At 42.8% G+C, this 57,671-nt stretch carries 53 protein-coding genes and 2 riboswitches (2 of these 55 only partly in view); of the genes, 41 read left to right on the forward strand and 12 right to left on the reverse strand.

The genetic code is table 11. The annotated features are described in order from the left end of the window. A protein-coding gene (locus tag NSQ11_RS03265) for a sigma-70 family RNA polymerase sigma factor (protein ID WP_041087054.1) crosses the window boundary here: on the forward strand, positions 1-473 show its 3' portion. The gene continues 73 nt to the left of window position 1, outside the view; the window shows 473 of its 546 coding nt (coding positions 74-546); its start codon lies beyond the left edge, outside the window; it ends in the stop codon at positions 471-473. After that, complete coding sequence (locus NSQ11_RS03270; protein WP_216099554.1) at positions 442-1,890, forward strand: DUF4179 domain-containing protein; 1,449 nt, start codon at positions 442-444, stop codon at positions 1,888-1,890. The genes NSQ11_RS03265 and NSQ11_RS03270 overlap by 32 nt, the downstream gene beginning before the upstream one ends. 18 nt (positions 1,891-1,908) lie before the next feature. On the opposite strand, the gene NSQ11_RS03275 is transcribed toward NSQ11_RS03270, so the two are convergent. Continuing rightward, a complete protein-coding gene (locus NSQ11_RS03275) occupies positions 1,909-3,090 on the reverse strand; it encodes an MFS transporter (RefSeq protein ID WP_216099553.1) in 1,182 nt (393 codons plus the stop codon). Between the two features lie 100 nt (positions 3,091-3,190). Between NSQ11_RS03275 and NSQ11_RS03280 the strand changes: the two genes are divergently transcribed. The 21 genes from NSQ11_RS03280 to ablB all read left to right on the forward strand — a co-directional run bounded on the left by NSQ11_RS03280 (position 3,191) and on the right by ablB (position 22,736). After that, a complete protein-coding gene (locus tag NSQ11_RS03280; protein ID WP_181891143.1) occupies positions 3,191-4,069 on the forward strand; it encodes a LysR family transcriptional regulator in 879 nt (292 codons plus the stop codon). A 126-nt stretch (positions 4,070-4,195) separates the two neighbouring features. After that, positions 4,196-4,297, forward strand: a riboswitch (purine riboswitch). Positions 4,298-4,442: 145 nt separating this feature from the next. After that, on the forward strand, positions 4,443-5,768 hold the full coding sequence (locus NSQ11_RS03285; RefSeq protein ID WP_024719393.1) for an NCS2 family permease: 1,326 nt from the start codon (positions 4,443-4,445) through the stop codon (positions 5,766-5,768). Between the two features lie 205 nt (positions 5,769-5,973). Beyond that, on the forward strand, positions 5,974-6,135 hold the full coding sequence (locus NSQ11_RS03290; protein WP_008344307.1) for a hypothetical protein: 162 nt from the start codon (positions 5,974-5,976) through the stop codon (positions 6,133-6,135). An 18-nt stretch (positions 6,136-6,153) separates the two neighbouring features. After that, entirely contained in the window at positions 6,154-6,336 is a 183-nt protein-coding gene (locus tag NSQ11_RS03295; RefSeq protein WP_025206857.1) for a YezD family protein, read from the forward strand. A gap of 217 nt (positions 6,337-6,553) precedes the next feature. Continuing rightward, positions 6,554-7,351, forward strand: a complete 798-nt coding sequence (locus tag NSQ11_RS03300) for a hypothetical protein (protein ID WP_035391452.1) — start codon at positions 6,554-6,556, stop codon at positions 7,349-7,351. A 305-nt stretch (positions 7,352-7,656) separates the two neighbouring features. Then, positions 7,657-8,211 carry a DUF5698 domain-containing protein gene (locus tag NSQ11_RS03305; protein WP_008344300.1) on the forward strand — a complete coding sequence of 185 codons (555 nt, stop codon included), beginning with the start codon at positions 7,657-7,659 and terminating at the stop codon, positions 8,209-8,211. After that, entirely contained in the window at positions 8,208-8,408 is a 201-nt protein-coding gene (locus tag NSQ11_RS03310; RefSeq protein WP_008344299.1) for an NETI motif-containing protein, read from the forward strand. Before NSQ11_RS03305 ends, NSQ11_RS03310 begins: the two co-directional genes overlap by 4 nt. A 79-nt stretch (positions 8,409-8,487) precedes the next feature. Further along, a riboswitch (purine riboswitch) is annotated at positions 8,488-8,589 on the forward strand. A 169-nt stretch (positions 8,590-8,758) separates the two neighbouring features. Next, positions 8,759-9,247, forward strand: coding sequence for a 5-(carboxyamino)imidazole ribonucleotide mutase (purE, locus tag NSQ11_RS03315; protein WP_017359824.1), 489 nt, complete (start codon positions 8,759-8,761; stop codon positions 9,245-9,247). Next, positions 9,240-10,382 (forward strand): 5-(carboxyamino)imidazole ribonucleotide synthase, encoded by a 1,143-nt coding sequence (gene purK, locus NSQ11_RS03320; RefSeq protein WP_035391450.1) that lies wholly within the window; start codon positions 9,240-9,242, stop codon positions 10,380-10,382. Before purE ends, purK begins: the two co-directional genes overlap by 8 nt. Then, on the forward strand, positions 10,379-11,674 hold the full coding sequence (gene purB, locus NSQ11_RS03325) for an adenylosuccinate lyase (protein WP_138825287.1): 1,296 nt from the start codon (positions 10,379-10,381) through the stop codon (positions 11,672-11,674). Before purK ends, purB begins: the two co-directional genes overlap by 4 nt. Positions 11,675-11,746: 72 nt before the next feature. Beyond that, the gene (gene purC, locus NSQ11_RS03330; RefSeq protein WP_007496901.1) at positions 11,747-12,469 is read left to right on the forward strand and encodes a phosphoribosylaminoimidazolesuccinocarboxamide synthase; all 723 of its coding nucleotides are present in this window, start codon (positions 11,747-11,749) and stop codon (positions 12,467-12,469) included. Beyond that, entirely contained in the window at positions 12,462-12,716 is a 255-nt protein-coding gene (purS, locus tag NSQ11_RS03335) for a phosphoribosylformylglycinamidine synthase subunit PurS (RefSeq protein WP_008344293.1), read from the forward strand. Before purC ends, purS begins: the two co-directional genes overlap by 8 nt. Further along, positions 12,713-13,396, forward strand: a complete 684-nt coding sequence (gene purQ, locus NSQ11_RS03340; protein ID WP_008344292.1) for a phosphoribosylformylglycinamidine synthase subunit PurQ — start codon at positions 12,713-12,715, stop codon at positions 13,394-13,396. The genes purS and purQ overlap by 4 nt, the downstream gene beginning before the upstream one ends. Next, a complete protein-coding gene (purL, locus tag NSQ11_RS03345) occupies positions 13,380-15,611 on the forward strand; it encodes a phosphoribosylformylglycinamidine synthase subunit PurL (RefSeq protein WP_008344291.1) in 2,232 nt (743 codons plus the stop codon). Before purQ ends, purL begins: the two co-directional genes overlap by 17 nt. Then, entirely contained in the window at positions 15,587-17,017 is a 1,431-nt protein-coding gene (gene purF, locus NSQ11_RS03350) for an amidophosphoribosyltransferase (protein WP_017359819.1), read from the forward strand. The genes purL and purF overlap by 25 nt, the downstream gene beginning before the upstream one ends. A 96-nt stretch (positions 17,018-17,113) precedes the next feature. Beyond that, positions 17,114-18,154 (forward strand): phosphoribosylformylglycinamidine cyclo-ligase, encoded by a 1,041-nt coding sequence (purM, locus tag NSQ11_RS03355; protein WP_035391448.1) that lies wholly within the window; start codon positions 17,114-17,116, stop codon positions 18,152-18,154. Next, positions 18,151-18,720 carry a phosphoribosylglycinamide formyltransferase gene (gene purN, locus NSQ11_RS03360; RefSeq protein ID WP_056705691.1) on the forward strand — a complete coding sequence of 190 codons (570 nt, stop codon included), beginning with the start codon at positions 18,151-18,153 and terminating at the stop codon, positions 18,718-18,720. Before purM ends, purN begins: the two co-directional genes overlap by 4 nt. Before the next feature lie 15 nt (positions 18,721-18,735). Further along, positions 18,736-20,274, forward strand: a complete 1,539-nt coding sequence (purH, locus tag NSQ11_RS03365; RefSeq protein ID WP_212357473.1) for a bifunctional phosphoribosylaminoimidazolecarboxamide formyltransferase/IMP cyclohydrolase — start codon at positions 18,736-18,738, stop codon at positions 20,272-20,274. Between the two features lie 12 nt (positions 20,275-20,286). Continuing rightward, positions 20,287-21,561: a phosphoribosylamine--glycine ligase gene (gene purD, locus NSQ11_RS03370; RefSeq protein ID WP_138825291.1), complete on the forward strand. Its 1,275-nt coding sequence runs from the start codon at positions 20,287-20,289 to the stop codon at positions 21,559-21,561. Between the two features lie 119 nt (positions 21,562-21,680). Further along, a complete protein-coding gene (locus NSQ11_RS03375; RefSeq protein WP_008344285.1) occupies positions 21,681-21,875 on the forward strand; it encodes a hypothetical protein in 195 nt (64 codons plus the stop codon). 15 nt (positions 21,876-21,890) lie between these two features. Further along, positions 21,891-22,736, forward strand: a complete 846-nt coding sequence (gene ablB, locus NSQ11_RS03380) for a putative beta-lysine N-acetyltransferase (protein WP_216099550.1) — start codon at positions 21,891-21,893, stop codon at positions 22,734-22,736. Here the strand turns inward: ablB and NSQ11_RS03385 are convergent. After that, positions 22,731-24,389 (reverse strand): PucR family transcriptional regulator, encoded by a 1,659-nt coding sequence (locus tag NSQ11_RS03385; RefSeq protein WP_046526923.1) that lies wholly within the window; start codon positions 24,387-24,389, stop codon positions 22,731-22,733. The genes ablB and NSQ11_RS03385 overlap by 6 nt on opposite strands. A 191-nt stretch (positions 24,390-24,580) precedes the next feature. Between NSQ11_RS03385 and NSQ11_RS03390 the strand changes: the two genes are divergently transcribed. The 4 genes from NSQ11_RS03390 to NSQ11_RS03405 are packed head-to-tail and all read left to right on the forward strand — an operon-like array spanning position 24,581 to position 28,565. After that, positions 24,581-25,945: an aspartate aminotransferase family protein gene (locus NSQ11_RS03390; RefSeq protein ID WP_108611386.1), complete on the forward strand. Its 1,365-nt coding sequence runs from the start codon at positions 24,581-24,583 to the stop codon at positions 25,943-25,945. Positions 25,946-25,957: 12 nt separating this feature from the next. Next, positions 25,958-26,644, forward strand: coding sequence for a CoA transferase subunit A (locus NSQ11_RS03395; RefSeq protein ID WP_108611387.1), 687 nt, complete (start codon positions 25,958-25,960; stop codon positions 26,642-26,644). Next, positions 26,620-27,285, forward strand: a complete 666-nt coding sequence (locus NSQ11_RS03400; protein WP_160758085.1) for a 3-oxoacid CoA-transferase subunit B — start codon at positions 26,620-26,622, stop codon at positions 27,283-27,285. The genes NSQ11_RS03395 and NSQ11_RS03400 overlap by 25 nt, the downstream gene beginning before the upstream one ends. Positions 27,286-27,299: 14 nt before the next feature. Beyond that, entirely contained in the window at positions 27,300-28,565 is a 1,266-nt protein-coding gene (locus NSQ11_RS03405) for a peptidase (RefSeq protein WP_099496365.1), read from the forward strand. A 227-nt stretch (positions 28,566-28,792) separates the two neighbouring features. Here NSQ11_RS03405 and NSQ11_RS03410 read toward each other — a convergent pair whose 3' ends face one another. Next, positions 28,793-29,014, reverse strand: a complete 222-nt coding sequence (locus NSQ11_RS03410) for a DUF2892 domain-containing protein (RefSeq protein WP_008344274.1) — start codon at positions 29,012-29,014, stop codon at positions 28,793-28,795. Positions 29,015-29,139: 125 nt separating this feature from the next. Between NSQ11_RS03410 and NSQ11_RS03415 the strand changes: the two genes are divergently transcribed. Continuing rightward, complete coding sequence (locus NSQ11_RS03415) at positions 29,140-30,882, forward strand: adenine deaminase C-terminal domain-containing protein (RefSeq protein WP_007496880.1); 1,743 nt, start codon at positions 29,140-29,142, stop codon at positions 30,880-30,882. 531 nt (positions 30,883-31,413) lie between these two features. Beyond that, the gene (locus NSQ11_RS03420; RefSeq protein ID WP_007496879.1) at positions 31,414-31,728 is read left to right on the forward strand and encodes a YerC/YecD family TrpR-related protein; all 315 of its coding nucleotides are present in this window, start codon (positions 31,414-31,416) and stop codon (positions 31,726-31,728) included. A gap of 82 nt (positions 31,729-31,810) precedes the next feature. On the opposite strand, the gene NSQ11_RS03425 is transcribed toward NSQ11_RS03420, so the two are convergent. Both NSQ11_RS03425 and NSQ11_RS03430 read right to left on the reverse strand, forming a co-directional pair. Continuing rightward, positions 31,811-31,906 carry a hypothetical protein gene (locus NSQ11_RS03425; RefSeq protein WP_342501262.1) on the reverse strand — a complete coding sequence of 32 codons (96 nt, stop codon included), beginning with the start codon at positions 31,904-31,906 and terminating at the stop codon, positions 31,811-31,813. Positions 31,907-32,045: 139 nt separating this feature from the next. Continuing rightward, entirely contained in the window at positions 32,046-33,626 is a 1,581-nt protein-coding gene (locus tag NSQ11_RS03430) for an FMN-binding glutamate synthase family protein (RefSeq protein WP_342501263.1), read from the reverse strand. A gap of 139 nt (positions 33,627-33,765) precedes the next feature. On the opposite strand from NSQ11_RS03430, the gene NSQ11_RS03435 reads away from it, so the two are divergent. Then, entirely contained in the window at positions 33,766-33,996 is a 231-nt protein-coding gene (locus tag NSQ11_RS03435) for a hypothetical protein (RefSeq protein ID WP_098680486.1), read from the forward strand. Positions 33,997-34,016: 20 nt separating this feature from the next. Here NSQ11_RS03435 and NSQ11_RS03440 read toward each other — a convergent pair whose 3' ends face one another. Next, a complete protein-coding gene (locus NSQ11_RS03440) occupies positions 34,017-34,391 on the reverse strand; it encodes a DUF2283 domain-containing protein (protein ID WP_099496367.1) in 375 nt (124 codons plus the stop codon). A gap of 281 nt (positions 34,392-34,672) precedes the next feature. Here NSQ11_RS03440 and NSQ11_RS03445 point away from each other — a divergent pair, with 281 nt between their 5' ends. From NSQ11_RS03445 to NSQ11_RS03465, 5 genes are all read left to right on the forward strand, one after another. After that, positions 34,673-35,365, forward strand: a complete 693-nt coding sequence (locus NSQ11_RS03445) for a heptaprenylglyceryl phosphate synthase (protein WP_008344257.1) — start codon at positions 34,673-34,675, stop codon at positions 35,363-35,365. A gap of 57 nt (positions 35,366-35,422) precedes the next feature. Then, positions 35,423-37,645 carry a DNA helicase PcrA gene (pcrA, locus tag NSQ11_RS03450; protein WP_017366764.1) on the forward strand — a complete coding sequence of 741 codons (2,223 nt, stop codon included), beginning with the start codon at positions 35,423-35,425 and terminating at the stop codon, positions 37,643-37,645. Positions 37,646-37,689: 44 nt separating this feature from the next. Continuing rightward, a complete protein-coding gene (gene ligA / locus NSQ11_RS03455; RefSeq protein ID WP_335357751.1) occupies positions 37,690-39,696 on the forward strand; it encodes an NAD-dependent DNA ligase LigA in 2,007 nt (668 codons plus the stop codon). 42 nt (positions 39,697-39,738) lie between these two features. Beyond that, positions 39,739-40,899, forward strand: coding sequence for a CamS family sex pheromone protein (locus NSQ11_RS03460; protein WP_223255677.1), 1,161 nt, complete (start codon positions 39,739-39,741; stop codon positions 40,897-40,899). Between the two features lie 361 nt (positions 40,900-41,260). Beyond that, complete coding sequence (locus NSQ11_RS03465) at positions 41,261-42,268, forward strand: phosphotransferase (protein ID WP_017366766.1); 1,008 nt, start codon at positions 41,261-41,263, stop codon at positions 42,266-42,268. A gap of 44 nt (positions 42,269-42,312) precedes the next feature. Here NSQ11_RS03465 and NSQ11_RS03470 read toward each other — a convergent pair whose 3' ends face one another. Next, on the reverse strand, positions 42,313-43,011 hold the full coding sequence (locus NSQ11_RS03470; protein ID WP_169476135.1) for an MgtC/SapB family protein: 699 nt from the start codon (positions 43,009-43,011) through the stop codon (positions 42,313-42,315). A gap of 162 nt (positions 43,012-43,173) precedes the next feature. After that, entirely contained in the window at positions 43,174-44,655 is a 1,482-nt protein-coding gene (gene putP, locus NSQ11_RS03475; RefSeq protein ID WP_017359800.1) for a sodium/proline symporter PutP, read from the reverse strand. A gap of 423 nt (positions 44,656-45,078) precedes the next feature. Between putP and gatC the strand changes: the two genes are divergently transcribed. The 3 genes from gatC to gatB are packed head-to-tail and all read left to right on the forward strand — an operon-like array spanning position 45,079 to position 48,285. Continuing rightward, positions 45,079-45,369 (forward strand): Asp-tRNA(Asn)/Glu-tRNA(Gln) amidotransferase subunit GatC, encoded by a 291-nt coding sequence (gene gatC, locus NSQ11_RS03480; protein WP_003213898.1) that lies wholly within the window; start codon positions 45,079-45,081, stop codon positions 45,367-45,369. 14 nt (positions 45,370-45,383) lie between these two features. Further along, complete coding sequence (gene gatA, locus NSQ11_RS03485; RefSeq protein ID WP_035703563.1) at positions 45,384-46,841, forward strand: Asp-tRNA(Asn)/Glu-tRNA(Gln) amidotransferase subunit GatA; 1,458 nt, start codon at positions 45,384-45,386, stop codon at positions 46,839-46,841. Between the two features lie 13 nt (positions 46,842-46,854). Then, on the forward strand, positions 46,855-48,285 hold the full coding sequence (gene gatB, locus NSQ11_RS03490) for an Asp-tRNA(Asn)/Glu-tRNA(Gln) amidotransferase subunit GatB (protein WP_007496855.1): 1,431 nt from the start codon (positions 46,855-46,857) through the stop codon (positions 48,283-48,285). Between the two features lie 182 nt (positions 48,286-48,467). Here the strand turns inward: gatB and NSQ11_RS03495 are convergent, their stop codons facing one another. Further along, the gene (locus NSQ11_RS03495) at positions 48,468-49,313 is read right to left on the reverse strand and encodes a TetR/AcrR family transcriptional regulator (protein ID WP_342501264.1); all 846 of its coding nucleotides are present in this window, start codon (positions 49,311-49,313) and stop codon (positions 48,468-48,470) included. Positions 49,314-49,444: 131 nt separating this feature from the next. Here NSQ11_RS03495 and NSQ11_RS03500 point away from each other — a divergent pair, with 131 nt between their 5' ends. Beyond that, positions 49,445-52,651 carry an efflux RND transporter permease subunit gene (locus tag NSQ11_RS03500; RefSeq protein ID WP_342501265.1) on the forward strand — a complete coding sequence of 1,069 codons (3,207 nt, stop codon included), beginning with the start codon at positions 49,445-49,447 and terminating at the stop codon, positions 52,649-52,651. 230 nt (positions 52,652-52,881) lie between these two features. Here NSQ11_RS03500 and NSQ11_RS03505 read toward each other — a convergent pair whose 3' ends face one another. Then, positions 52,882-53,835: a nucleoside hydrolase gene (locus NSQ11_RS03505; protein ID WP_283931247.1), complete on the reverse strand. Its 954-nt coding sequence runs from the start codon at positions 53,833-53,835 to the stop codon at positions 52,882-52,884. A 181-nt stretch (positions 53,836-54,016) separates the two neighbouring features. Here NSQ11_RS03505 and NSQ11_RS03510 point away from each other — a divergent pair, with 181 nt between their 5' ends. Then, a complete protein-coding gene (locus NSQ11_RS03510; protein ID WP_007496845.1) occupies positions 54,017-54,925 on the forward strand; it encodes a diacylglycerol kinase in 909 nt (302 codons plus the stop codon). 61 nt (positions 54,926-54,986) lie between these two features. Then, positions 54,987-56,360: a 23S rRNA (uracil(1939)-C(5))-methyltransferase RlmD gene (rlmD, locus tag NSQ11_RS03515; protein ID WP_048002048.1), complete on the forward strand. Its 1,374-nt coding sequence runs from the start codon at positions 54,987-54,989 to the stop codon at positions 56,358-56,360. Between the two features lie 298 nt (positions 56,361-56,658). Here rlmD and NSQ11_RS03520 read toward each other — a convergent pair whose 3' ends face one another. Next, positions 56,659-56,994 carry a hypothetical protein gene (locus tag NSQ11_RS03520; RefSeq protein ID WP_057078357.1) on the reverse strand — a complete coding sequence of 112 codons (336 nt, stop codon included), beginning with the start codon at positions 56,992-56,994 and terminating at the stop codon, positions 56,659-56,661. 25 nt (positions 56,995-57,019) lie between these two features. Further along, positions 57,020-57,671, reverse strand: the final stretch of a protein-coding gene (locus NSQ11_RS03525) for a T7SS effector LXG polymorphic toxin (RefSeq protein ID WP_342501266.1). Its footprint extends 890 nt past the window's final position; 652 of the gene's 1,542 nt are visible here — the last part of the coding sequence; its start codon lies off the right edge, out of view — the gene reads right to left on this strand; it ends in the stop codon at positions 57,020-57,022.

Here is a 57,671-nt window from a genome sequence, read left to right on the forward strand (position 1 = left end):
ATCAAGAGCGTTTATATAAAACGGCTTTTCTCTATACAAGAAATAAAGAGGATTCGTTAGATGCTGTTCAAGAGACGGTCATTAAAGCGTTTAAGCATTTATCTGGCTTAAAAGAGCCGGCTTATTTTTCTACCTGGCTGACGCGGATTTTGATTCATACGATTTTTGCGATGAAGAAAAAGCAGCAAGATGTTGTTCCGTTTGAACAGCATCATGAGAGCGTGGAGCGACATGATTTTTTAGAAGACAAGCTCGATTTAAAAAATGCACTTGAAGTGTTAGATGAGCAATATCAGCTCGTGATTCAGCTATTTTATTTTCAAGATTATTCGATTTCAATGATTTCTGAACAGATGGGTGTGCCTGAAGGAACGGTTAAAACTCATTTGTATCGAGCAAGAAAGCTATTAAAGCAAACATTGGAGAAGGAGGAGAGTGTCGATGGAACGAAAAGAAATGAAAAAGCTTTATGAAGAGATTGATGTACCAAAAGTTGAATTGACCTCTGCAATTCGTCAAGCAATGGGAGATGTGAAAGCGGAAAAGAAAAGACGTTGGTTCACATGGAATTGGAGAACGCCAATCTATTCAGTTATCGCCCTTGTTGTCCTTTACTTTTCATCAGGCTTCATTTTTCCTTCTCTTAATACAGCGATGGCTCGAGTGCCGTTTGTTGGACAGTTATATATGATGTTTCACGATAAAGTAGGAATGTCTCTTTTTCAGAGTGAGTTGGTGAAGCATGTCAATGAGGGGGCTGAATCAAGAGGGGTTACTGTGAAAGTAAACAGTGTGTATTATGATGCAGGGCGGCTTGTTTATACGTTTACTGTGGAGAATTTGAATACAAAGGAAGATTCTGTACCATTCATAGTCAACAACTTCGATCGTATAAATGACACTTTCCAACCGAGTTACGACAATCAGGGATTGAAAAAAATGAAAGATGGCCGCTATGTTGGGCAGACGGAAGTCTATACAAATGGACAAACGATCAAACAAGGTCAGCAAGTACCGCTTGTTATTTCGAAGATTGGGGATATTGTAGGGAATTGGCGCTTCAAGTTACCTGTGGTCAAGCAAAAAACCACTTTATTAGCGGGACAAAAAGACGTGTCTATTTTAAATGGACGTTATCAAATAAGAAATGTAAAGGTAGAAAATGGAGTGAATGGCTCTGCAATTCAATATGCCATTGATTACAATGGTTTTGCCAAAGATGATAAAGTCAGTATAGATGGAATGAAGGATAATTTAGGGAATGAGTATCAGCTTGAGATTGGGACCGTTTTAAGAAAAAAACAAATGTCTTCTGACAAAACTAGAAAAGATCATTTAACGATTTTGAATCAGCCGATCAATCCAAAGGCGACTGAATTGACATTTGACACATATGTGAATATCGAACGGGAAGAAAGCAAAATCATTCCTCTTCAGACAAAGCTGCCTGTTCAGTTCAAAACAAAACACCATGGCATCGGAATCAAAATCAATAAGATAGAGCAAAAAGACCGTTCTGTGATTGTTGATTATCAATTTACTGGAGTAGACCAGAAAGAATTAGATGAGGATGTGATGAAGAATATCGGTGAATTCATTGGATTAGGCGATGTTGAAAAGATGAAATCATGGCCCAATCCACAAGCAGACTATGAAAGCGGATATTACTTGAAGGGGAACCATGCGAAGATGACGAATTTAAAGACAGCTTCCATGCAATCCACCTTTGAATTTGATGATAAGAATTTAGAAACTTTATCATTAAAACATTTTTCTTTTAAAGAATATGGGCTTTACCTTGATTTGTCAGAACTGAATATGTTGGCACCACAGAAGGCGATAACGTTAACCATTCCAGTCAAAAAAGAAACATCAAAAGCTAGTCAATAAATAAGAAAGCGAACATGATTACACATGTTCGCTTTTTGTCTGCTTTTGAACCAGCTGATTGAACGAGTACCGAATCAACATCAACGCAACAAAACTGGCTAGCCCGCCGATCCAACTTAAATTCGTTACATTTGTATATTGAATAATCAGACCACCCATTGACGAGCCGAGCATCATGCCGATATTCATAATCGCTGTATTAAAGCTCAGCACGGTTTCCGATGTTTCGGGTTTTAGGGAGATGAGATAAAATTGCTTCGCTGGTGTTGTTGTCCATGTGGCGGTGCCCCAAATGGCGAGCGTGATGAAGACGCCAACTACTGAAAATTGTGTAAAGGATAATGCAAAGAGCATGAGCATTTGAACCGTGATGCTGATTGAAATGGTTCGGTTTGGTCCCCATTGATCGACAGCGTATCCACCAAAGCGTGAGCCAATAAAAGCAGAGATTCCTAAGACAAGCAAGGCAATGCTTGTCAGTTCAAGTGTAAATCCGGATGTCTGTCGCAATAATGGCGAAATGTAAGCAAATACCATTGTGTAACCTAAAATCCAAAAGGCTGTCGTGGCTAAGCCGCTTAACACCCTACGGTCTTGAAGAATTTGAATTTGCTGTTTGAATGGCACATGGGAATGTCCCTCCATAGGCGGTAATAATCGATACAGAAGAAACAAGAGACAAGCGGTTCCTATTGCAATAATGAGAAAAATGGCATGCCAATCTACATATCCTGCTAAAAATGTTCCAATCGGTACACCGAGTACTAGTGAAACTGTAAATCCAGTGATCACCGTTGCCATCGCACTCCCCTTTTTTTCTGGCGGGGCGAGCTGCGCTGCATAATTTGTTGCGAGTACAATATATAAGCCGCCACTCATGGCCATGATGACCCGTGAGAGCATGAGCAGCATAAAGTGATGGCTAAAAAAGGCGAGCACATTCCCTGCTATAAACATGGAAATTGCCGATAAAAGAACCTTTTTTCGATTCAATTTCGATGTGGCCATGACTAAAAAGAGGGCACCCACCGCATAAAAAAGAGAATAGATGGTGATGAGCTGTCCCGCAACCGGGATGGAGATGTGCAGATCGTCAGAAATGATGTCCAGTATGCCTGATACGACGAATTCTGAAGTACCTGTGACGAAAGAACCGACGGCTAAAAGAAATATGAGCAATGGATAAGATGTACTTTTCATTTTGAACCCTTCCTTTATGTTGAAACGTTGTATTTATTTTAAATTCCGTGCTAACATAAGTAAAATTGATGTTTTTCATGAAAGGGATGAGTGAATACTCATGAGCTTTGTTCGATTCGAGACGATGGCTAAGGTGGTCGAGCTAGGCAGTTTTACCGCTGCAGCTGAAGCATTAAATATGACACAGTCTGCCGTGAGTCATGCGGTGGCAAGTTTAGAGACGGAGTGGGGCGTGTCTTTATTCGTACGTGACCGAAAAAAGGGCATCACGCTGACAGATACCGGTGAAACCCTTCTTCCGCATATAAGAGAAGTGCTAAATCGAGTAGAGAAAATTCAGCAGGAAATTGCGCTCACCAAAAATATTGAATCTGGCTTGATTCGGATTGGAACATTTGCCAGTGCTTCCGCTTGTTTGTTGCCAAAACTGCTTGTGAGCTATCAGAAAAAGCATCCAAAGATTGAATTTAAATTCTATGAGGGGACATATGAAGAAATATTGGAGTGGCTCGATTCTGGCATTATTGATGTTGGGTTTGTTGTAAAAGGTAAAGCGGATGAAGCGTTTGATCTATTGCCACTTATGAAAGATAAAATGGTGGTCGCTTATCACGAAAATCATCGTTTTAAGCAGCAGCCAATTGTAGACATGGAAGAATTAGCGGACGAACCATTTATTATGCCAACTGGCATGTATCAATCCCATGTAGAGGATATTTTTTCAGAGGCGAAAATCAAGCCGTCTATTTTATTTGAAGTGCATGATTGTACGACCATTGCCCGCATGGTTGGGGAAGGACTTGGTGTGACGATAGGTCCTGAGTTATTCCTAAAAACGCAGCAACTTGTGCAGATCAGTCATCTGAATGTATCGCATCATCGTGAGGTGGCGCTTGCCTGTCCATCGCTCACGCAAGCTTCTCCTGCTGTGAAGGCATTTTTCGATGTAGCAGAAACGGTTTTTGCCAGAATTCAGTGATGGGTGTATAAAGAACTAGATGTGATTTTCCAAATTCGTGTAATAAGACGAATGAAGCGGACATTTCTTTGAAAAATGTTCGCTTTTTGTATTGTGTTTTAAAAATGAAGTTGGTACAATAGACACAGAAATCAAATAGATAGAAGTCGTATAATGGCGGGGATATGGCCCGCAAGTTTCTACCAAGCTACCGTAAATGGCTTGACTACGTCAATTCACACTCGTTTGATATAAATCATGCATTGTTCTTGTTTGATGTCACGGTCTGAATTCACATTGTAGTCAAGCGTCCCAAAAACTGTTGGGGCGTTTTTTATTTGACTTGTGAATGGGACAGACTAAAGCAAAAGGACATGAAGGGAGTCAGTTGGCTTTGAAACAGTTTTTTCAGTTTGATGAGTTAGGTACGAATTATCGCAGAGAGATCATCGGCGGTTTAACGACATTTTTGTCGATGGCTTACATCTTGTTTGTCAATCCGATCACACTTGCTTTAGTAGCAGTACCGGATTTTCCAGATAAATTACGAATTGATCAGGGGGCTGTCTTTACTGCAACGGCGTTAGCTTCTGCGGCAGGTTGTTTCCTGATGGGATTGATCGCCAGGTACCCGATTGCAATTGCACCAGGTATGGGACTGAATGCGTTCTTCGCTTTCTCAGTTGTTCTTGGTATGGGAATCTCATGGCAGGCAGCACTTTCCGGTGTGTTTGTTTCAGGATTGATTTTCGTTGCTCTTTCTTTAACAGGTTTCCGTGAAAAAATCATCAATGCTATTCCGAGTGAGCTGAAGCTGGCTGTTGGTGCAGGGATTGGTTTGTTCATTACATTTGTAGGGCTTCAAGGCTCTGGCATTATTGCCAATAACGATAATACGCTCGTTTCGATTGGAAACATTCATAGTGGTCCTGTATTGTTGACGGTATTTGGAATCGTTGTGACTGTCATTTTAATGGTTCTTCGAGTGAATGCAGGTGTCTTCATTGGGATGCTTGTGACAGCCATTGCTGGAATGATCTTTGGTCTTGTGCCAGTTCCATCTCAAATTATCGGAAGCATTCCAAGTTTGTCTCCAACCTTTGGTCAAGCTTTGATTCACTTACCAGACATCTTCTCCATTCAAATGCTTGTGGTTATTTTAACGTTCCTATTCGTTGGGTTCTTTGATACAGCTGGTACACTTGTGGCTGTGGCAACGCAGGCTGGTTTAATGAAAAATAATGAGCTGCCGCGTGCAGGAAGAGCGCTTCTGGCGGATTCTTCTTCTATCGTCGTCGGTTCTGTTCTTGGTACATCAACGACGACGTCTTATGTTGAATCTAGTTCAGGTGTTGCTGCGGGTGCTCGCTCTGGTTTTGCAGCTGTCGTGACAGGTATTTTCTTCTTACTTGCGATGTTCTTCTCGCCGCTTTTATCTGTCGTGACATCGAATGTAACGGCACCTGCTTTAATCATTGTCGGTGCACTGATGGTTGCACCTCTTGCAAAGATCGCATGGGATCGTTTTGAAATTGCGGTACCGGCCTTCTTAACCATGATTATGATGCCACTGACATATAGTATTGCGACAGGGATTGCGATTGGTTTCATTTTCTACCCGATCACCATGATCTTTAAAGGAAAAGCAAAAGAAGTGCATCCAATTATGTACGGCCTGTTTGTCATCTTTATTCTATATTTTGCTTTCTTAAATCATTAATGGTTTGTCTGAAACAGCAGCTCATGGAGGCTGCTGTTTTTTGTAGGGAAATTTCAAAAACATAGTTGACTTATAGGAATTATGTGTTTATGATAAAAAGACATAATTCGCTGATTGGATCACCAAAGGCGCTTTGATTTCCTTTTTTCTATAGAAGGGTCAGAGTGCCTTTTTTCTTGCATTCATTATAACGGGAGGGGATGACTTGTCACGCTGGCTTAGGCAGGTGATTGAGCGGAAAAAGCAGGTATTGATTGAGCAGCTCCTATTATGGGGGCATGAAGAAAAACATGAAGCGCTCATGCATTATACGATTCATGAGCTGGAAAATGAGGTTCTCTATTTAAAAGAGCGCAAGCAAAATTAGTGGGATGGGGGATGAGCGATGGATGAACAAAAGCTGAATTTTATTTTATCTGCCTTAAAAGGGATTGAATACGGGTCGGTGGTGATCACCATTCATAATGGACAAATTACACAAGTCGATACGACAGAAAAGACTCGTTTCCCCGCACACCAAGAGAATCTTCGGATTCAGAAAGCAAAGCAGGCGCGCTATCGTTCATGAAAAGTGATGAAAGATGATGAAAAGCTGATCCACTCATCAGCTTTTTTGTTTTGTCTTATTTTCTCTCCATTTAAAACCTCTTCATTCTTTTATCCGTCTATTCGTATGAACGTCAAGGAATCTTGACTGAATAGAGAGACTCCGCTACTTTAATAGGAGTCATCCGGACAGGTCACCTGAGCCTGTGCGGATTGTCTGAGATAGGAGTTGATATGGGATGTTAGAGAAAGATCAAGAGCAGGTTACATCTGAAATAAAAAACGAAAACGAAGAGCCATCAATAGATCAAGAAACGAGGCAGTCCCGCCTCAGCCGCAGTGCTGCAAAACGAGGAAGAACGGCTAAGCCAGCTAATGAAGAGCGTTCAGCCATTCAGCGCATTGCAAGAGGTGTAGGCGGTGCGTTTAAGCGCTATGGCTCATATGGGCTCGCGATGTTAAAATCACCGAGTCGTGCGATCCATCAAGCGGACACTTTACGCATGAAGTACGCCTGGATTTCAATTGTGTTATTCAGTGTGTTTTTTGCTTTAGGCAACTACGTTCAATTAAAGGCGTCAAAGACCCGTTTATTAGGTTTTGGTATTCATTATTCTTTTGGTGACGCCTTTTTGAAGGTAGCGGTCTTTACACTCATTCTGTTGACACTGATGATGCTGACGGTTTGGGTGCTCGGTAAGTACATGCTGAAAGGAAACATCTCGCTGAAAGAAGTGATCATGAAGTTCGGTGCCGTGCTTGTGCCGGTTTTGGTTTTATCTATCCTTTGGCTTGTATTTGCCATGCTGAATATTCCATATGTAACGGTGATTTTATCCGTCATGATGTTTTTCGGTCTTCAGCTGATTGCCATTGTGCTCTTCCGCTCCATTCAATCAGATCAAGAAGCTGTGCGGGGAGACTTGATGTATGCCGGCTGGGTCTTTTTGTTGATTGAGCTCGTCATCATTGCCCTTTTATGGGGCATTGTCGGAGAGTATTTGATCCCATCACTTGTTCCAGTTCGGTTTGGATAAAACACGTTTCAGCGTGTACTCGGTCTTTTTAAAATTCAAAGGTTTTCTATCACGCTGAAAAGAAGACAAAGGGTTAAAATAAAGTATATTTCAGCCCTTTATCAACCATCTAAAGCCTCCTTTTGAAAAAGGAGGTTTTTCATGTTGAGAAGAGGAAAAAACGGGTAAACTCTTGGTAACAAAGACCACCCCTTGTTGTCGAAAGATATATGTGTTTTTCTCGCGCAAATTTGATTGTATCAAGGTTTGTTCTCTAGTAGAATATGGGGTGCTTTATTTGATTTTTAGTGCAGGGGGTTCGAATCGTGCTTCAACAACTTTTATCCAATGCGTTCACCATGGTTTTGATTATTTTAGTGATTAACATTGTCTATGTCTCTTTTTCCACTATGCGTTTAATTTTAACAATGAAAGGCAGAAGGTATGCAGCCGCTTTTGCTGGTACTGTCGAGATGCTGATTTATGTCATTGGTTTGAGTATCGTGTTAGATAACTTAGATCAAGTACAAAATGTCATTGCGTATGCGCTAGGTTATGGAATTGGAATCATTGTCGGGATGAAAATTGAAGAGAAGCTGGCACTTGGCTACATTACTGTGAACGTGATTACAAAAGAAATCGATCTAGATCTCCCAAAACAATTGAGAGAAAAAGGATATGGCGTCACCAACTGGGTAGTAGGAGGTCTTGAAGGAGACCGGTCAGCGATGCAAATTTTAACACCGAGAAAATATGAACTGCAATTATATGAAACGATTAAAACGCTTGATTCAAAGGCGTTTATCATTTCGTATGAGCCCAAAACGATTCATGGCGGCTTCTGGGTGAAGGCTGTGAAGAAAAGGAGAATTAAAGAATGACCGCAAAACCAAAGAAAAAGAAATTCTACGTGGAAGACAACATGACGATTGATCAAGTGTTGTCCCAGATGGCGGAGGAAGGCTACTCACCTGTCCGACGAATGGAGGAGCCCATCTTTCAGGAAAAGAAGGAAAATGGGTCGATTCAGATCATTCCGATTGGGAAAAAAATCGTATTTGAGGGAAAAATACTCTAAATCCGAACATTAAAACGACGACTTCATAGATTGTTCGATAAATCCGTTGACATCATGAACATCCGTTGTTAAGATAAACATGAAATCAAAACACGAGCCTCATATAATCTTGGGAATATGGCCCATAAGTTTCTACCCAGTTACCGTAAATGACTGGACTATGCAGGATAGTGAACAAAACTGACATGGCGTTTTAAAAGCGAACAGCGCTTACCATGGCCCGGTTTGTGTTGCTTCCTAACAATGCAATACAAACCGGGTCTTTTTGTTCGGCGTTTGACAAGCTACTTAGGTTTGGGAAGCGTGTCAAACGATACAAAATCGAATAATAGCTTAAAGGTGGGGACAAAATGAAGCCGCTTGTAGGTGTCATCATGGGAAGTACATCTGATTGGGAAACAATGAAACATGCGTGCGATATCTTAGAGGAATTGAACATTCCGTATGAAAAACAGGTTGTATCCGCACATCGGACACCTGATTTGATGTTTGAATATGCGACTGAAGCAAGAGGTAAAGGACTCAAGGTCATTATTGCCGGTGCTGGAGGCGCAGCACATTTACCGGGGATGGTCGCAGCAAAAACGACACTGCCGGTCATTGGTGTGCCCGTACAATCAAAAGCATTAAACGGACTGGATTCCTTATTATCCATCGTTCAAATGCCAGGCGGTGTACCTGTTGCTACAGTGGCAATCGGCAAAGCCGGTGCAACAAATGCAGGGCTTCTAGCCGCACAAATGATTTCAGCATTCGATGAAGCCGTTGCAGCACGCCTTGAAGAAAGAAGAGAGCAAACAAAACAAACTGTATTAGAAAGCAGTGATCAGCTTGGCTAAGCAGACCATTTTTCCAAACGCAACCATTGGTATCATCGGCGGCGGACAGCTTGGCAGATACATGGCCGTCAGTGCAAAGCAAATGGGCTACCGTGCAGCAGTCCTTGACCCTGTCACACTTTCTCCTTGCGGACAGGTTGCTGATACAGAAATTACAGCCGCATACAGTGACCTTGAAGCGATCAGGCAGCTGGCGGACATCAGTGATGTGGTCACATATGAATTTGAAAACATTGATTATGATGCACTCAATCAGCTGAAGGAAGAGGCGTATTTACCGCAAGGAAGCGAACTCCTTCTTTTAACCCAAAACCGTGAAACGGAGAAAAAAGGGATTGTAGATGCAGGCTGTGAAGTCGCCCCTTATCGCATCGTTCATGATGAGAAGGAGCTGGAAGACGCAGTAAATGCGCTTGGTTTGCCAGCTGTGCTGAAAACATGCAGAGGCGGTTACGACGGTAAAGGACAGTACGTGATCAAAGAGAAGGATCAGCTTCATGAAGCGGCTGCACTTCTCACTCATGGGACATGTATTTTAGAAAGCTGGGTTCCTTTCCAAATGGAACTGTCCGTGATTGTGACGCGGTCTGTTCATGGGGAAATTGCGACATTCCCAGTCGCTGAGAACATTCATAAGCATAATATTTTATTCCAAAGCATCGTGCCTGCACGGGTAGATGGCAGCATTCAGGAGAAAGCAAAAGAGCTGGCAACAACGCTTGCTGAAAAGCTAGGGCTGGTCGGTACGCTTGCTGTTGAACTGTTCCTGACAAATGAAGGGAAGCTGCTCGTCAATGAACTGGCACCGCGCCCGCATAACTCTGGACATTACACATTGGATTTATGTGAGACGAGTCAGTTTGAACAGCACATTCGCGCCATATGCGGTTTGCCGCTTGGCGGAACAGCTCTTTTATCAGAGGGCATGATGGTGAATTTGCTGGGCGATGAAGTGGACATCCCAAAAGAACATCCTGAGCTTTTAAAGGAAGCGAAGCTTTATCTATATGGCAAACATGAAGTAAAAGCCGGCCGCAAAATGGGGCATATGACATTTATGAAACAGCTTGATGATGAATGGATGGCAAACATCACAAAGATATGGACTGAAAGAGATGGAGGAAACGGGAAATGATCGAACGTTACGCACGACCAGAAATGTCAGCAATCTGGACAGAGGAAAACAAATTTAATGCATGGCTTGAAGTAGAAATTCTCGCTTGTGAAGCTTGGGCAGAACTTGGCATCATTCCGAAAGAAGACGTTGTGACTATGCGTAAGAATGCAAGCTTTGATATTGATCGTATTCTAGAGATTGAACAAGACACGCGCCACGACGTGGTTGCCTTTACGCGTGCTGTATCTGAATCTCTAGGAGAAGAAAGAAAGTGGGTTCATTACGGGTTAACCTCTACAGACGTAGTGGATACGGCGCTTTCATATCTATTAAAACAGGCGAACGATATTTTGCTCAAGGACATTGAGAGATTTGTTGACATACTAAAAGAAAAAGCAAAAGAGCACAAATATACAGTCATGATGGGCCGTACACACGGTGTACACGCTGAACCGACAACATTTGGCCTAAAGCTTGGTCTTTGGTACGAGGAAATGAAGCGTAACTTAGAACGTTTTAAACAAGCAAAAGCCGGCATCGAATACGGCAAAATCTCTGGTGCTGTTGGCACATATGCGAACATCGACCCGTTTGTTGAGCAATATGTATGTGAGAAACTTGGCATCAAAGCTGCACCAATTTCAACCCAAACCTTGCAGCGTGACCGTCATGCAGATTACATGGCAACCCTTGCTTTAGTTGCAACAAGCATTGAGAAATTTGCTGTTGAAATTCGTGGTCTTCAAAAGAGTGAAACGCGTGAAGTAGAAGAGTTCTTTGCAAAAGGACAAAAGGGATCATCAGCGATGCCGCATAAACGAAACCCGATCGGTTCTGAAAATATGACGGGAATTGCCCGCGTCATCCGTGGTTATATGCTGACTGCTTATGAAAATGTACCACTTTGGCATGAGCGTGATATTTCTCATTCATCTGCTGAACGCATCATTTTACCAGATGCAACGATTGCACTGAACTATATGCTGAACCGTTTCTCTAACATTGTGAAGAATTTGACGGTGTTCCCTGAGAATATGAAACGCAACATGGACCGCACACTTGGCTTGATCTACTCTCAGCGTGTTCTTCTTGCACTTATTGATACAGGTATGGCACGTGAAGAAGCATATGACACGGTTCAGCCAAAGGCGATGGAAGCTTGGGAAAAACAAGTACCATTCCGTTCATTAGTAGAAGCAGAAGAGAAAATCACCTCACGCTTAACACCTGAACAAATCGCTGACTGCTTCGATTACAACTATCACTTGAAAAATGTCGATATGATTTTCGAACGTCTAGGTCTTGCGTAAGAAATGGGCCGCCTGCTAGTCAGGCGCCTAATCCTGAAAATTGCCAACATTCAAATTAGGAGGCCAATCTGAATGACTGTGAAACAAGAACTTCTCTACGAAGGCAAAGCGAAAAGAATCTATCAGACCGATGACGAGCATATTTTATATGTTGAATATAAAGACTCAGCTACAGCATTTAACGGTGAAAAGAAAGCGGAAATTGAAGGCAAAGGCAGACTGAATAACGAAATTTCCAGCTTGATTTTTCAAATGCTACATGAGAAAGGGATCAATAATCACTTTGTTAAACGCCTATCTGAAACAGAACAGCTCATTCAAAAGGTAGACATCGTACCGCTTGAAGTCGTTGTGCGAAACGTGGTGGCAGGCAGTATGTCAAAACGTCTTGGGATTCCAGAGGGAACGAAACTGGACACACCTTTGATCGAGTTTTACTACAAAGATGATGCACTTGGCGATCCGCTCATTACAGAAGATCATATTCGCATTTTACATGCAGCGACACCTGAGCAGGTCGAGGAAATGAAACAAATCACAAGACAAGTGAATGAAGAATTGAAGCAAATCTTCTCAGATTGCCATGTGAATTTAATTGATTTCAAGCTTGAATTCGGAATAGATCACGAGAATCGTATTTTGCTAGCTGATGAGATTTCACCTGATACGTGCAGGCTTTGGGATAAAGACACAAACGAAAAGCTTGATAAAGACGTGTTCAGACGAAACCTGGGCGGCTTAACAAATGCATACGAAGAAATTTTCAAAAGACTTGGAGGCCATAAACATGTATAAAGTGAAAATTTTTGTCAGCTTAAAAGAGAGCGTTCTTGATCCACAAGGAAGTGCCGTGCAGCACGCTTTGCACAGCATGTCTTATCAGGAAGTAAAGGATGTCCGTATCGGGAAATATATGGAGCTAGTCATTGAGAAATCAGAACGTGACTTAGATACAGTGGTCAAAGAAATGTGTGAAAAATTGCTTGCCAACACGGTGATTGAAGATTACCGCTATGAGGTGGAGGAGGTTGTCGCACAGTGAAGTTTGCAGTGATCGTCTTGCCTGGCTCTAACTGTGATATCGATATGTACCATGCGATTCAAGATGAGTTAGGTGAACAAGTTGAATATGTATGGCACGACGAAACGAGTCTTGATGGTTTTGACGGTGTACTCGTACCAGGCGGTTTCTCTTATGGGGATTACTTAAGATGCGGTGCGATTGCTCGTTTTTCTAACATCATGCCGGCTGTGAAAAAAGCAGCTGCGGAAGGAAAACCTGTTCTTGGTGTTTGTAACGGGTTCCAAATTCTTCAGGAGCTTGGCATTCTGCCAGGTGCAATGAGACGAAATAAAGATCTAAAATTTATCTGTCGTCCAGTTGAACTCATTGTAGAGAACAACGAAACGCAATTTACAAGCGGTTATCAAAAAGGTGAATCGATTACGATTCCTGTAGCACACGGAGAAGGCAACTTCTACTGTGACGAAGACACGTTAGCGAAGCTGATTGAACGAGGCCAAATCGCTTTCACTTACGGTGACGATATTAACGGCAGTGTCAATCGAATTGCAGGTGTAACGAATGAACAGGGCAATGTACTCGGCATGATGCCGCACCCTGAGCGCGCGGTTGACTCATTACTAGGCAGCGCAGACGGACTTAAATTGTTTCAATCTATCGTGAAAAATTGGAGGGACACTCATGTCACTACTGCTTGAACCAAGTCACAAGCAAATTAAAGAAGAGAAATTGTATCAGCAAATGGGATTGAGTGATGAAGAATTCGCTTTAATCGAATCCATTATTGGCAGGCTGCCAAACTACACAGAAACGGGTATCTTTTCTGTCATGTGGTCAGAGCATTGTAGTTATAAAAACTCAAAGCCTGTTTTAAGCAAATTCCCGACAAAAGGAGAGCATGTTCTGCAAGGTCCTGGGGAAGGCGCTGGAATCGTTGATATTGGAGACAACCAAGCGGTTGTATTTAAAATCGAATCACATAACCATCCATCTGCAATTGAACCGTATCAAGGAGCGGCAACAGGTGTCGGCGGAATCATCCGTGATGTATTCTCCATGGGTGCTCGTCCAATTGCGGTATTAAACTCTCTTCGTTTTGGTGAACTGACTTCACCGCGCGTGAAGTACTTGTTTGAAGAAGTAGTGGCAGGGATTGCAGGCTATGGAAACTGTATCGGTATTCCAACAGTCGGCGGAGAAGTTCATTTTGATCAAAGTTATGAAGGCAATCCGCTCGTTAACGCGATGTGTGTAGGGTTAATCAACCATGAAGACATCAAGAAAGGGCAGGCAAAAGGTGTTGGCAATACGGTCATGTACGTTGGTGCTAAAACGGGACGTGACGGGATTCACGGTGCAACATTTGCGTCTGAAGAATTTTCTGATGAATCAGAAGAAAAACGTTCAGCGGTTCAAGTCGGCGATCCGTTCATGGAAAAGCTTTTGCTTGAAGCATGTCTTGAAGTCATCAAAAATGATGCGCTTGTGGGCATTCAAGATATGGGAGCGGCTGGCTTAACTAGCTCAAGTGCAGAGATGGCAAGTAAAGCCGGTTCAGGTATCGAAATGAACCTAGACCTGATCCCTCAGCGTGAAACAGGCATGTCAGCGTATGAAATGATGCTGTCTGAATCCCAAGAGAGAATGCTGTTGGTCATTGAAAAAGGCCGTGAGCAAGAAATCATTGATATTTTTGAAAAATATGATCTTGAAGCAGTCTCAGTCGGTCATGTGACAGACGATAAAATGCTTCGTTTACTCCATCAAGGAGAAGTAGTGTGTGAGCTTCCAGTTGATGCACTTGCAGAAGAAGCACCGGTTTATCACAAGCCGTCAAGTGAGCCTGCATACTATCGCGAGTTTTTAGAAACAAAAGTGGAAGCTCCAGCGATCACAGATGCAGCAGATACATTGAAACAGCTGTTAAAGCAGCCAACGATTGCGAGTAAAGAATGGGTTTACGATCAATACGACTATATGGTTCGTACAAATACAGTCGTTGCACCTGGCTCTGATGCGGGTGTGCTCAGAATCCGTGGGACGAAAAAAGCTCTTGCGATGACAACAGATTGTAACGCACGTTATCTCTACCTTGATCCAGAGGTTGGCGGTAAGATCGCCGTTGCAGAAGCCGCACGTAACATTGTCTGCTCAGGCGCTCGTCCGCTTGCAGTAACAGATAACTTGAACTTCGGTAACCCGGAGAAACCAGAAATCTTCTGGCAGATTGAAAAATCTGCTGATGGCATTAGCGAAGCTTGCCGTACATTAAGTACACCGGTCATCGGCGGTAACGTCTCTTTATATAACGAATCAAATGGAACAGCCATTTACCCAACGCCAGTCATTGGCATGGTTGGTTTGATTGAAGATACAGCTCATATTACGACTCAATCGTTCCAGCAGGCAGGTGATGTGATTTTCGTCATTGGTGAAACGAAGGAAGAATTCGCAGGCAGTGAGCTTCAAAAAATGACAGAAGGCCGTATCTACGGAAAAGCACCAGAAATTGATTTGGATGTAGAGCTGGCGCGTCAAGAAGCCCTATTAGCAGCAATTCAAAACGGACTTGTTCAGTCAGCACATGATGTGTCTGAAGGCGGTCTTGGTGTAGCACTAGCTGAAAGTACATTTGGAACAGATGGTCTTGGCGCTGATATCCAGATCGATCTAAACAGCGCAGCATCACTATTCAGTGAATCACAGTCACGTTTTGTCGTCACAGTGAAACCAGAAAATCGCGAAGCGTTTGCTGCGGCTGTGCAAGATGCAAAAGAAGTCGGAACGGTCACAAATGATGGTGTATTCACTGTCAAAAATCAAGAAGGACAACAATGGATTCATGCGGCAGTCAACGAGCTTGAACGCGCATGGAAAGGAGCGATCCCATGCTTGCTGAAATCAGAGGCTTAAACGAAGAATGTGGCGTCTTTGGGGTTTGGGGACACGAAGAAGCCCCGCAAATCACATATTACGGATTGCATAGCCTTCAGCACCGAGGACAAGAAGGTGCAGGAATTATTGCAACAGACGGTGAAAACCTGACGTCACACAAAGGCCTTGGACTGATTACGGAAGTGTTCCAAAACGGTGAGCTTAAGGATTTAAAGGGAAAAGGTGCGATCGGACACGTTCGGTATGCGACAGCAGGCGGAGGCGGCTTTGAGAATGTGCAGCCCCTCTTCTTCCGCTCGCAAAACAATGGCAGTCTTGCCCTTGCTCATAATGGAAACTTGGTCAATGCAACGCAATTAAAGCAGCAGCTAGAGAACCAAGGAAGTATTTTTCAAACGTCTTCTGATACCGAAGTGCTCGCTCACTTAATTAAGCGTAGCGGATATATGGATTTGAAGGATCAAATCAAAAATGCTCTGTCCATGTTAAAAGGAGCATATGCTTTCTTAATCATGACGGAAACAGAAATGATCGTAGCCCTTGATCCGAACGGGTTACGCCCACTTTCACTTGGTATGCTTGGAGATGCTTATGTTGTCGCTTCTGAAACATGTGCCTTTGATGTCGTTGGTGCTACGTATTTACGAGATGTAGAGCCTGGCGAAATGCTGATCATTAATGATGAAGGCTTAAAATCTGAGCGCTTCTCGATGAACATTAACCGCAGCATGTGCAGTATGGAATACATTTATTTCTCAAGACCGGACAGCAATATCAATGGCATCAACGTGCATAGTGCGAGAAAGAATCTTGGCAAGAAGCTTGCAGAAGAAGCACATGTCGAAGCAGATGTCGTGACAGGTGTGCCAGACTCCAGTATTTCTGCAGCGATTGGCTATGCCGAAGCAACAGGTATTCCATATGAGCTAGGTTTAATTAAAAACCGTTATGTCGGCCGGACATTTATTCAGCCGTCTCAAGCATTGCGTGAGCAGGGCGTGCGAATGAAGCTGTCTGCTGTGCGTGGGGTGGTCGAAGGCAAACGTGTCGTCATGGTGGATGATTCCATCGTACGAGGAACAACAAGTCGCCGGATTGTGACGATGCTAAGAGAAGCAGGTGCGACGGAAGTGCATGTACGCATTAGTTCACCGCCAATCGCTCATCCGTGTTTTTATGGAATTGATACGTCTACACACGAAGAGCTGATTGCGTCATCTCATTCAGTGGAAGAAATTAGACAGGAAATCGGTGCAGACACCATTGCATTTTTATCTGTAGACGGTTTAATGGACGGGATTGGCAGAAAGTATGATGATCCGCAGCGCGGTCAGTGTTTAGCATGCTTTACTGGAAAATACCCGACCGAAATTTATGAAGATACTGTCCTTCCTCATGTGAAGGAAACAGTCCTGACGAAATAATCGAATAATGGAGCAGCAGTCAACGTGATTTGATATGCTGCTCTTTCATTCTGCCGAAAATATATGAAAGACAAGCAGATAAAAGGAGTGAATGGGATGTCAGAAGCATATAAAAACGCCGGTGTCGACATCGAAGCAGGATACGAAGCCGTTAAACGAATGAAAACACATGTAGAACGTACAAAAAGAGCAGGTGTCATGGGTGCTCTAGGCGGATTTGGTGGGATGTTTGATTTATCTGAACTGCCATACAAAAAGCCCGTTCTTGTCTCAGGAACAGATGGTGTTGGTACGAAATTAAAGCTAGCATTTTTAATGGATAAACACGATACGATCGGTGTAGATGCTGTCGCTATGTGTGTGAACGATGTACTTGCACAAGGGGCAGAGCCGCTCTTTTTCTTAGATTACTTAGCAGTTGGAAAAGCAGATCCTTTGAAAATTGAATCCATCGTCAAAGGTGTAGCTGACGGATGCGAGCAGTCTGGCTCAGCGCTTGTCGGCGGAGAGACAGCAGAAATGCCGGGTCTTTACACAGAAGAAGAATATGATATTGCTGGATTTTCTGTAGGTGTCGTTGAAAAAGATGAAATCGTCACAGGAGAGAACATCAAGGAAGGGCATTTGCTGATTGGACTCAGCTCTAGCGGAATTCATAGCAATGGCTATTCTCTTGTACGAAAAGTATTGCTTGAAGATGCGGGTCTAGATCTTCACCAAACGTATGAACCTTTTACAAGACCACTTGGAGAAGAGCTGCTTGAACCGACGAAGATTTATGTCAAGCCTGTTCTTAAACAAGTGAAAGCTGGCAAAGTTGACGGTATGGCACATGTGACAGGCGGCGGCTTTATTGAGAATTTACCACGTATGCTACCTGAAGGACTTGGTGTTGAGATTGATAACGGCTCATGGCCAGTTCCGCCTATTTTCTCCTTTATCCAAGAAAAAGGGCAATTAAAAGCAGAAGAGATGTTCAATGTATTTAATATGGGCATCGGCTTTGTCCTAGCCGTCAAAGAGGATGATCTCGTCGATGTGATTAGCGGACTTGAACAAGACGGAGAGAAAGCCTTCCTTATCGGACGAGTTCAAAAAGGAGAAGGCGTCACTTTCGGTGGTGGAAGCCTCTCATGAAAAAGTTTGCGATCTTCGCCTCTGGAAGCGGGACAAATTTTCAAGCCATTATTGATACGTTAAAAGAAGAACAGTGGCAGGCAAAAGCCGCCATTGTGATCTGTGATAAACCGGGTGCGAAGGTGCTGGAGCGGGCAGAGAAAGAGGGCATTCCGTCCTTTTCTTTTACGCCGAAGGCTTTCCCGAGTAAAGCCGCTTTTGAGCAAACCATCATTGAACAGCTGAAGCTGCATGAAGTGGAATGGATTTTCCTCGCTGGGTATATGCGACTGATCGGTCCGACATTACTTGACGCATTCAGAGGGAAAATCGTGAATATCCACCCTTCTTTATTGCCAGCATTTCCTGGACTCGATGCGATTGGACAAGCCTATCAAGCAGGAGTCAAAGTGGCTGGCATCACGGTTCATTATGTCGACGAAGGCATGGATACCGGTCCGATTATTGACCAAGCAGCCATTCATATTGAACAAGGGGAAGACCTTGAATCCATTGAAAAAAGAATGCATGAATTAGAACATACACTATATCCAAAAGTGATCAAATCACTTTTAGAATTATCTTAATGAGGTGACAAAGGCATGACGATCAAACGCGCATTAATCAGTGTTTCCGATAAAACAAATCTTGTACCTTTTGTGAAAGAACTAAAAGAACTTGGCGTTGAAGTGATTTCAACTGGTGGTACACACAAACTTCTTCAAGAGAACGGCATTGATGTCATTGGTATTTCTGAAGTGACTGGCTTCCCAGAAATCATGGACGGACGTCTCAAAACGCTTCATCCGAACATTCACGGTGGACTGTTAGCAGTGAGAGAAAACGATGAGCATATGGCACAGATTGAAAAGCACGGCATTCAGCCGATTGATCTTGTCGTTGTGAATCTATATCCATTCAAAGAGACCATTTCTAAAGACGATGTCACGTATGAAGAAGCGATTGAAAACATTGATATTGGCGGACCGGGTATGCTTCGTGCTGCTTCTAAAAACCATCAGGACGTCACTGTGATTGTAGACCCGCGTGATTATGATTCTGTCGTTCAACAAATTAAAGAAGGCGGCGTCTCACTAGAGAAAAAACGTGAGCTTGCAGCAAAAGTATTCCGTCATACAGCTGCTTACGATGCCCTGATTGCGGATTACTTAACGAACTTTGTTGGCGAAACAGAGCCAGAACAGTTCACAGTCACATTTGAGAAAAAGCAATCTCTTCGTTATGGAGAAAACCCACACCAAGCGGCGACGTTCTATGAAAATGCGCTTCCAAGCAAAGGCTCTTTAGCTACTGCAACGCAATTACATGGAAAAGAACTTTCCTACAACAATATCAAAGATGCAGATGCAGCTCTTCAAATTGTACGTGAATTTACGGAGCCAGCGGCTGTGGCTGTAAAGCATATGAACCCATGTGGTGTTGGGACAGGAGAAACGATTGCAGAAGCATTTGATCGTGCATTTAAAGCAGATGAAACATCTATTTTCGGCGGCATTGTGGCGCTTAATCGTGAAGTAGACAAGCAAACGGCTGAGGTGCTCCATACGATTTTCTTAGAAATCGTCATCGCACCATCGTTTAGCCAAGAAGCACTTGATGTGCTAACAGCGAAAAAGAACCTTCGTCTACTAACATTAGATGTTGAAGCAGATCTTGGGAAAAAAGAAAAGCAGCTCACAAGTGTTCATGGTGGATTGCTCGTTCAGGATATCGACACATACGGCTTAGAGGAAGCAACGATCTCTATCCCAACGAAAAGAGAGCCGACTGAAGATGAATGGAAAGACTTAAAGCTCGCTTGGAAAGTTGTCAAGCATGTGAAATCAAATGCCATCGTTCTAGCGAAGGATCAAATGACAGCAGGTATTGGTGCTGGTCAAATGAACCGTGTTGGCTCGGCTAACATTGCGATTGAGCAAGCAGGTGAAAAAGCAAAAGGCAGTGCACTAGGTTCTGATGCATTTTTCCCAATGGGCGATACAGTGGAAGCTGCTGCAAAGGCAGGCGTCACAGCGATCATCCAGCCAGGTGGTTCCATTCGTGATGAAGAATCAATCCAAAAAGCAGATGAATACGGCATCGCCATGGTCTTCACTGGCGTTAGACATTTCAAACATTAAGGGGATGACAGTGTGAACGTATTAATTATCGGCAGAGGCGGAAGAGAGCATACCATCGCATGGAAAGTGAATCAAAGCGAACTTGTCAGCCAAGTATTTGTCGCACCCGGCAATGATGGAATGACAGACGCAGCAAAGCTTGTACCGATCGACGAGGGAGATCATGAGGCGTTAATTCGTTTTGCAAAAGACAATAACATCGGTTTAACAATTGTCGGTCCAGAGGTTCCTTTAATTGCAGGTGTCGTCGATGCATTTGAAGAAGCAGGTCTAAAGGTATTTGGACCGAATGCAAAAGCCGCAGTCATTGAAGGCTCAAAAGAATTTGCAAAAGACTTAATGAAAAATTATGATATCCCGACAGCCGCTTACGCCACTTTTACATCGTTTGAAGAAGCGAAGACATATGTGGAAGAAAAGGGTGCCCCAATTGTCATTAAAGCAGATGGGCTTGCCGCAGGAAAAGGCGTGACAGTTGCAATGACGCTTGAAGAGGCAATCAACTGCCTACATGACTTTTTAGAGGATGAAAAGTTTGGCGATGCGAGTGCATCGGTTGTCATTGAAGAATTTTTAACAGGTGAAGAGTTTTCTCTGATGGCCTTTGTCAATGGAGAAAAGGTGTATCCGATGGTGATCGCACAGGATCATAAACGGGCATTTGAAGATGACAAAGGACCAAACACCGGCGGGATGGGCGCTTATTCACCGGTTCCACAAATTTCTGATGAAGTCGTACAAAAAGCGGTGGAAGACGTCGTCAAACCAGCAGCTCGCGCGATGGTGCAGGAAGAGCGTTCGTTTACAGGCATTTTATATGCGGGCTTAATGCTGACACCAGAAGGCTCTAAGGTCATTGAGTTCAATGCACGCTTTGGCGACCCTGAAACGCAAGTAGTGCTTCCTCGTCTTGAATCAGATCTAGTTCAAGTCTTCCTAGACATTCTAGATGGAAAAGATGTGGACTTGCAGTGGAAAGACACAGCCGCTGTCAGTGTCGTTCTTGCATCAGAAGGATACCCGGAAGACTACGCAAAAGGCACACCAATCGGTGCTTTGCAAACAACGGTCTCTGATGTCGTCACCTTCCACGCAGGAACAAAAAAGGAAAACGATCAATTCGTCACAAATGGCGGCCGTGTAGCAAATGTGACCGCATTTGACGACACATTTGAAGCGGCAAGATCAAGAGTGTATGAAGCGGTTGAAGAAATCATTCAGCCAGGTTTATTTTATCGCCGTGACATTGGCGCCCGTGCGCTGAAGGCTGCGGGGAAAAACGTCTAATCAAAACACCTTTCTATCTGACGAGATGGAAAGGTGTTTTTTCTTCTTCTGTTCATAGAGGGATGCGGGCAGGTTATGAAGAAGTAGTATGGGATTACGAATAGATTTAGGGAGGAAACATGGAAATCAAAGCATTTATCATCTTTGCAAACGTCATGCTTGTTTTATATCTCATAACTATAAATAACATCATGGTGACTGCCATTAAGCAGAATAAATTGAAAAAAGGCTTTGCCATTAGTTATATGATCCTATCCATTTTTTCTGGCATTGCTATTTCTTCATTTTTAATTTGGAAGTTTTTCATTAGCTAAGAGGGGAATGAGTGTATGGTGCAATTGAAGAAGCTTGCAAACGAGCGTTTTTCTGCTTTGATCTGTATGGATTCATTCAATGAGCGAATTCGTTTGGATGACTATAGCGGCAGTGTGCGTGATGTGATTCAGTCCTTGCTTCAGGAAGCGGCGGACTGCAAGGCGTCTAAGGTTATTGTGAAAGTAAGGCGTGAGCATATGGCTCTTTTTTTAGAGAAAGGCTTTCGGCTTGAAGGGGTGTTTTCTCATTATTTTCTCGGAAGTGATGCATACGGCATGTCGCTCTTTCTGACCGAAGATCGAATGAACAGCCCATTTTGGTTGAAGGAAGATGAAATCGTTGCGTCTATTCAAGAAAAGCCGATTAAAAAAGACCAAGGCGTGTGGCAGGATGAGTATGTGATGAGGAAAGCCGGTCCAGAGGATGTGCACAAGCTGGCAGCGCTCTATGATACGGTCTTTGAAACGTACCCCACGCCAATGAACGAGCCAGATTACATCCAAAAGGTAATGGAGGAAGGGACGGTTTTTTATGCCGTTGAACATGACGGTCAACTTGTAAGTGCCGCTTCTGCTGAAATCAATGTACCGTATGGTCATGCAGAATTAACAGATTGTGCAACCCTTCCGACATACAGAAAACTAGGATTCATGCATCATTTGATTCTAGCCCTCGAACAAGAGCTTCAATCCATGCACATTTATGTCTTTTATTCTCTCGCCCGTGCACTGTCCTATGGAATGAATCAAGTATTTTATCAGCTCGGGTATACATACACCGGACGCTTTCAAAACAACTGCTATATTTTTGACAAAATTGAAGATATGAATCTCTGGGTCAAAACGCCAAATGAATCATGAGATGGTTCTCATCTGATCAAGCAGACCAGATAGGCGGTACGCCATGATACTCAGCTGCAGCTTCATCCGATCATCAGTGGATTTGAGGCTGCAGCCTGTTCTCGTTTCAATTTGTTTCAACCGGTAGCTTAACGTATGCCGGTGAATAAACAATTCCCCCGCTGACTTTTGAATATTTTCATTATGTGCCAAATACACTTCGAGTGTATGAATGAGGTCAGCTCCTTGTTTTTTTGTATAAAGCAGCGGGCTTAACAGCTCCACATAAAAGTCATGCAAATTCATTCCGGCTTCGTTCATTTCAAGCAGCATCCCATATAGACCGAGCTTCTGATAATGAATGATGCTGTCATCTGTTTTCAAAAGAGGAAGAAGCCTTGCTGCATATTGGGCTTCTTTTGCACTTTTAGCAAAGAGACTGATCTGGTCGTAGGCTCTTCCAATGCCAATCACAATGGGATGGACGGGGAAAAAATAAGACCAAGTACTGCGGCATTCTTCTGATGCGCGATACCAATTTGTTTCTTGATACGTGTTTTTTCCTGCGGGTGTCAGAACGAAAATGGAATCAAGCCTTGCCTTTAATAAAAAGGGAATTTGTCTGCGTTCAAAAATGGATGTGAGCAATTGGGATAGGCGCTGCACCATTTGATGGTCGAGCTGTGTGTGCTGATGCTGAAATTGAAAGTAGATGACGACTTGTTCTTCGCTCATATCATATTGCAGCTTTCTTGCTTGTTCGATGACATAACTTTCTTCTGTGTATTGCTGTTGCAGCATATCATCCAATAAATGCCCCTGCATTTGGTTTTCTGTATCTTGAATGGCTTTTTGTTTCAACCATTCAATCGCATACACCGCACCGGCATGCTCAATGGCGATGGCATCGAGATGGTGCCACGTCTCTTTTTTCTTTAACGCCACAATGAACCCGAAAATATCCCCCATTGCAATCACGGGGCATGCAGCTAGAACAAACGCACCATATGTGTCATAGACGAGCCGGCCTTTTTCCTCTGCCTGCTTGAGCAGAGAAGAGGTTTCAATCGGTTCGTCATCTGTTAGAAAGCCAAAAGCAGGAGAATAGGTCACTTCGTCTGTTTCGAGATGAGCTGCTGTTTGGTGCAAAAACACATCCAGTACGACGATATTTGCCGCTGTGAGATGTGCCAGTTCATCCGTAATTTGCGTGACATTTTTATTGCTCACATTTAAATGGGTCAGTCTTTGATGAATCGCAGAAGAATATTTGAGCTGATGGAGCTGACTGCTGACGATTTGTTCTAGAACGGCTTTTGTGATGTCTGAAAAATTGACATGGGGCGGAATCTCGATGAGCGGAATACCGCTATTTTCGGCGGCTTCAATGAGTGATGCGGGAATTTCCGTTAAGTACACGCCTTTATAGATGGCAATGGCTGAAAGACGATGAGATTGAATCAATTTTTCAAGCCGGATGCGTCTTTCTTTATTTTCTGTCAGTCCAAATCCAGTTGTAACAAGTAATTCTCCTTCGGAAAGTCTAGACGTGTCCTCAATAATTTCCACAATGGTCACCCACTGGATAAGACGATCCAGTCCATTTTCTCCAGCAAGCAGTTTGGTTTCTTTCATCATATCGAGCGAGAGTGCATCTTTGACGAGAATCGCCATAGACTCATGACCTCCTTTTGAACACTCTTATACACCATGTATAAAAAACACGTGTGAAATTCGGGCATATGGCGAATGGAGGATGACTGCCCTCTTGATTAAGCTAATCTTATACCAAGTATACAAAATTTTCTTGCGATTCATGTAAAAAGAAAAGTGCAGCTGCTGACAAGAGAGGGAGGAATGACAAAGTGGAGACCCGGGATTACTTAATCAAACCGATGTTAAATCAGCAATATCCTGTGGCTGTGAGAGGAGAGGGGATTTATTTATATGATCGGGACGGAAAAAAATATATAGATGGCTCATCAGGTGCAGTCACGGCAAGTATTGGACATGGCATACAAGACATTATTGATGCGATGACGGAGCAAGCGAACAAGGTGAGCTTTACGTACAGGTCACAATTTACGAATGAACCAGCGGAAGAACTAGCGTATGAATTGAGTACACTTTGCCCAGGTGATCTGAACTGGTCTTTTTTTGTAGGGAGTGGTTCAGAAGCAACGGAGACTGCTATGAAAATGGCGATACAGCATTGGCAGGAGCAGGGGAAGACGGAAAAAAATCATATCATCTCAAGATGGATGAGTTACCACGGCATTACATTAGGGGCGCTGTCGATGTCAGGTCATATTGCAAGGAGAGAGCGTTTTGAACCACTGCTTGAAAAGCACCCAGTGCTGTCTCCGCCCTATAGCTACAGGTCATGGCTGCCAAAGGAAGACAGCAAGCAGGTCGAGTGGTATGTCCAGGAATTTAAAACCGTCATCCAGCGTATAGGAAAAGAGAGGATTGCCGCATTGATCGCCGAACCGATTGTTGGCGCAGCGGGAGCGGCGCTCCTGCCGCCAGACGGTTATTTCGAAGCGATGAAGCGTGTCTGTGAAGAAAACGACATTTTAATGATCGCAGATGAAGTCATGACGGGCTTTGGACGAACTGGAAAAATGTTTGCGATGGAACATTGGGGCACGGTACCAGATATCATGGTTCTTGGAAAGGGCATGAGCGCAGGTTATTCTCCAATCGCAGCAGTTGTCTCAACGGATCGTGTGATGGCACCGATTATCAGCGGCTCCGGCTCTGTCATGGCAGGGCACACATATAGTGCCAATCCGCTTTCAGCAGCCGTTTCATTAGCGGTCATTCGATATATGAAAAAGCATCAGCTTCCCGACCGGGCTGATCTTTCTGGGCGATATCTGATGAATGCTTTAAAAGATCTGCAAGTCAATCATTCCATCATAGGAGATGTGAGAGGGAAGGGATTGCTGATTGGCATTGAGTTTGTCGCAGATCGTTTATCCAAAACGCCATTTCCTGCACATGCTCAGATAACCAATCTCGTCGTTGAAACGGCAAAACAAAAGGGACTGCTGGTGTATCCAGCAAGCGCTGGAGAGGATGGAGTCGGAGGCGCAGCGGTTATGATCGCACCGCCGCTTTCCATCACACAGCAGGAAATGGATGAACTCATTGATTTATTCGGGCAGACCATCACACAAGTCGAACAAGAAGTGATCAATCGAGGGTTTTTCCCATCTGCTATGTAAGGAGGAACGAACATGAACAAAACTGTGGGTTTGGATGAAGTGATGACGCGATTAAAAGATGGCATGACCATCATGTTTGGCGGATTTGGCGGCGTGGGTTCACCACCATCGTTGATTGATGCCATTTTGGAAGCAAATATTCAAGATCTGACATTAATCGGAAATGATGCAGGTTTCCCGCAAATTGGTGTGGGCAGGCTCATCACAGAAGGAAGAGTGAAAAAAATCATCGCCTCTCATATCGGCTCAAATCCCATTGCCGGACAGAAAATGCAGGCTGGTACATTAGACGTTCATTTTTACCCGCAGGGCATTCTTGCAGAAAAAATCAGAGCAGGCGGAATGGGGCTGGCGGGCATTGTGACAGATGTTGGGATGGATAGCTTGAATCTTGATGAGAAACAATTGGTTGAGCTGAATGGGAAGAATTATATGTTGGAGCCTGCGCTCACAGCGGATATTGCCATCATCAATGCCTACAAAGCAGATGAAGTGGGAAACCTGATTTTTGATAAAAGCGCACGGAATACAAACCCGATTGTGGCGATGGCAGGAGACTGGACCATTGCGGAGGCAGAAGAAATTGTGGCAGCGGGGCAGCTCGATCCAGAAGAAATCGTGACGCCAGGCGTATTTGTGAATCAAATCGTGCAATCAAAAGGAGTGAACTGGACATGGGCATGGGAGACATCGATTTAAGACACCGCATTGCCAAAAGAGCAGCACAAGAAATTGAAGATGGCATGATTGTGAATCTTGGGATCGGCATTCCGACCCTAGCAGCAGATTACATTCCATCACATTACGAGGTGTGGCTGCATGCAGAAAACGGCATTATGGGGGCAGGAGCCTCGCCTCTGCAAGGGGAAGAAGATTCGAATTTGTGCAATGCCGGCGGTTTTCCCATTACGTTAACAAAGGGCGGCTCGTACATGGACAGTACGACTGCTTTTGGCATCATCCGAAAAGGAATGCTGGATATGACGATTTTGGGTGCACTTGAAGTAAGCAGCCAAGGGGATCTTGCCAATTGGATTGTACCGGGGAAAAGAGTACCGGGTATGGGCGGAGCGATTGAGCTGGCGCAAAAAGCGAAAAAAGTGGTGGTGGTGATGAGCCATCTGGATAAACACGGTCGATCTAAAGTGAAATCGGCTTGTACATTGCCCTTAACCGCTAAAGCGTGTGTCGATTTGATTATTACGGATATGGCGGTCATTGAGGTCAAGTCTCAGCTGCTCATTTTACGTGAAGTCATGCCGCCATTTCAGCCGGAAGATGTCATCAGGGCGACTGAAGCGCCATTAATTTTAGCGCCTGATGTCAAATCTGTTGTGTAGAAAGGATGAACGACTTGCAGCCAATGACACGTATCAGAAACTGGATGAAAGAGCATCAGGATGAAGCCATTACGCTTCTTCAGCAAATGGTGCAATGTGACAGCACCCAAGGAAATGAAGAAGAGGTTCAGCAGATCGTGGCCAATAAACTGTCCGCCATTGGCTTTGATGTAGACGTTTGGGAAATTGGCGGCGATGAATTACTAGAGCATCCTTATTTTTATTCCCCGCGCCGATCTTTTCAAGGGAGTCCCAACGTTGCTGGGCGATTGAAAGGAAAAGGTGGCGGCAAATCAATTTTATTAAACGGGCACGTAGATGTGGTTCCGGCAGGAGATAAGAATCAATGGACATATCCACCTTACAGCGGGCATATCATAAACGGGAGACTTTATGGACGCGGGGCAACAGATATGAAAGGTGGAAACGTTTCTTTACTCTTTGCGCTTGAGGCACTGCATACGCTTCAGATTCCCCTGAAAGGAGATGTGGTGTTTCATAGTGTCGTCGAAGAGGAAAGCGGCGGAGCAGGCACACTTGCAGCAATATTGAAAGGGTACACAGCGGATGCTGCCATCATTCCAGAGCCAAGTCATATGAACATTTTTCCGATTCAGCAAGGATCAAAGTGGTTCAGGCTGCATATTAAAGGAAGGGCAGCTCATGGCGGAACAAGGTATCACGGTGTTTCGGCTATTGAAAAGAGCACGGTGGTCCTTTCTCATATAGCGGCACTAGAAAAAGAAAGAAATCAGCGAGTGACGGAGCCTCTGTTTCAGCACATCCCGATTCCAATTCCAATCAACATTGGGAAAATTCAAGGCGGTGATTGGCCGTCCTCTGTCGCAGATCTTGTCACAATGGAAGGTAGGCTTGGTGTGATGCCAGGTGAGACAGTTGAGCAGGCAGAGAAGGAATTAGAAAATTGGATGAATGGACTCGCTGAAAAGGATGATTGGTTTCAAGAACATCCTGTGGAAGTGGAGTGGTTTGGTGCTAGATGGCTTCCGGGGTCAATCGACTCTGATCACCCGCTTTTAGGTCTATTGAAGGAACAATATGAAGAGGTCATGCAGCACCCGCCAAAGGTAGAAGCCGCCCCTTGGGGGACAGACGGCGGATTACTGTCACAAGCAGCGGATATCCCAATCATTGTGTTTGGACCTGGAACGACAGAGCTTGCCCATTTCCCGAATGAATCTATTGAGATCAAACATGTCATTGAAGCAGCAGAAATCATTGCTGGTACGTTGGTCAAATGGTGCGAAGCAGCGGAATGATTCACACACAAAAAAAGAAGGCTGTCTACTCAGCCTTCTCCAGCGTGCAGATAAACCCTCGCATTCGTTGTCAGGTCTGTGCGCCGGTGCTCACGAATGTAACATTCGCTCCGCTCCGGTGCTCGCCCTTCCTAGACTTCAAAGGTTTTCATGTCACGCTGAAAGGAAGACAAAGAGCTAAAATAAAATTCATTTTAGCTCTTTGTCAACAATCTGAAAAAGGCTGTCTACTCAGCCTTCTCTTTATGTGTATTCTGCTGTTCACACATATAGGTCACTGGACAAAAACGAAGAATACCAGAGCCCAATTTTAATCCGCCGAGCATGATGCCAAAAAGCAGCATTTTACTCCATGGTTTTCGAGCATATAAGGATCCAGCTACAGTACATATCGTCATTCCGCAGGCAATTCTCATGAGCGCTTCCATTAAGCCAAGATTAGGTTTCATTGCAAGTGATTCTCCTTTTTTAAATTATTTTAAGTGTGATTTCAAGAAATTGTAACGTTTCATTAATGCGTAACGTGGTTCGTTATGTTACGATAGGGCTAATACAAATGAAGGAGAGTATGTGAATGTCCGAACGTACTTTTAATTGGAGAAACAATGACATCCGCACACAAATCGATGTAGTCGACTCAAAAATAGTTCCAACACTCCTTTTAACGAATGGACTCGTGCTAAACCCGTTTTTGAAGCAATGGGTGAAGGCAAATATTTGGATACATGATGATCGAATTGTTTATGTCGGAGCAGAGCTTCCTCAAAATAAATCAGCTAAACGTGTGATTGATTGTGAAGGTAAATACATTGTGCCGGGGTATATTGAACCTCACGCGCATCCGTTCCATATTTATAATCCCCAATCACTTGCAGAATATGTGTCTCAATTTGGCACAACAACGATGGTCAGCGATAACTTATTTCTTCTTTTGCAAAGCAATGAAAAGAAAGCGCTTTCCACTCTATGCGAATTAAAAAAGCAGCCATTTCAGTACTTCTGGTGGTCTAGATACGATCTTCAAACCGAGGTCAGGTATGAAGATGAGATGCTTCCTATTAACTATCGGAAAGAATGGATTGATCATCCCGACGTCCTTCAAGGCGGCGAATTAACGAGCTGGCCAAGATTAATGGACGGTGATGATCTCATTTTATATTGCATGCAAGAAACGAAGAAGCAGAGAAAACGAATTGAAGGGCATTTCCCTGGAGCTTCTGAGAAAACGCTAACAAAAATGAAGCTGTTTGGAGCGGACAGTGATCATGAAGCAATGAATGCAGACGATGTGCTCAAACGCTTGTCTCTTGGCTATCATGTGTCCTTGCGTCATTCTTCCATCCGCCCAGATTTAGTGAACATTTTAAGAGAGTTGCATGAGCGTGACTTTAGGCACTACGATCACTTTTTCTATACAACAGATGGATCAGCGCCTCACTTTTATGAAGAAGGCATGATCAATCGTCTCATTTCCATTGCCCTTGAAGAAGGCGTGCCTACTATTGATGCGTACAATATGGCGACCTTTAACATTGCGAAATACTATCAAATTGATGACTTATTAGGCGTGGTCGGTCCTGGTCGATTGGCTTCTTTGAATATTTTAGATGATCCGATGAATCCAAATCCAGAAACGGTGATTTCTAAAGGGGTGATCCTTAAATTAGAGGGGGAGAACCAGCATCAATTCCAAGAGACAAAATGGGAAAATGGCGGGCTCGAACCATTAGATTTAAGCTATGACCTGACGATGAGTGACTTGCAATTCTCAATGCCGCTTGGTGTCAAAATGCGAAATGCTGTCATTATGGAACCTTATACAGTGGAGATTGATAACTCTGTCAATCAGCTGTCCTGTGACCATGATCAAAGCTTCTTCAGTCTGATTGATCGAAAAGGCGAGTGGCGCGTGAACACAATGTTAAAAGGATTTGCAAACAAGGTGCAAGGGTTTGTCAGCTCATTTTCAACCACTGGTGACATTTTAGTGATTGGGAAAAATAAAGATGATATGATGCTTGCTCATAAGCGAATGAAAGAAATTGGCGGGGGAATTGTGCTCGCAGAAAACGGAAAGATTTTGCATGAAATCCCGTTGCAATTATCAGGCTGTGCATCAGCTGAATCGTTTGAAACGGTTCTTCAGCAGGAGCAAACGTTACGCGAGCTACTCATTGAGCGCGGGTATCCATTTGACTGCCCGATTGATACACTTGTCTTTTTCCAAAGCACACACTTGCCGTATATTCGGGTGACACCAAGAGGAATATTTGATGTCATGAAAAAAACTGTACTCTTTCCGTCTATAATGCGTTAAAATATAACAGAGTGGAGCTGTATCATATTTGCTAGATTTCTGACCGCTGTTATAGGGCAGGAGTGAGCAATGGATCTCTTCGCTGCTAGATATGGTGACAAAGCATAGGGCTTTGACATGACGAATGAAGTGCCCAATTGTAAAATGAATCTGTCGGTTACGCTGGCCGACCAACATATTTTGAATAATTAAGCAAGGCGGGGCGCAGGTTTGTCGTCTCGCCAAGCTTTCTACACATACTGTTTTTTAGGGAAAGACTTAACAGAGCAGAAGTGTTCTAGATATCGGAGGCAAACAAGTTTGTCAGATTGTCGCACAAGGAATATGACAAAACTTGTCGAATTTGTTTACGATAAAGAAGCTTCGGCTTACGAAAGAACCTGATGGCATTTTCAGCGTAGAACCAAACCTGTCATGATACGTTCAAAGCTCATTGCTGAGGTTGAAAAAAATGAGTCAGGAAAGATACCGCTTTCTCGGAAAAGTCAGTGCGGAGCGGTGTGCCAATAGTAAAGGAGAAGATGTATAAAGATGCAAATTGATAAATTAAGGGGCAAAAGCTTAGATCAGCTATTCAACTCCATCTTATCCCTTAAAGACCTGGAAGAATGTTATCGATTTTTTGATGATTTGTGCACCATCAATGAAATCCAATCTTTATCACAGCGTCTTGAAGTAGCGCGTATGCTTCGCGAGGGAAATACGTATCATAAAATTGAGACGGAAACAGGTGCAAGTACAGCCACTATCTCACGCGTCAAACGCTGCTTGAACTACGGAAATGATGCCTATACGATGGCACTTGACCGCGTAGCAGAGCAACAAGCAACGGACGAAACAAAATAAAGCAGCTTTCACTGCAAACATTCTTTATGATTTGTCGTTTTGAAGTTGAACAAGTAGAGCCATTTCATTTGAAATGGCTCTATTAGATATCATCAAGTTCCCCCATAAACCATCGTTCACCTTCATAGGACACTTCATCGTCATCAGTGATTACTTCCTTAAAACCGATGGTTCGCATATTTTGCGCAACAGATAAATCCCATTGGTAGAGGCAGATGCCAGTAGTCAGAAACCTTCGCCGGAAACGACTGCGTATGTGCGTTCATTTCTTTTATGATCTGTTGAGTCTTTCGTTTCATGCTGCGGACCTTTTTAAGCTAGACAGACTGCTCTGTGCCTGCGAACATAGGGACTTCACTTGTCTGGCCGTTTTCTTGTCTAAAAATAATATGTTTTTCGTTAAAATGAATAGGTGATTCAATTCCAGCTGCTGCGCATAAATTAAACAAACCTTCTCTAAGGGACAGGATATAATTGCAGACTCGGTATTTCTTTTCTTCAATCGATAAACCTTTTTGCAGCTTTGGATCCGTCGTGGCAACCCCAACTGGGCATTTATTCGTGTGACATACTTGCGCCCGAATACAGCCAACCGAGAACATCAATCCTCGTGCGATATTCACAAAATCCGCTCCCATGGAAAGGGCAATTGCGATTTTATCAGGGGAGAGAAGTTTACCAGACGCAAACAGCTTGAGGTGATCTCGAACCCCATATTTCTTCAAAATTTGATGGACAATCGGCAGTGCGGTGAAAATGGGCAGGCCTGCGGAATCAGCCAGTTCATGAAAGGAAGCACCTGTGCCACCTTCTCCGCCATCCACTGTAATGAAATCAGGATGTTTTCCGCTTTTTTTCATATAGAGAGCAAGCTCCTCGATATCTTCTTTATGTCCAACAACTAGCTTGATTCCAACTGGTTTTCCACCGATGTTTCGCAGTTGTTCAATAAAATCAAGCATGTCAGGAATGGAGTGAAACATCTCGAACCGGTTCGGACTGTCAATGGATTGGTGTGGCGGCAGTTTACGGATTTGGGCAATTTCCTCTGTGACTTTTTCACCATCAATGTGTCCCCCGCGTGTTTTCGCCCCTTGTGCCAGCTTGAGTTCAAAGGCTTTTACCTCATCATGCTCACTTTTTTTCTTAAACTCTTCAAACGAAAATGCGCCATCCTCCGTTCGAACCCCAAATAAACCAGGTCCAATCTGGCAAATGATATCGGCGCCCCCTTTGAGATGGTAAGGCGAAAGCCCGCCTTCACCTGTGTTCATCCATGTGCCGCCAGCCATTTTTAAACCGGAGGATAGAGCCGTAATCGCCCGGTCGCCTAAGGAGCCGTAGCTCATGGCTGATTGACCGATTAATCCTTTGACGCGGAAAGGTTTTTGGCACGTATGTTCACCAATGATTTGTACATCTTCTTCATGGAGATAATAAGGTTTTGCTTCGACTTCTTTCGTGTGTTCACTTCTTCTCAGTAAATTGTCTTGATCGATCTGATACACTTTTGTTGGGATTTTTTCAGATTGATCGATGCGTAACTCATCTCGCTGCTTTGGAAATAGGACGTTGCGAATATAGTAACCAGGCTTGTCAAAATCACGTTTTGATCCAAAGCCCATTGTCCGGCTTTTGTACTTCCCAGACATGACAGCTTGCTCGTATTCTCTTCTTGAGAAAGGAAGCTCCTCTCGATCATTTAGAAACAGATATTGACGAAGCTCAGGTCCTATTTTTTCAAAAATGAACCTCAATTTTCCAATGACCGGATAATTTCGTAGGACAGAATGCTCTTCCTGTTTTTCATCTCGCATCCAAATCCAGATGAATAAAATGATTGGTATGATGAAAAAAATCACTAATAATGCGCCAATGACAATGAAAGTTGTTGTCACGAAAATCCCCTCTTTTCTCTATCATTACTGTTGTTATTCCACTTTTCATTGAAAGAGAAACCACTTCAACAGCTTGTGACGTTTAGAAATGAAAAGGCGGGGTAACTTACAAATAAGATCATAAGGGGAGGGAACATACATGAATAAGCGTCCGAATGCGTATGTACTTGCAGGATTAGGGGTTGGTGGTGCAGTGTTATTAGCAGTGAAAAATAAACAGCATCTGAAAAAATGGGTCAGCATGTTCCGGTCAGATGAAAAGGTTCCTGAAAAAGCTGGTCACCCTGATCCGTTAGATATTCAAGACAACAAGATGGTTGATGAAGGGGCCATGACATCTGTTCATTATTTTAATGAAGTGAGACAATAGCTTTAAAAAACCGTTTTGAATCAATCAAAACGGTTTTTTCTTGTCTTTCTTTTGACATGATATTTAAGAGGATCGACAATGGTAAAACCAATCAGTCCATTGTGATCAGGCATTGAGAATTGAAATTCAATGCCCGATAAATGATAGGTTGAGAGAACTTCCTGATCCGTAAAACGTAACGAAAGCTCGTCCTCATAAACGGGTGTGTGCTTCAACACCTTGGCTTCTTCTGCAAATAACTCCAGCCCAGCCACTCGGCCCTCTTTGTCGATGTCTACGTTCACACATTCATTCACGTCTAATTCAATGGTTTCTTTAATTGTCCCGATTCGAGGCGGGATGAGATAGATGTATCCGATGTCGATCGTTTGATCATATGTGATGGTTCTTTTCAAATCATTCACCTGCTTGGTCGATAGTCAAATGTTCCTTTCATGTATAATATCATGTGATGAGATGAAGTAGCTCTCATTTCAGTTCAGCACGAATCTATTGATCTCCCTCAGCTCCTCTTGAAGTGGAGCTTTCATATAGTCTCCATTCACCTCGCCTAAAGTGAAAATCGACTATTTTCAAAAGAATGAAACTTTTAGCTGAAGGAGGTTACCCATTTTTTGCGGTGTCTGATTTTGTTATAATATTTAAATGGAATGAAACGAATGGAGGAACGTTTTTCATGTATGATGTTACCGAGTGGAAGCATGTCTTTAAACTCGATCCAAATAAAGAGATTTCCGATGAACAACTGGAAGCGATTTGTGAATCCGGTACGGATGCCATTTTAATTGGCGGCAGTGACAACGTGACAGAAGACAACGTGCTGCAACTGATGTCAAAGGTGCGCCGCTTTCTTGTGCCATGTGTCCTTGAAATCTCGACACATGAGATGATTGTGCCTGGCTTTGACCTGTATTTTATCCCCACTGTGTTAAACAGCGCTCATCCTGATTGGATTGTTGGTCTGCATAAGGATGCGATGAAGGAATACGGTGATTTGATGTCAATGGAAGAGATTGTGCCGGAAGGATATGTCATCTTAAACGAAGAGTGTAAAGCGGCTAAGCTGACAGAGGCAAATACGGCACTGGATATAGATGACGTAAGGGCTTATGCGAGAGTGGCAGAGCACTTGATGAAACTGCCCATCTTTTACTTAGAATACAGCGGAACGCTTGGAGACATAGAGCTTGTGAAAGAAACCAAAGCAGTGCTACATGAAACGGTTCTATTTTATGGCGGCGGTATTGAAAGCGAAGAGCAGGCGAAAGACTTTGCACAGCATGCAGACGTTGTCGTCGTGGGGAACGTCATTTATGACAATTTTAAAGAAGCGTTAAAGACAGTCGACGCAGTGAAAAAGTCATCATAGTCAAACAAGACGAAACGGGTTAAAATAGAACATAAGTTCGAATTGGCGGTGAATGAAATGAATGAAATATCGAATCATCTATTAGAAGGGCTGAATGACGCGCAGAAAGAAGCGGTCAAAGCAACAGACGGGCCGCTGCTACTGATGGCAGGAGCAGGTAGTGGAAAAACACGGGTGCTCACGCATCGAATTGCGTATTTAATGGCAGAAAAGCATGTGGCACCGTGGAATATTTTAGCAATTACCTTTACAAATAAAGCTGCAAGAGAAATGCGTGAACGGGTCCAGGCCATTTTAGGGCCTGGTGCAGATGATATTTGGATCTCGACGTTTCACAGTATGTGTGTCCGAATTTTAAGACGTGATATTGACCGAATCGGTGTGAATCGCAATTTCTCCATATTAGACACATCTGATCAGCTTTCTGTGATTAAAAACATTTTAAAAGAGCGGAACATTGATCCGAAAAAGTTTGACCCGCGCAGTATTTTAGGATCGATCAGCAGTGCAAAAAACGAACTCATTGATGCAGAAGAATACGCAAAGACAGCCGGTGACTTTTACGATCAAGTCGTCAGTGACGTCTATACAGATTATCAAAAACGATTACTCAAGAACCAATCACTCGATTTTGATGATTTGATCATGATGACCATCAGACTGTTTGAGCGAATTCCTGAAGTATTAGAACACTATCAGCGAAAATTCCAATACATTCATGTCGATGAATATCAGGATACGAACAGAGCGCAGTACATGCTTGTGAAATTGCTCGCTCAGCGTTTTCAAAATATATGTGTGGTCGGTGACTCGGATCAGTCCATCTACCGCTGGCGTGGAGCGGATATTACAAACATTCTTTCCTTTGAAAAAGATTATCCGTCCAGTGAAGTGATTTTGCTTGAGCAAAATTACAGATCGACTAAACGTATTCTGAATGCCGCAAACACGGTCATTCAAAACAATTCAAACCGCAAGCCAAAAAACCTTTGGACAGAAAATGACGAAGGAGCGAAGATTGCCTATTACCGTGCGGATAATGAATTCGGTGAAGGTCAATTTGTCGCTGGAAAGATTCGTCAGCTTCATCAGAGCGGCAAGCGTAAATTATCTGATTTTGCGATCCTCTATCGAACGAACGCTCAGTCACGTGTCATAGAGGAAACGTTAATGAAGGCGAACATTCAATACAATATCGTCGGCGGCACGAAGTTCTATGACAGAAAAGAGATCAAGGACATTTTGGCATACTTACGCCTTGTGGCAAATCCAGATGACGATATTAGTTTTGCACGCATTGTCAACGTACCAAAACGAGGAATTGGGGCGACTTCTGTTGATAAAATTGCCGCATATGCAGAAATGAATGATCTTTCTATGTTTGAAGCACTTGGTCAGGTGGATTTCATTGGACTCAGTGCAAGAGCTGCCAATGCACTTGATGAGTTCAAACAGCTCATTGATCAAATGACAAATATGCAGGATTATTTATCTGTCACAGAATTAACGGAAGAGATCCTAGAGAAAACAGGCTATCGTGAAGCACTGAAGATCGAAAAAACGATTGAAGCACAAAGCCGTTTAGAAAATATTGACGAGTTTCTATCGGTCACTAAAAACTTTGAAGAACAAAATGAAGATAAATCACTTGTCACCTTCCTGACAGACCTCGCCCTCGTCGCAGACATTGATAAGCTGGATGAGGCTGAGGAAGAAGATCAGGATGCGGTCATTTTAATGACGCTTCACGCAGCAAAAGGACTTGAATTCCCTGTTGTGTTCTTAATGGGAATGGAGGAAGGCGTCTTCCCGCACAGCCGTTCATTAATGGAAGATGCAGAGATGGAAGAAGAGCGCCGTCTTGCTTATGTAGGGATCACACGGGCCGAAGAAGAGCTTTATTTATCAAGTGCGAAGATGAGAACGTTATTCGGCCGGACGAACATGAATCTGGAATCACGATTTATCAGAGAAATACCAGCTGATTTATTGGACAACCTAAATGAGAAAAAAGAAACGAAAACACCGTTTGGCCAAACGAGAGAAAGACCGCAAAGACGAGGGCCTGTCTCACGTCCACAAACGCAAACCATTCAAAACACAGGCGGCGGCAGCATTGGCTGGGCTGTCGGTGATAAAGCCGCTCATAAAAAATGGGGCGTTGGCACGGTTGTGAGTGTAAAAGGTAGTGGAGATAGTACAGAGCTTGATATTGCCTTCCCAAGCCCGACAGGCATTAAGCGTCTCCTTGCCGCATTTGCGCCAATCGAAAAGCAATAAACTGATAGGACTGACAAAACGGATGAAGTGAAAGGAAGAAGCAGATGGATAAAGAAGCAGCGAAACGCCGGATCGAGGAACTACACCAGATTTTGAATCAATACAACTACGAATATCACACACTGGATCGTCCAAGTGTTCCTGACGCTGAATATGATGCGCGGATGCGTGAGCTGATCTCTCTGGAGGAAGAACACCCTGATTTAAAAGCAGCGGATTCACCCTCGCAAAGAGTAGGCGGTGCTGTTTTAGACGCCTTCCAAAAAGTACGTCACGGCACACCGATGCTCAGTCTCGGCAATGCGTTTCATGAACAGGACCTTCTTGATTTTGACCGCCGGGTTCGTCAAGCAGTCGGTGACGACGTCGCTTACAATGTCGAGCTGAAAATTGACGGACTCGCTGTTTCTCTCCGTTATGAAAATGGCGTGTTTGTCCGGGGTGCCACGCGGGGTGATGGGACAACAGGTGAGGATATTACCGAGAACCTCAAAACCATTCGTTCCATCCCGCTCAAAATCAATCGGCCTCTGTCGATTGAAGTGAGAGGCGAGGCATTTATGCCAAAACCTTCTTTTGAAGCCCTTAACGAAAAAAGATTACAAAACGAAGAAGAGCCGTTTGCGAACCCGCGTAATGCGGCTGCTGGTTCACTTCGTCAGCTCGATACGAAAATTGCAGCGAAACGAAACCTTGATATCTTCGTCTACAGTATAGCGGAGCTTGATGAAATTGGTGTTGAAACGCAAAGCGCAGGACTTGATCTTCTCGATGAGCTTGGCTTTAAAACCAACAAAGAAAGACGGATGTGCCAAACGATTGAAGAAGTGATCGACCTCATTGAAACACTGAAAACAAAGCGTGCTGATTTCTCATACGAAATCGATGGCATTGTCATTAAAGTCAATTCATTGGCACAGCAAGAAGAACTAGGCTTCACAGCAAAAAGTCCACGCTGGGCTGTTGCGTACAAATTTCCGGCCGAAGAAGTCGTGACGAAGCTGATTGATATTGAACTAAGTGTTGGGCGTACTGGCGTCATCACACCAACAGCGATTCTTGAGCCTGTAAAAGTGGCAGGAACGACAGTGCAGCGTGCTTCTCTTCATAATGAAGATTTGATCAAAGAGAAGGATATCCGCCTTTTTGATCAAGTGATTGTCAAAAAAGCGGGCGATATTATCCCAGAGGTTGCAGGTGTCCTTGTTGATCAGCGAACAGGAGAAGAAAAGCCGTTTCACATGCCGACTGAATGTCCAGAGTGTCATAGTGAGCTGGTCAGAATTGAAGGAGAAGTGGCGCTTCGGTGCATCAATCCACAATGCCCCGCCCAAATACGTGAAGGGCTCATTCACTTTGTGTCTCGTAATGCGATGAATATTGATGGGTTAGGGGAGCGAGTCATTACACAACTTTTCAAAGAACAGCTTGTCTCTCGTGTATCAGACCTGTACCGTTTAACAAAAGAAGAGTTGATTCAGCTAGAACGAATGGGCGAGAAATCAGTTGATAATTTACTGCGTTCGATCGAGCAATCGAAAGAAAACTCTCTTGAACGGTTATTATTTGGACTCGGTATTCGATTTATTGGTTCTAAAGCGGCGAAGACATTGGCCATGCACTTTGAGGATATCGATCAGTTAAAACAAGCGACGAAAGAGCAATTACTTGAAGTAGATGAAATTGGTGAAAAAATGGCCGATGCAGTCGTCACGTACTTTGAGAAAGAAGAAATACTAGATCTGCTAAATGAACTAAAAGAACTTGGTGTCAATATGACCTACACAGGGCCAAAACCGGTGAAAGTAGAAGAAAGTGATTCCTACTTTGCAGGAAAAACCATTGTGTTGACGGGGAAATTAGAAGAAATGTCTCGTAATGATGCAAAGGCAGCGATCGAAGCATTAGGCGGCAAGTTAGCAGGTAGCGTAAGTAAAAAAACAGACTTAATCATTGCCGGTGAAGCAGCTGGAAGTAAGCTGACAAAGGCAGAAGAACTCAATATTGAAATTTGGGACGAAGCCAAAATGCTCGAGGAGCTAAAGAAATAAGAGGAGTGTTTTCTATTGAAAAAGTTGCTATTGCTGCTGACAATGCTCACACTGGTATTGTCAGCGTGTGCACCTTTTGGGGGAAAGGATGAGGAAGAGGTCACACAAAAAACGGATGAAACGAAAGAAACAGCGATCATCCCAATGTACAACATCTCTGATTCCTATTACAAAATGGTGCTGCCGTTTAAACAAGGAGCGGCAAGAGGACTAACTGCAGAGCGTCTCAATACACGCTTAGACATTGATGAATTTGAAACAGGACTCATGCGCCTGGCGACAGAATCATTCAATACAAACGACTATCTGTTCCAAGAAGGCCAGCATTTAGATGAAGATACTGTTCTCAGCTGGCTTGCCCGCAAAAAAACAGGCAGTGATCTGAAAAAAGCTGAAAAAGAAGACAAAGACTTTAAGAACTTAGGTTTAAACCCTGCTCTTCCAAACTCAGGTTCAACAAAGTCAAAAAATGAAAATAGTCCAATCTACTTAGCTTCCATGCTAGAGCATAATTACTTAATCAGAAAAGATAAAAATAGCTTACAGCTTGGCGGGGTTGTCATCGGTCTTGCGCTTAACTCTGTCTATTATTATCGCGAAAATATCGGGGATCCTCAGCAAGAGGTGACCATCGATTCATCGAAAAATTCAAAGAAACTTTTAGCAGAGGGCGAAAAAATTGCGGAACAAGTCATTAAACGACTTCGTCAAATGGACGGACTGCAAAAAGTCCCAGTCATGATTGCCCTTTATAAACAAGCGCCAAAATCATCTATTGTTCCAGGAAACTTCATCGCTAAAACCGATGTAAAAGCAGGATCAGCTGATATTGGCAGTTGGGATACGATTAAAGAAGAGAATGTCTTCTTCCCTTCAGATAATGCCAAGAGCAGCTATAAAGATGATTCAGAGCGATTTGACCGCTTCAAGACAAAGGTAGAAGACTACTTCCCGAATTACACGGGTGTGGTAGGCAAAGGTTTCTATAAAAACGGGAACTTGCAAAAAATGAAAGTAGAAATTCCAATGCAATTCTACGGAAAAACAGAAGTCGTGGCATTCACGCAATACTTAACAGGTGAAGTCATGGATTACTATAAGAGCACCAATATAGAAATCAACATCACCTCTTCTGATCAGCAAGAAGCCCTCATCACAAAAAATGCTGAAGACAAAGAACCAACGGTCCATATATATGACTAAATAAAAACCGCCTTTTGTCGGTTTTTAGCGTGTAGACAAACCCTCGCATTCTTTGTCAGTCCTGCGTGCTGGTGCTCACGAATGTGAAATTCGCTCCGCGCCAGTACTCGTCCTTCCTAGGGCTGCAAAGGTTTTCATCACGCTGAAAAGAAGACAAAGGGCTAAAATCAAGTTCATTTTCGCCCTTTGTCAACAATCTGAAAACCGCCTTTTGGCGGTTTTTTTATTTCTAATTAGAGGAATCTTTCAACTTTTGTCAAAGTATGTGAAGAAACCAAAAGGAAAGGCAGGTATGTTGATGCTCGTATAAATGCTGATTACCGTCATGTATAAGTAAAAAGACGATAAAAGGAGAATCAGCATGCATAAAGAAGTAAAAGCACGATACGATGAACAAATGGTCTTAAAGAAAGCGGCTCTACTCTATCATTTTCAGCCAGAACAGGTCACATTTCTAGCCGATGCAGAAAATTATGTGTATGAATATACGGATGAAAAAGGGTCGAGTTATATATTGAAAATCACCCATACCATTCGCCGCTCCCGCACATATATTCTAGGAGAAATGGACTGGATTCGGTATTTATCTCAACATGGAAGCTCAGTAGCTAAACCGGTTTTATCCGCAAGAGGAAAAGATGTTGAAGCGATTCCCGATCAAGCAGGAGGCGCTTTTTTGCTGAGAGTGTACGAAAAGGCGCCTGGCAGAAAAGTGACCGAAGCAGATTGGAATGGACAGTTGTTTCAAGCGTTAGGAGCCTATACAGGGCGTATGCATCAAACGACTAAACAATATCAAGTGAAAGATCCTCGCTATAAGCGTCAAGAGTGGTATGAGGAGGAGCAATTAAAGCTTGAAACGTATATTCCTTCTGATCAAACGGTTGTGTTGCAGCGAAAAGATGAACTGATGCAAAAGCTTCACCAGCTCCGAATATCCAAGGATGTCTATGGACTGGTGCATGCGGATTTACATCACGGGAACTTCCATTATCATCAGGGAGAAATCATTGCATTTGATTTTGATGATTGTGGGTATCACTGGTTTATCAACGATATGAGCATTTTGCTATACAACGTTCTTTGGTATCCGGTGATTCCGTATGAGGATAAAGCTGAATTTACGGGTGAATTTATGAGCCATTTTCTCAAAGGCTATCGACAGGAGAATGAGCTTGATGACGCATGGTTGGCGACAATACCAGATTTCCTTATGCTGCGTCATATGCTTATTTATGGGCTTTTACATCAAGCATTTGATCTCCGAACACTAAGCGCTGACGAAAGTGCCATACTGGCGCGTTTTCGAAAGGAAATTGAGGACAAAACCCCAATTACGCCTTTTGACTTTCATCAGCTAACAACATAAATCAAAAGCCCCTTGCTGTTTCACATAGCAAGGGGCTTTTTATCCTACACTGTATCACACTTCACACCAACAACGCCTTCTAAATCTTTAATATCAAAGTACACATCGGTTGTATAGCGGTCTTTATGTACGCGAACACGTACTTCCATGATCGGATAGTCTTTTTCCTTTAAATCATCAATACGTACAGAATGAATACGAATATTGAGTGCTTTCATTTCTTTTAAAATCTCTGTCATGCGGTTTCGATCAGAAAGTGACATTCTGATGCGGATTTCTTTTTCCTGTAAGCGAATGGGTCCAATCCGCTGGAAGAGCCAAGGTAAAAATTCCACACTGACAAGAATAAAGAAAAGACTGAGGAAGGCTTCTTTATAAAAACCTGCACCTGTTGCAACCCCAAGTCCTGCTGCTCCCCAAATCATCGCAGATGTCGTAAGACCTGAGATGACGTCATTGCTTTTGCGAAGAATCACACCTGCTCCAATAAAACCAACACCAGATATAATTTGCGCCGGTAACCTGAGTGGGTCCATTTGAAGCTTAGAGACTCGAGGGAAATTGTAGGCTGCATCAATGCTGATGATGGTTAATACGCAGGAGCTGACAGCAATGACAATACACGTTTTCAGCCCAAGCGGCTTTTTCTTAAGTTCGCGTTCAAGACCGATGATCAAACCGATTAAGGTGGCAACGGCTAATTTCAAGACCGTATCCCATTCAATTGTCCAAAACATGCGTATCGCTCCTTTCACTTCATGTACGTTTCACATCATGTATATGATCTTCTCACAGCCCATATGGCTGCACAACTTCTATTTTATTCAGAAACGGGAGAAAGAAAAGCATTTTATTGAAAAATAAAGAGAGTCATCCGCATAATGCAGATGACTCCTCATGTCTGGTTATTTTGTTTCTTCTTCGAGATGGTCTTCCATTTTGTTAAATAGCTGCTTTGATGCTTTTGTCGGTTTACTTGTCATTAAGCTCACAACAATTGCGGCTAAGCCACTTAACGTAAAGCCAGGAATCATTTCATAGATACCTGTTGAATGGTTGAGACCTGTCGTGATCCATGTAAGAACCACAACGGCACCCACAATCATTCCGACAAGTGCACCGTGATGATTCATTCGTTTCCAGTATAGACATAACAAGATGACTGGACCGAATGAAGAACCAAATCCTGCCCAAGCATAACCGACGAGGTCAAGAATGGTGTCGCTTGGGTTTAGAGATAGACAAAGAGCAATAATCGCAACAACGAGTACAGACATACGACCAATCATCACAAGCTCTTTATCTGAGGCTTTCTTTCTAAAAAACGTTCTGTATAAATCCTCTGTCATGGCACTTGCTGTCACAAGCAGCTGAGAAGAAATTGAACTCATAATGGCTGCTAAAATGGCAGAAAGTAAGAATCCAGTAATGTAAGGATGGAACAATACTTTAGAAAAGACGATAAAGATCGTTTCAGGATCAGCAAGGTTCATACCCGTTTCATGTACGTATGCGACACCAACTAAACCAACAGATAGTGAACCAATGACAGAGATAATCATCCAGCTCATTCCGATTCGGCGTGCTGGTTTTAAATCTTTTACGGACGTAATCGCCATAAAACGTACGATAATATGAGGCTGTCCAAAGTAACCTAATCCCCAAGCGAGGAAGGAAATAATGCCAATGACGCTCGTTCCTCTAAAAATATCAAGCAATTTAGGGTCAATCTGTTGAATATCATTGAATGTGGCAACAGGTCCACCTAATTGAGTAAAGGCAACGATCGGCACGAGCACTAATGCTAAAAACATAATAGCTCCTTGGACAAAGTCCGTTAAGCTCACTGCTAGAAATCCACCGAACAGTGTATACAAAATCACGATACTTGATGTCAATATCAGACCAAACATGTAGTGAGCACCGAATGCTGACTCAAATAAACGTCCGCCTGATACCATCCCAGATGATGTATACAACGTAAAGAAGATTAAAATGATGACGGCTGAAACTGCTTTTAATAAAGCAGATGATCCTTTGAATCGTTTGTCAAAGAAATCAGGAATCGTAATGGCATCATCAGCAATTTCTGTATAAGAACGTAAACGAGGTGCAAGAATTAAATAGTTCAAATAAGCACCGACAATTAAACCAATTGCAAGCCAGGTTGTCGATAAACCTGTTTTATACATTTCACCTGGTACACCCATCAGCATCCAACCACTCATATCCGCAGCACCTGCTGATAGAGCTGTAACGAATGGACCAAGACCTCGTCCACCAAGCATATAATCATTTAAATCATGTGTTTTCCTAAACGCATACCAACCAATGGCAAGCATCCCGATAAAATAGATAGATAAGGAAATCGTAACTTCAATACTCATTTTGTTTTCTCACCTTTTTCGTATTAATTTGACATCACCTCAATCAAAATATACAGAAGTGCTAGACAGAAATGACATTTCACTGCCCTGCTCACTGCTATGGTTACTTAACCTATCAGAGTATTCCCAAGTGATCAACCTTCTTAAACATCCCCATCAGACAAAAAAAATACGTGTATGCGTGATAAGCGTCTATATGTAAGCGCTTACTAAATTAAATAAAAGTAAAAATTTTCTGATAAATAAAAAGTCAACTTGATGAATATTTTAGACACTGGCTGCACCACAATGACATATTAGTGGACAAAGCCTTTCTAGGCGTCCTCGTAAAGTTGCTTTAGAACAGTAAAATTTGATATGATAAAGTGTATATGACTTATGATCATGACCACGAACACGTATCATTTTTGGAGGTGAACCTGCATGTCAAGAATTTCAATAGAAGAAGTAAAGCATGTTGCGCATTTGGCACGGCTTGCAATTACAGAAGAAGAAGCTGAGATGTTTACAGAACAGCTTGATAGCATCATTTCATTTGCAGAGCAGTTAAACGAGGTAGATACGGAAAACGTTGAACCAACAACACACGTATTAAAAATGAAAAACGTCATGAGAGAAGATGTTCCGAATAAAGGTCTTTCCATTGAGGCAGTCATCAAAAACGCGCCTGATCATAAAGACGGCTATATTCGTGTGCCATCAATTTTGGACTAAAGGAGGCCTGAGGCATGTCACTGTTTGACCACAAAATTTCTGAATTAAAAGAGCTTTTACATAAAAAGGAACTGTCTGTTTCTGATTTAGTGGACGAGTCTTATAAACGAATCCATGAAGTAGACGGGAAAGTACAAGCATTCCTAGCGCTGGACGAAGAGAAAGCACGTGCGTACGCAAAGGAATTGGACGAGGCCGTTGGTGAAAAGGACGAGCTTGGTCTATTGTTCGGTATGCCGATCGGTGTCAAAGATAACATCGTGACGAAAGATTTACGTACAACGGCGTCAAGTAAAATCTTGCAAAACTTCGATCCTATTTACGATGCAACCGTTGTGAACCGCTTAAGAGAAGCGGAAGCTGTCACAATCGGCAAATTAAACATGGACGAATTTGCGATGGGATCTTCTACGGAGAACTCGGGCTTCAAACCAACGAAAAACCCGTGGAATTTAAACACCGTTCCAGGTGGGTCAAGTGGTGGATCAGCAGCATCTGTTGCAGCTGGAGAAGTACCATTCTCTCTTGGATCAGATACAGGCGGCTCCATTCGCCAGCCGGCGTCATTCTGTGGTGTTGTTGGTCTTAAACCAACATATGGCCGTGTATCCAGATACGGTTTAATCGCATTTGCTTCATCATTAGATCAAATTGGGCCGATTACGCGTAATGTTGAGGACAACGCATATGTTCTTCAAGCGATTTCTGGTGTTGATCAAATGGACGCAACGAGTGCAAATGTCGATGTCCCAGATTTTCTTTCTTCATTAACTGGCGACATCAAAGGCTTGAAAATCGCTGTGCCAAAAGAATATCTTGGCGAAGGTGTTGGCGAAGAAGCAAAAGAGTCTGTTCTTCAAGCGTTGAAAGTATTAGAAGGACTTGGTGCCACATGGGAAGAAGTGTCTCTTCCGCATTCTAAATATGCGCTTGCGACTTACTACTTGCTTTCATCTTCAGAAGCATCTGCAAACCTTGCTCGTTTTGACGGTATTCGCTATGGCTACCGTACAGACAATGCAGACAACCTGATTGATTTATATAAAAATACCCGTTCTGAAGGCTTTGGAGACGAAGTCAAACGCCGCATCATGCTTGGCACATTCGCTCTAAGCTCAGGATATTACGATGCATACTATAAAAAAGCGCAAAAAGTCCGTACGCTGATCAAAAAAGACTTTGAAGATGTTTTTGAAAAATATGATGTCATTGTAGGACCAACAACACCAACTCCGGCATTTAACATTGGTGAAAAGACAAGCGATCCACTGACGATGTATGCAAACGACATTTTAACGATCCCTGTTAACCTTGCAGGCGTCCCAGGAATCAGTGTGCCTTGTGGATTTGCAAATGGTCTTCCGTTAGGACTGCAAATCATCGGTAAACACTTTGATGAAGGAACCGTTTACCGCGTGGCTCACGCTTTCGAACAAGCAACAGATCATCATAAAGCAAAACCTGAACTGTAAGGGGTGAATCAGAATGAACTTTGAAACGGTAATTGGACTTGAAGTCCACGTAGAGCTCAAAACACAATCAAAAATTTTCTCAAGCTCACCGACGCCTTTTGGTGCGGCTGCCAATACGCAAACAAGTGTCATCGATCTTGGTTATCCAGGCGTACTACCTGTGCTGAACAAAGAAGCGGTGAACTTTGCGATGAAAGCAGCAATGGCACTGAACTGTGAGATTGCAACTGATACAAAATTTGACCGTAAAAACTATTTCTATCCTGATAACCCAAAGGCGTATCAAATTTCTCAATTTGATAAACCGATCGGTGAAAACGGCTGGATTGAAATTGAAGTAGACGGCAAAACAAAACGAATTGGTATTACACGTCTTCATTTGGAAGAGGATGCAGGAAAACTGACGCACACAGGCGACGGTTATTCACTCGTCGATTTCAACCGTCAAGGTACACCACTTGTTGAAATCGTATCTGAGCCTGACATTCGTACGCCAGAAGAAGCGTATGCTTACTTAGAAAAATTAAAATCCATTATTCAATATACAGGCGTTTCTGACTGTAAGATGGAAGAAGGCTCACTACGTTGTGATGCCAACATTTCTCTTCGTCCGATCGGACGTGAAGAGTTTGGAACGAAAACAGAGCTCAAGAACTTAAACTCATTTGCATTCGTCCAAAAAGGTCTTGAGTTCGAAGAAAAACGTCAAGAGCAAGTATTGCTTTCTGGCGGTCTCATCGAGCAGGAAACACGCCGCTATGACGAAGCGTCTAAAAAGACGATCCTGATGCGTGTTAAAGAAGGCTCTGATGATTATCGCTACTTCCCAGAACCAGATTTGGTGGAGCTTTACATTGATGACGAGTGGAAAGAACGTGTAAGAGCATCGATTCCAGAGCTTCCAGACGAGCGCCGCAAACGCTACATTGATGAACTTGGACTTCCTGCATATGACGCAATGGTACTGACGCTGACTAAAGAAATGTCTGATTTCTTTGAAGCGACTATTTCAGAAGGTGCTGAAGCGAAACAAGCATCAAACTGGCTCATGGGTGAAGTATCTGCCTACTTAAACTCGGCTCAAAAAGAGCTGGAAGATACGAAGCTAACGCCGCAAGGACTGGCTGGCATGATCAAGCTTATCGAAAAAGGAACGATTTCTTCTAAGATTGCCAAAAAGGTATTCAAAGAGCTCATTGAAAATGGGGGAGATGCAGAAACAATCGTCAAAGAAAAAGGACTTGTCCAAATTTCTGACGAAGGTGCACTGCTCAAACTTGTCACAGAAGCACTTGATAACAACCCGCAATCCATTGAAGACTTCAAAAATGGAAAAGACCGCGCGATTGGTTTCTTAGTCGGACAAATCATGAAAGCATCGAAGGGACAAGCAAACCCACCGATGGTCAACAAGATTCTTCTCGAAGAAATCAAAAAACGATAAATCGCAAAAACCGCCTCATGGAAGAGGCGGTTTTTTTGTTGATGGATATGACAGGGTCTTATCACAGATTCAGACCACCGCCGTATATCAATTCATTGGTTCTTTTTTTATAATGAAGCATAAGCTTTAGCACATATTCGAAGGGGATAAAGGTGAACTAAAGTGAACATCGCCACGTATTGTCATTGGAGGAATAGCTTCAATTGTTCCACAGCTCTTTGGACAGCGGAGTCCTCACACGTTTCTAAATTTGTCAGCATCCCTTGAATGACCGGCTTGCGAGGCTCATTTTTGGCCAATTCTTCTTCAATAACTTCAATGGATACAAGGGTATCATCCGAAAGCAGATGCTCAGATTTTAACAATCGAAGCTCTTCTTGAAGAGTAGCGGCATTTGGCGCTTCATCATCCCAAATGTTTTGCTTCAGAATCGGCTTCGCATGAGAACGAAGAAGCCCATGCACCAAATCATCAAATCGGTCGAGAATAAAGGATGAGAGCTCATCACATGATAATTGCATCTGATCTTGCAAAAGCAGTACCTGCACATAAGATTGGATGATTCCTTGAATCATGACTGACAGGTCAGTTATATATGGTTCGATCTCCTGTCCATACGTGGTCAAAATAGAAATTTGGATTTCATCATTCATCTGCTTTTTAACCGTTTTGGAATACTTTTTAATTTGCTGGTTTTCCGGAATAATGTTCTCGCTGAGGATCAAAATGATAAAATCCTTGTTCTCAGCAAAGTGCTGGAACTGTTGAGCGATTTGTTTCTGAAAGATATCTCTAGGCGCAAGATGTTGATTTTCTTTTCGAATCTTTTCAATACTTTGCATAGACGTGTCGATATAATATTCAAACGCTCTGTTGAAAAGCTGTTCTTTTGATTTGAAATGCAAATAAAATGCACCTTTAGATATTCCGCATTCATCTGCAATTTCCTGAATGGTCGTAGAAGAAAAACCTTTTTTCGCAAACAACTGAATGCTTGCTTTAATGATCTTTTCTTTTTTTTCGTTCATGAAATAAGGCCCCTTCAGCTTTAGAATGTTACGTCAAACGCAAGTGAAATGGTTGACGGCATTGTATATCACCGTTTATTATGATATAGAATGACCAGTCAGTCAATACATAAAGGAAAATGGAGGACATAATGAATTCGATCATCAATTTTGTATTAAAGAACAAGTTCGCTGTATGGCTCATGACGATTATCGTAACAGTTGCTGGTCTATATGCCGGATTGAATATGAAACAAGAATCAATCCCGAATATCAACACTCCAGTCATTACGGTTTCTACAACGTATCCTGGCGCAACGCCGGACGAAGTATCAGATAAGGTGACAGATCCAATTGAGAAGTCGATACAAAATCTCAATGGGGTGAATGTGGTCACTTCTAATTCTTTTGAAAATGCCTCATCGATTCAAATCGAGTACGATTACAATAAAGACATGGATGAAGCAAAGAAGGAAATTGAAGATGCCATTAGCAATATCAATTTTCCAGAAAATGCAGAAAAACCAAAAATCGCACGTTTTAGCATCAATGCGATTCCAATTTTAGCTCTTAGTGTCTCCGGTGATAAAGAGTCATTACAAGACCTGACACAAAAAGTGGAAAATGACCTTATTCCTTCTCTTCAAGGTTTAGATGGTGTCTCTTCTGTCGAAGCTTCTGGACAACAAATCAAAGAAGTAGAATTTTCTTTTAAACAAAAGAAATTGAAGGAATATGGTTTAGATGAAGAAACTGTCCAAAACATGATCAAAGGCTCTGATGTCAATGTACCTTTAGGGTTATACACATTTGGCAACAAGCAAAAATCAGTCGTAGTGGATGGCAATATTTTAAGTGTTAAAGATTTGAAAAACATGCCAATTCCTGTCACACCAAGTGCAAGCGCAGGAGCTGGTGCATCTGCTAGCGGCTCAGGAAATGCAGGTGCTCAAGGTACCGATCAGCAGGCTGGAAGTGCAAGTCAGCAGCAAGCAGCAGCAGCTCAGCAACAAACTGGTGCAGCAAGCGGTCAATCTGTAGAACTGCCGACGATCAAACTTTCTGAGATAGCAGATATTAAAGTCGTGAAAGATGCAGAATCGATTTCTAGAACGAACGGAAAAGACAGTATCGGTTTGCAAATTGTCAAAGGCTCTGATGCCAACACAGTGAGTGTAGCAGAAGCAGTCACAAAAGAACTTGATACATTCAAAAAAGACAATAAAGGAATCAAAGTCAGCACGACATATGATCAAGCAGAGCCGATTAAAGAATCTGTCAGCACAATGCTGAACAAGGCGATCATCGGAGCAATCTTTGCGATCATTATCATCATGTTGTTCCTTCGAGATATCAAATCAACATTAATTTCGGTCATCTCCATTCCGTTATCCCTGTTGATTGCTGTTTTATTATTAAATCAGCTCGATATCACATTAAATATCATGACACTCGGTGCCATGACAGTCGCCATTGGACGTGTTGTCGATGACTCGATTGTTGTCATAGAAAACATCTATCGACGAATGGCGTTAAAAGATGAACCGTTAAAAGGCAAAGCACTCGTTAGAGAAGCCACAAAAGAAATGTTTATTCCGATTATGTCTTCGACGATTGTCACAATTGCGGTATTCTTGCCATTAGCGCTAGTGGGTGGAATGATTGGTGAACTATTCATCCCGTTTGCATTAACCATTGTGTTTGCTCTAATGGCTTCACTACTTGTCGCCATTACAATCGTTCCAATGATGGCTCACAGCCTATTTAAAAAGAACCTGTATGGCAAAGCGAAAAAGGTGAAAGAACACAAACCAAGCAAACTTGCTGGTGGTTATAGACGTGTACTCAATTGGACATTGAACCATAAATGGATCACGTCAGGAATTGCGATTTTGATGCTGATCGGCAGCTTATTCCTCGCACCACTTGTCGGTGTCAGCTTCTTACCGCAGGAAGCAGAAAAAACGGCAATGGTGACATACACGCCAGAGCCTGGACAAACAAGAGAACAAGCCATTGCTGAAACGAAAAAGGCAGAAGATTACTTAATGAAACGTGATCATGTCAATACGGTTCAATATTCATTAGGCTCTTCAAATGCAATGACAGCAAGTGTTGGCGGAAATTCTAACGGTGCATTATTCTTCGTACAATACGACGAGGACACACCGAACTTTGATAAAGAAAAAGATCGTATGGTTAAAGCCCTTCAAGACAAAACGTCTAAAGGGGAATGGAAATCACAAGACTTCTCATCTGCTGGCGCAAGCAATACAGTGACGTACTATGTGTACGGTGACAAAGCAAGTGATATTGAAGGCACAGTCAAAGATGTCGAGAACATTTTAAAAGATGAAAAGAACTTGAAAAACGTCAGCACAAGCTTATCTGAGAAATATGACGAATATACGTTTAATGCAGATCAAGAAAAACTGGCGAAACTAGGCTTAACCGCTTCACAAATCGCACAGGCGATCGCTCCTCAAAGTAATGAAACAACGTTGACGAAAGTAACAGAGGACGGCAAAGAACTAGATGTGAAGCTTCAAACGGAAAAAGATGAATACAAGAGTAAAAAAGATCTAGAGAATAAAAAGATCACAACATCAACAGGACAACAAGTCCGAATTGGCGATGTGGTGAAAGTGAAAGATGGCACAACAGCAAACACTGTGACAAAGCGTGATGGGAAGATTTACGCTGAAGTATCTGGTGACATGACAACAGACGACGTATCAAGTGTGACACAAGATGTCCAGAAGAAAGTTGACAAGCTTGATTTAAAATCTGGCGTTACGATTGATACAGGCGGTGTAAGTGCGGATATTGAGGAATCCTTTACACAGCTAGGACTCGCAATGCTTGCAGCGATTGCGATTGTATACCTCGTTCTCGTCATTACATTTGGCGGAGGTCTTGCACCATTTGCGATTCTGTTCTCACTTCCATTTACGGTTATTGGGGCACTCGTTGGATTGTTTGTAGCGAAAGAAACCATCAGCTTAAATGCCATGATTGGATTGCTGATGCTAATCGGAATCGTTGTAACAAATGCCATTGTCTTGATTGACCGAGTGATTCATAAAGAAAAAGAAGGTCTTTCAACAAGAGAAGCCTTACTTGAAGCAGGTACAACAAGATTACGCCCAATCTTAATGACGGCACTTGCGACAATTGGTGCATTGCTGCCACTCGCATTAGGTTTTGAAGGCGGAAGTCAGATCGTATCAAAAGGACTTGGCGTCACCGTTATTGGCGGTTTAACAAGTTCTACACTTCTCACATTGGTCATCGTGCCAATCGTGTATGAAATCTTAAGCAAGTTTAGACGTAAGAAAAAGTACGCTGAAGAAGAGTAAGAGGAAGCCCCGCTAATGAGCGGGGCTTTCAGCGTGTAGACAAACCCTCGCATTCTTTGTCAGTCCTGCGTGCCGGTGCTCACGAATGTCAAATTCGCTCCGCGCCGGTACTCGTCCTTCCTAGGGCTGCAAAGGTTTTCTATCACGCTGAAAAGAAGACACAGGACTAAAATCAAGTTCATTTTAGCCCTGTGTCAACAATTTGAGCCCCGCTGATAAGCGGGGCTTTTTTATGATGAAATCTGACAAACCGCTTTTCTCATAAGCTCTTCAAAGGCCTCGAAAAAGGCATCCCGATCAACGTGGTCAATGACATGAATCGTCTTTCCATCTGGATGTTTTTCGGTACGTCCTTGTCTTGGTGTTTCGGTATAAACAATTGCATTCATTTCTTTTGAACGGGTAAATGAGGTGGAAGCAAGAGTAATCGTTGTCAGCACATCCCATAAGTAGTAAGTCGAGTTCGTTTCGTGATGAATGAGAGGCGGACAAAAGGCATAACATTGTCCAATAAAGTCAATCCCGATGTGAGAGCGAAGGGAAGCCCAGCGTTGACGGACATCGAGTGTGAGCGGGACTTGATTCGTGCTTTCCAGTGCGACCATTTCAATTGGAAAACGCTCTTGAAATACGGTGCTCACAGCATAAGGGTCCCAAAAAGCATTCCATTCTGCTGTTCCATCATGCTCGGGTTCTTCGACATTGCCTTTTTCAAGGAATGTGCCGCCCATCCACACCAGTTTCTCAATTTTATTTGAGATGGAAGGATCTTCTTCTAAGGCGCGTGCAAGGTCTGTGAGCGGTCCTGTAAAGAGCAGCGTAACAGGTTCGGTTGACTTTTTCACCGTTTCAATCAGGTGAAGATGTGCAGGAAGTTTAGATACTTTTGTATCAACAGCACCTTTTTCGTTTAAAATCGGCAGGGCATCTACATAAAAGGCATGCATACGCCATTCCTTTGGAAATGGATTCACACCTCTAGAATTGGAAGCGGCGACTTCAATCTCATATGGGCTAAATCGATCAATAATTTTCTGAGAGGCGCTCAGCGCAGGCTCTAAATAACAATCAGCAGGAATCACAGACGTCCCGATCACTTTCAGGTGTTCCATTTGAAGAAGCAGAAATAAGGACACGAGATCATCAACACCGCCGTCATGATTGAAATAGACAGGCTTTTTCATGGCATACCATCCTTTTCATCGTTTTCTTTTATCTTATCAGAATGTTGATCTGCTCAGGGAAACGTGCCATGAGATTTCAAATATTAGGGGGTTGTTCTGTTGCCATTTTCAAATCTCATAGTATAATTAAAGGTTGTTAGTGGTGAAAATAGATTGCATAATGATAATAGGATGATGATGAATGAAACGTGCTCGAATTATATACAATCCGACATCTGGACGTGAACTCTTTAAGAAGAATTTACCGCAGGTTTTGCAAAAATTTGAACAGGCTGGCTATGAAACATCTTGTCATGCGACGACATGTGCAGGAGATGCAACACAAGCAGCCGAAAAAGCCGCACAGAGAGACTTTGATTTAATTGTAGCAGCTGGTGGAGACGGCACGATTAATGAAGTCGTCAACGGATTAGCGCCGCTTGAAAAAAGACCAAAATTAGGAATCATTCCAGTTGGAACGACCAATGACTTCGCAAGAGCACTTGGCATTCCAAGAGAAGATATTTTAAAAGCGACAGATGCCATCATTGATGGTGTAGCAAAGCCGCTTGATATTGGTAAAGTGAATGGACAGTATTTCATTAATATTGCGGGAGGCGGCCGATTAACAGAGCTGACCTATGAAGTGCCTAGTAAGCTGAAAACCATGCTAGGACAACTTGCGTATTATTTGAAAGGCATGGAGATGCTTCCTTCCATTCGCCCGACAGAAGTCGAAATTGAATATGACGGCAAATTGTTTCATGGAGAAATCATGCTGTTTCTTGTTTCACTAACAAACTCAGTAGGCGGCTTTGAAAAGCTGGCACCAGATTCCATTCTAGATGATGGGATGTTTGACCTGATCATTCTAAAGAAGGTCAATCTAGCAGAAGCCATTCGAGTGGTCAGCCTTGCACTCAGAGGCGAGCATATTCATGATAACAATGTCATCTACGCAAAAGCGAATCGCGTGAAGGTAGATGTAAAAGATAAAATGCAATTGAATTTAGATGGTGAATACGGCGGCATGCTGCCAGGTGAATTTGAAAATCTGTATCGCCATATTGAATTTATTGTGCCAAAAGCAACAGCTGAAAAAATAGGGTGAAGACTAAACTTGGTTCCTTATGGCGACCAAGTTTTTCTTTGCAAATGAGGTGATAAAATTGGTGAAAATGAAACCGCCTGTTGAAAAGAATGAATACTACAATGTAACCTTCGAAGATTTAACGCACGAAGGTGCAGGTGTAGCGAAAATTGAGGGTTTCCCTGTGTTTGTACCGAATGCCCTTCCTGACGAGCAAGGGAAAATCAAAGTCACACGTGTCAAAAAAGGATTTGCTTTTGGACGACTCATGGAGCTGACAAAGGAAAGTCAGCACAGGCAAGATGCGCCATGTCCCATTTACAAGCAGTGCGGTGGCTGTCAAATCCAGCACATGAGCTATGAAGGTCAGCTGCAATTTAAACAGAAACAAGTAAAGGACGTATTGGAGCGGATCGGCAAGCTTGATATGAGCCGTGTAAAAGTTCATCCTGTACTCGGCATGGAAGACCCTTGGAATTACAGAAACAAAGCACAAGTACCAGTTGGCGAACGGGAAGGCGGACTTGTTGCTGGATTTTATCAGCAGCGTACCCATGAAATTATTGATATGGAAAAATGTTTGATCCAGCAATCAGAAAACGATGAAGTCGTTCAAGCTGTCAAAGAAATATGCCAAGCGTTCGGTATCAAAGCATATAACGAAGAACGTCATAAAGGCTGGTTGCGTCATGTCATGGTTCGCTACGGTATTGCAACAGGTGAAATGATGGTTGTGTTTGTTACTAGAACGGCTGATTTTCCGCAAAAGCAGCAGGTGATTGAGCAGATTATAGCACGCTTCCCACACGTTCGGTCAATTGTACAAAACGTGAATTCAAAGAAAACAAATGTCATTTTCGGAGACGAAACAACCGTTTTATGGGGCGAAGAATACATTTATGATACGATTGGCGACATCAAATTTGCCATTTCAGCCCGCTCATTTTATCAAGTGAACCCAGCTCAAACAAAGGTGCTTTATGACAAAGCCCTTGAATATGCCGAGCTGCAAGGAGAAGAAACCGTCATCGATGCCTACTGCGGAATCGGTACGATTTCCTTATTTCTCGCACAAAAAGCAGGCAGAGTATATGGGGTTGAAATTGTCCCAGAAGCAATTGAAGATGCAAAACGCAACGCTGCCTTAAACGGAATCAATAATGTTGAATTCGCAGTCGGCGAAGCAGAAACCGTCATCCCAAACTGGTACAAAGAAGGCATCATAGCAGATACGCTAGTTGTTGATCCGCCAAGAAAAGGCTGTGATGAAGCACTGCTTGATACGATTTTAAAGATGAAACCGAACCGTGTTGTGTATGTGTCCTGTAATCCAGGGACGCTAGCTCGTGATTTGCGTATTCTTGAAGATGGTGGGTATGTGACGGAGGAAGTGCAGCCGGTGGATATGTTTCCGCATACGAGTCATGTGGAGTGCGTGGCGTCTTTATATAAATAAGGGTTTAAGAGTGTACAAGTTACGATTTATAACAAAATTAAAGAAAAAACAGCAGACCGCGGGAAATGCAAGAAATTTTGACAGAAAACCTTTTTATTGATCGAAAAGAGATGATGCGCTGATCAAATAAGAATATTTCCTTGATTTGTTGGCCGAGGGGCATGCGAAAGGAATTACGATAAATAGCCGTTGGATTTAAAAAGGTATCTTCAAATAAAACAAAGTTTACGAAATATGTTCAGTTAAAACAAAAGAAAGCTCTTCTTTATTAGAGGGGCTTTCTTTTGTTATCCGTCTGTTATTTATCATTGTCCAATTCCCATATTTTTTGACCATCCGGTAAATATACTGCTGTTGGTGGATCGTTATAAAGGGAAATTTCAGTAAAAGCATTACCTTCTTTCAGCCATTCATAAACAATACCACAATTATTGGTAGGATTAGCTAATATTTTATTCGCTTTAAATCCAGCAGCATGGTATTCCGTGTAATTTACATCGTCATCTTCTAATCCATTGTCTGTTTCATAAACAGTATCTAGTTTACCGATAATTCTAAAACCATTTTCCCATTCTAGTATCATATCACTTTTTTCAAAATCTATTAATGTTCTAATTAATGAATCGTATCCCATGTATATCCCCTTCTGATAATGATTTTTATGGTCTCGCTGGTACTATGTGAGCTCCATCTTTTCCGTAATGTATCAATCCGTTAGTAGTTTCTAGATACGTTTTGGATTTGTGATCATAGTATTTTCCTATTACTTGACCAAAATTTATTCTTTCTCTATTTTTAGTGAACATATCACCTTTTCCTGCAAATTTATCTAGTAATTCTTGTGCCTTTTTATTGTCTCCATAGAATATACTCTTGGTTTTACCATTCGCAACTTCTTGCTTATAGTTAGGTGCATCAGGAATATGTTTCTCTTGAGCGCCTGGTTTTACTTTTGCCGGGAACCCATTTACTTCACGATACGGACCTTTTGGTACGGAGTGTTTGCCGAAGGAAGGTGTTTTGACAATCTTCTTGGCTACTTTCTCTCCTTTCATGATTTTAAATACGTATTTTCCAACTTTAGCGATTTTAGCTACGGGTATCATGTACAAGCTTGATACTAGACGGTCCATGTCAGCGACTTTGTCACCTGATACAGGGTCTCTCCCTGTTATGATTCGAATTGCATCATTTATTCCTGTAAATTCAACCGCTGTATTTAAGATTTTTGGGGTTTGTTTTAAGTCGGAAATCTTTGTGATGCTCTCAATATTCACTTTGTTTTGGTCCGTTATTCGTAACCGATAGAGC

The organism is Bacillus sp. FSL W7-1582 (assembly GCF_038593325.1).
Classification (GTDB): Bacteria; Bacillota; Bacilli; order Bacillales; family Bacillaceae; genus Bacillus; species Bacillus altitudinis.

Coding starts and splice junctions, on each gene's coding strand:
- NSQ11_RS03445 (WP_008344257.1), top strand. CDS start 34,673: ATGTATGATGTTACCGAGTGGAAGCATGTCTTTAAACTCGATCCAAAT.
- NSQ11_RS03295 (WP_025206857.1), top strand. CDS start 6,154: ATGGATGAACAAAAGCTGAATTTTATTTTATCTGCCTTAAAAGGGATT.
- NSQ11_RS03410 (WP_008344274.1), bottom strand. CDS start 29,014: ATGAAACCTAATCTTGGCTTAATGGAAGCGCTCATGAGAATTGCCTGC.
- NSQ11_RS03425 (WP_342501262.1), bottom strand. CDS start 31,906: ATGCGAACCATCGGTTTTAAGGAAGTAATCACTGATGACGATGAAGTG.
- NSQ11_RS03385 (WP_046526923.1), bottom strand. CDS start 24,389: ATGGCGATTCTCGTCAAAGATGCACTCTCGCTCGATATGATGAAAGAA.
- NSQ11_RS03505 (WP_283931247.1), bottom strand. CDS start 53,835: ATGAAAAAGCCTGTCTATTTCAATCATGACGGCGGTGTTGATGATCTC.
- putP (WP_017359800.1), bottom strand. CDS start 44,655: ATGAGTATTGAAGTTACGATTTCCTTATCTATCTATTTTATCGGGATG.
- purH (WP_212357473.1), top strand. CDS start 18,736: ATGACGATCAAACGCGCATTAATCAGTGTTTCCGATAAAACAAATCTT.
- NSQ11_RS03270 (WP_216099554.1), top strand. CDS start 442: ATGGAACGAAAAGAAATGAAAAAGCTTTATGAAGAGATTGATGTACCA.
- purL (WP_008344291.1), top strand. CDS start 13,380: ATGTCACTACTGCTTGAACCAAGTCACAAGCAAATTAAAGAAGAGAAA.
- purE (WP_017359824.1), top strand. CDS start 8,759: ATGAAGCCGCTTGTAGGTGTCATCATGGGAAGTACATCTGATTGGGAA.
- gatA (WP_035703563.1), top strand. CDS start 45,384: ATGTCACTGTTTGACCACAAAATTTCTGAATTAAAAGAGCTTTTACAT.
- NSQ11_RS03375 (WP_008344285.1), top strand. CDS start 21,681: ATGGAAATCAAAGCATTTATCATCTTTGCAAACGTCATGCTTGTTTTA.
- ligA (WP_335357751.1), top strand. CDS start 37,690: ATGGATAAAGAAGCAGCGAAACGCCGGATCGAGGAACTACACCAGATT.
- NSQ11_RS03395 (WP_108611387.1), top strand. CDS start 25,958: ATGAACAAAACTGTGGGTTTGGATGAAGTGATGACGCGATTAAAAGAT.
- NSQ11_RS03460 (WP_223255677.1), top strand. CDS start 39,739: ATGCTCACACTGGTATTGTCAGCGTGTGCACCTTTTGGGGGAAAGGAT.
- NSQ11_RS03510 (WP_007496845.1), top strand. CDS start 54,017: ATGAAACGTGCTCGAATTATATACAATCCGACATCTGGACGTGAACTC.
- gatB (WP_007496855.1), top strand. CDS start 46,855: ATGAACTTTGAAACGGTAATTGGACTTGAAGTCCACGTAGAGCTCAAA.
- NSQ11_RS03400 (WP_160758085.1), top strand. CDS start 26,620: ATGGGCATGGGAGACATCGATTTAAGACACCGCATTGCCAAAAGAGCA.
- pcrA (WP_017366764.1), top strand. CDS start 35,423: ATGAATGAAATATCGAATCATCTATTAGAAGGGCTGAATGACGCGCAG.
- NSQ11_RS03500 (WP_342501265.1), top strand. CDS start 49,445: ATGAATTCGATCATCAATTTTGTATTAAAGAACAAGTTCGCTGTATGG.
- NSQ11_RS03280 (WP_181891143.1), top strand. CDS start 3,191: ATGAGCTTTGTTCGATTCGAGACGATGGCTAAGGTGGTCGAGCTAGGC.
- purF (WP_017359819.1), top strand. CDS start 15,587: ATGCTTGCTGAAATCAGAGGCTTAAACGAAGAATGTGGCGTCTTTGGG.
- NSQ11_RS03310 (WP_008344299.1), top strand. CDS start 8,208: ATGACCGCAAAACCAAAGAAAAAGAAATTCTACGTGGAAGACAACATG.
- ablB (WP_216099550.1), top strand. CDS start 21,891: ATGGTGCAATTGAAGAAGCTTGCAAACGAGCGTTTTTCTGCTTTGATC.
- NSQ11_RS03300 (WP_035391452.1), top strand. CDS start 6,554: ATGTTAGAGAAAGATCAAGAGCAGGTTACATCTGAAATAAAAAACGAA.
- NSQ11_RS03465 (WP_017366766.1), top strand. CDS start 41,261: ATGCATAAAGAAGTAAAAGCACGATACGATGAACAAATGGTCTTAAAG.
- NSQ11_RS03435 (WP_098680486.1), top strand. CDS start 33,766: ATGAATAAGCGTCCGAATGCGTATGTACTTGCAGGATTAGGGGTTGGT.
- NSQ11_RS03420 (WP_007496879.1), top strand. CDS start 31,414: ATGCAAATTGATAAATTAAGGGGCAAAAGCTTAGATCAGCTATTCAAC.
- NSQ11_RS03520 (WP_057078357.1), bottom strand. CDS start 56,994: ATGGGATACGATTCATTAATTAGAACATTAATAGATTTTGAAAAAAGT.
- gatC (WP_003213898.1), top strand. CDS start 45,079: ATGTCAAGAATTTCAATAGAAGAAGTAAAGCATGTTGCGCATTTGGCA.
- purB (WP_138825287.1), top strand. CDS start 10,379: ATGATCGAACGTTACGCACGACCAGAAATGTCAGCAATCTGGACAGAG.
- purM (WP_035391448.1), top strand. CDS start 17,114: ATGTCAGAAGCATATAAAAACGCCGGTGTCGACATCGAAGCAGGATAC.
- purS (WP_008344293.1), top strand. CDS start 12,462: ATGTATAAAGTGAAAATTTTTGTCAGCTTAAAAGAGAGCGTTCTTGAT.
- purC (WP_007496901.1), top strand. CDS start 11,747: ATGACTGTGAAACAAGAACTTCTCTACGAAGGCAAAGCGAAAAGAATC.
- NSQ11_RS03415 (WP_007496880.1), top strand. CDS start 29,140: ATGTCCGAACGTACTTTTAATTGGAGAAACAATGACATCCGCACACAA.
- NSQ11_RS03495 (WP_342501264.1), bottom strand. CDS start 49,313: ATGAACGAAAAAAAAGAAAAGATCATTAAAGCAAGCATTCAGTTGTTT.
- purN (WP_056705691.1), top strand. CDS start 18,151: ATGAAAAAGTTTGCGATCTTCGCCTCTGGAAGCGGGACAAATTTTCAA.
- NSQ11_RS03275 (WP_216099553.1), bottom strand. CDS start 3,090: ATGAAAAGTACATCTTATCCATTGCTCATATTTCTTTTAGCCGTCGGT.